The organism is Sphingobacterium sp. SGR-19, from assembly GCF_011043555.1.
GTDB lineage: Bacteria > Bacteroidota > Bacteroidia > Sphingobacteriales > Sphingobacteriaceae > Sphingobacterium.
Window position 1 is genome coordinate 576,715 of record NZ_JAAKGS010000002.1, and the last position, 57,671, is coordinate 634,385.

Below are 57,671 nucleotides of genomic sequence, written 5' to 3' on the forward strand. Positions count from 1 at the left end.
GCCAGTACAGGCAAATGCAGATGTTGCTACACCGGAAAAGAAAGAGTCCAAGCCTGCAGTAAATCCGAATGCGTTATATAAAGGTAAGCAAAATAATGCTACAGGCCGAGGTGACGGAACTGGAGCCACAGCTGGAAATCAAGGTAGTAATCTCGGTGACCCGTTGGCAAGTAATTATGGTGACGGAGGCTCTGGAGATGGAAATATGATGTTGTCAATCGCCAATAGACGGTTTGAAGTACCACCTAACATAGACGACAATGGCCAACAGGCCGGTCGGGTAGCGGTAGAATTTAGAGTAAACAAAAATGGTGTGGTTACGCATGCTCGGGCGGGCGTAAGAGGAACAACAATATCAAGCCGTACGCTATTGGAGAAGTGTGAACGTGCGATGATGGCAGCGCGTTTAAACCAATTGCCTAATGCTCCCGAATCTCAAACTGGGATCATCGTTTTCAACTTCAAGTTAAGGTAGTCTTTCCATGATAAAAACGTATGATGAGGTAATCGAGTACCTATTTGCTCGGTTACCCATGTTTACCCGTGATGGCGCAAGCGCCATCAAGAAAGATATGGATAATACTGTGCGTTTTTGCCAGGCATTGGGAAATCCGCATAGACAATTTAAATCTATTCATGTCGCCGGAACAAACGGAAAAGGTTCTACATCTCATCTATTGGCTTCTGTTTTGGCTTCTGCTGGGTACAAAACAGGATTATATACATCGCCCCATCTTGTTGATTTTAGGGAACGTATCCGTATAAGCGGGGAGATGATTCCGCAAAAAAACGTGATAAATTTTGTTAATCGACATCGTGCCCTGATTGAAGAAATACAACCTTCTTTTTTCGAGATGACCGTGGCTATGGCGTTCGATTACTTTGCAGGGGAGCAGGTAGACGTCGCTGTCGTCGAAGTAGGATTAGGAGGGAGACTAGACAGTACCAATATTTTGCTTCCAGAGTTATGTTTGATCACTAATATCGGTATGGATCATACCGATTTGCTCGGAAATACATTGACGGAGATAGCGAGCGAAAAAGCCGGCATCATCAAACCGCAAGTGCCGGTCGTCTTATCGGAACGGGACGAAACGATAGCGCATGTCTTTGAACAGAAAGCTCGCCAAATGAACGCTCCAATACGTTTTGCTTCAACGGAATTAGCAGTGCGATCTTGTGAGCGTAGCGGTAAAGGCCTAACATTGAAGATTGCGGATAACGTACATCACCTGACTAAAGAAGTATATATTGGCCTGGGGGGGCGCTATCAACAAAAGAATATCCTAGGCGTACTGACCGCGTTGGATGAACTGAGGAAACGAGGATGGGCGATTGGAGAAGAGCAGTTGTGTGAAGGGCTCGCCCTTGTCGAGCAGAATACGGGGCTACAAGGAAGATGGCAGACGCTGTCAATGGATCCGCTGATCATATGTGACACGGGGCATAATGAAGATGGCATTCGCGAAGTGATGGCTAACATCCGGGCAACGGTACATCATAATTTACATGTAGTTATGGGGGCTATGCGTGATAAAGACCTAAGCCACATGCTTCCCCAGCTCCCCAAGGAGGCAATTTATTATTTCTGTAGCCCAGATATGCCGCGCGCGCTACCTGCGGATGAATTGAAAATTAAAGCAGAACGATATGGTTTGGCTGGAGATACTTATCCATCAGTAAATAACGCGCTGGCTTCAGCAAAAGAAGCATATCAGGAAGGCGACTTAATTTTTGTTGGGGGAAGCAATTTTGTGGTCGCGGATGTGTTGAAAGATTAGCTGTTTTCACAATCATGTAATTATTTCTCGTCTGTATTTATCGGGGGCGAATCGTTTTGTTTTGGGATACGTGAACGTCTATAATCTCGCACAATGCCTTTACCATATTCATTGCTGTATACTTTGACCAGTACCCCAATGGAAGAGAGGATCAGAGGGCCAAAGATAAGCCCAAGCATACCAAAGAGATTTAAACCTAGTAAGACTCCAAATACGGTGATCATCGGTGGGACATTTCCGATGGTTTTTAAAATGGTAAAGCGTAGAATGTTGTCGATGCCGCCTACCAAAAAGAAGCAGTAAAGGGTCAGACCAATAGCATTTCCAAGAGAACCTGTTGCGAACGAAATGAGGCAGATGGGAACATAGATAGTCATGGTGCCCAAAATAGGGATGATAGATGCTATACCCGTCAATAGCCCAAGCAAGATATAGCTTTCGACTCCAAAAATCCAATATCCTATCATGGCAACCACACCTTGGAAAAATCCAAGTATAGGGATGCCTAGCGCATTTGAACGGACCATCATATTTACTTTGTCCCATATCTCCTGCTTACTCATGCGGCTGAACGGAATAGCACGATAAATCGTGACCTCCATCTTTTTTGCATGTACCTGCATAAAATATAGGACAAAAAGTGTCACGATAATATTGACCGCGACTTCAGCAACAGAATTTAAGATGCTAGGTACATAGCGTGTCAGATTTTGCAAAAAAGCTAATAAAGCCGCATCTGACATGTCGATATCCCTTAAAAGAGGTTTATCAGCCATGTATTCCTTTAACATGTTAAATTTCTCAATAATCTCATCACGATTACCCAGAAAACTGTTGAGCTGTGCAATCAGATAATCGATAAGTGCCCAAAGGGGCAATACGATAAACACAATCGAAAGCACGATAAAAAAGATACTGGTCAATGATTTTTTCCAACCGCGAACGTCTGTGAGATGGAAATAGGACTTACGGAATAGTATGTAAAGCGTAATGGCACCTAAAAAACCAGGTAAATAGTAGGATAGATTACTAAAAACGAGGATCAATATCAATACAATGATAATGATCAACATAATCTGATTGATGGAGTTGTTATTAATTTGTTTGTATTTCATCACCTGTCGCTATACCGTACAAAATACATAATTAGCGTTAGTTTTCATCTATCTGAGATCCAATATTTTTTCTATTGCCGGTTGAATAATTTTTACCATACGTTCAAAACCTACATCCGTCGGATGCGTACCGTCCACAGTGCCTTCATAGTCGTCGCCGATCAGATGATCAGCTGGAAGATAGAATAGATTTTTATAACCTGCCGCCTGTAAACGATCGTATTCGGTCCTGAAGTTGACATTTTGTTCATGCCGTTTTTTCTTCCACTCCTGATTATAGTTTCCTATTTGTCTAATGATACTTTCCATCATCAAGATAGGTGTATCCGAATGTACTTTCCGAAGTTCCTGTACAAAAGCAAAAGTACGCTCGGTAACCTGTTCCGGCGAACAGTTCGGCACACAGTCCATAATAATGAGATCAACATCTTCCATATCGTTTATCATTTGCGCAACAGTAAGCTCCATACGCGCATTTCCGCTAACCCCCATATTGATGACATCGGCATTGATGTTGCGGGAAATCTTAGCGGGATATGCCAAACCCGGGCGACTGGCTGATGCACCGTGGACGATGCTAGAACCGTACACAATTATTTTTTTATCGTACTGCTGTACAGTTGGGGTGAATGTTGCTCCCTCATCTATTTGTAACTGAAATGAGCGGAGTTCTTTATAAAGTGGAAAATAGAGGAGAAATTCTTTTTCTGTTTTCTCCATATTCTCTACCATAGTAAAACTGCTTTCTGCATTCTTTAGATGAGGACGTGCTACGCCAGCAAAACGCCAGCCATCAGGTTCTTTCACATACGCATCAAAACCACGAGACATGATGGGAGTAGAGTTATTACCTAACGTAGCATCAGCCGTTTCCCAGTCGATGGAAAGCTTGGTGCTGTTGGTATGGAACGTGACAAACAGACCCGCCGAATGTGTATATAATTTCTTTACTGCCGGGGGGAGATCATGATATTTCGTGGTGTCTATCCTATGAAAGTCAGGACCTTTTGCAAATGCCCGGCCTTGAATAGTAAGTTTGGATGACGGAATGATTTGTTGGGCCTTTACGCCTATAAAGTTGCTTAACAACCCAATAATAATAAGAAGGTACTTCGTTTGCATATAGTATCAAAGAGGTTTTTCCAAACTTAGATAAAATGTTTTGTATTTTCAAATCCATTATTGTACCTTTGCAGACCTTATTGTAGGGATTACAAGAGGAAAGAACATTTTATTAATTATTTTATTTAAGCAAAAGCAAGTGAATACGTTAAGTTACAAAACTGTCTCTGCCAACAAAAACACCGTTAACAAGGAGTGGATTGTTGTTGACGCTGAAGGAGAGATTTTGGGGCGCTTGGCAAGCCAAATTGCGAAAGTGATTCGTGGCAAGCATAAGCCGGAGTTCACCCCACACGTAGACTGTGGAGATAACGTGATCGTTATCAATGCAGACAAAATTAAGTTGACTGGAAACAAGTTAAGCGACAAAGTGTACGTACGTTACACGGGCTACCCAGGTGGTCAGCGCTTTATCTCTCCAAAAGAGTTATTGGCTAAACACCCAGAGCGTCTTGTTGAAAAAGCAGTACGCGGGATGTTGCCTAAAAACCGTTTAGGTCGTCAATTATTTAAAAACCTTTATGTTTATGCCGGGACAGAGCACAAACATGAGGCACAAAAACCGAAACCAGTTAAATTTTAAGGAGAGCAAACATGTCAACAACGAATACTTCAGGAAGAAGAAAAACAGCTGTTGCCCGCATTTACTTATCTGCTGGTAGCGGAAACATTACCGTAAACGGTAAAGATTATAAAGAATATTTCCCAACATTGCCATTGCAATACATTGTTACCCAGTCTATTGAGGTAGCAGGTGCTGCTGGAAATTTTGATGTGAAAGTTAACGTTGATGGTGGTGGTGTCAAAGGCCAAGCCGAAGCTGTACGTTTAGCAATCGCTAAAGCTTTGGTAGAACTAGACCCAGAAGTTAAACCAGCATTACGTGCGAAAGGCTTGATGACACGTGACGACCGTATGGTTGAGCGTAAGAAACCAGGTCGTCGTAAAGCTCGTAGAAGATTCCAATTCAGTAAACGTTAATCAAAGGAGGATCAAAAAATGGCAAGAACAACATATCAAGAACTATTGGATGCAGGTGTTCACTTTGGTCACCTTACTCGTAAGTGGGATCCGAAAATGGCTAAATACATTTTCATGGAACGCAATGGTATCCACATCATCGATTTGAACAAAACTCTAACGAAATTAGAAGAAGCTGCTTCAGCTATCAAACAAATCGTAAAGTCAGGTCGTAAAGTATTATTCGTAGCTACGAAAAAACAAGCAAAAGAAATTATCTCTGAGCAAGCGAAAGCAGTCAACATGCCTTTCGTAACAGAAAGATGGTTGGGAGGGATGCTTACAAACTTTGCAACGGTACGTAAGTCTATCAAGAAAATGTCCAACATCGACAAAATGCAAAAAGATGGTACATACGCCGTGTTATCTAAGAAAGAGAAGTTGATGATTCAACGCGAGCGTGTGAAGTTGGAAAGCCTTCTAGGAGGTATTGCTGACTTAAACCGTTTGCCTGCTGCTTTATTTATCATCGATGTGAAAAAAGAGCACATTGCGGTCTCTGAAGCAATCAAGTTGAATATCCCTACTTTTGCAATGGTAGATACAAACTCTGATCCTTCCAATATTGATTTCCCTATTCCAGCAAATGATGACGCTACAAAATCAATTAGCTTAATCGCGAATATTATAGGAAAAGCAATCCAAGAAGGTTTGGATGAACGCAAACGCGATAAAGAGGAAGAAGCTGAAAAAGAAGCTGTGGCTGCCAAGGCTGCAGTAGACAACGGTGAAGCTGAAGAAGCTAACGCTGGAAAACGTCCTCGTAAAGCAAAAGACGGAGAGTAAATTCTCTCCGTATCAAAGCCGGATAAACAAGTGTTAGCCTTTATGAAGTATCGCTTCACAGAGTCTACATAAGTTTGTCCGGTTTTCTTGTTTATTTAACAGAAGTTTAATGCCTGTGTTGCATATATATGCTATACTTGCTAGACCTTCGAGTATTTAAAAATTATTAAAGAAATAGAAATATGTCAGTACAAATCTCTGCATCAGATGTAAACAAATTGCGTCAACAAACTGGCGCCGGTATGATGGATTGTAAAAAAGCATTGGTGGAATCAAATGGTGATTTCGAAGCTGCTATCGACTACTTGCGTAAAAAAGGCGCTAAAGTTGCTGCTAGCCGTCAGGACCGTGATTCTAACGAAGGCGTGGTTATCGCTAAGGCTGCTGCTGATGGTAAATCAGGTATCGTAGTGGAAGTAAACTGTGAGACAGACTTCGTTGCAAAAAATGCAGACTTCGTAGCTTTCGCAGAAAAAATCGCTGACATTGCTTTACAGAATAGCCCTGCTTCTGTTGAGGAATTGAAAGCTTTAGAGCTGGACGGTAAAAAAATTGAGGATGCTTTAATTGAGCAAACCGGTGTAATCGGTGAGAAAATTGATGTTTCTAAATATGAAGCTGTTTCTGCTGAGAAGGTAGTAGCCTACATTCACGGAAACTATCGTTTAGGTGTATTGGTTGGTCTTTCTGCTGATGTAGCAGGTATAGAAGAAGCTGGTAAAGATGTCGCCATGCAAATCGCTGCGATGAACCCTGTTGCGATCGATAAGGACGGTGTAGATCAAGAAACCATTGATCGTGAAATCGCTATCGCGAAAGAACAAATTATTGCAGAAGGTAAACCTGCTGAAATGGCAGAAAAAATAGCACAAGGTAAATTAAATAAATTTTTCAAAGATACAACCTTGTTAAACCAAGAGTTTGTGAAAGACTCTTCTAAAAATATCGCGCAGTTCTTGGATTCCGTTTCTAAAGGGTTGACTGTTACAGCGTTTAAACGTGTACAGTTAGGCGCATAATTCAGAGCAAAAAAGGAAGACATTTCGTCAGTATATGAAAAGAGGCCTGTCCGTTTATTCGGACAGGCTTTGTTTTTGCTCTTAATATTAAAATTTAACCTATTTTAAGATACAAACACTAAACTTTTACTTTTTTTTGTCATCTTTATAAAGTGAGCTTTGTTCGATTAGTATAACAGGAAGGAATTTGAATGAATATGTATAAAAAAATAGCTTGTATAGCGCTACTCGCCATCATAGGATTGTTTTGCACATTAAATAGCTACGCACAACAAGAACAGATAGCAGAAAAGCCTTATAAGCAATTGTTGGTTGAGGTGGAAGGGAAACTTCGTACGGGAGATTTTGCAGGAGCAATAGAAAAGCTGGATACGATCTTGGCAGAATATCCCGACGCAGCAGAAGTGTATTACGCAAAAGCACTTTTATTTGGGCAGGCTCGTAATTTTGATGTTGCTATCCCACTGACGGAAAAAGCTTTGGAGATAGAACCAAAAAATATGTTATATATCAACTATCTGGTTGAATTGCATAAAAGTAAAGGAGATATAGCGAGCGCTATCCCAGTTATCGAACGTGCAATTGGTGTATATCCCGACAATGCATCCTTGTATAGAGAGAAGATGTTATTATTACATGCATCAAAACAATCCGATGATGCATTGAAGGTATATGATAACGCTGTTGCTCGATTTGGAAGCTCCGACACGCTGGATGTTATGAAAGCAGAAATGTTGGTTGATTTGGGTAGGAAACAAGAAGCAGAAAAGATATTATTGCCCCGGGCTCAAAATAACTCTAGCCTTCGTCAAGTATACAGTACATTAGGATTTATCTACATGGACAAAAAATCGACGAAGCAAGCCATACAAATATTGGAGAAAGGATTAAAGAATACAAGTGATCATCTGTTGTATTTAGATTTAGCAGATGCATATACAGCCGCAAAGAAAGACCGACAGGCATTCGAGTCGTTACGGAAAGCTTTTGAATCGACCGATGTCAACTACATGGATAAACATCGCGTTATGTTCACGTTGCTGAGCGGGAAATCTATGTTAACATTGGAGCAAATTCAAGAATTAGCAAACATATTGGTGTTAAAACATCCACGAGTAGCGGATAGTCATGTAGCGAAAGGAGACGTGCTTTGGCGAAGAGGAAATTTGCAGGAGGCGCGATCGTTGTTTCTTACCGCAGTAGGGATCAATAGAGCACATGTAGACGCCTGGCGTATGTTGATGAATGTGGAAATGGCACTTAACGAGGTAGATCAAGCTGTTGACCACGGTTTGGAAGCGTTAGAAGCAAATCCTAATAACCCGATGCTTCTGTACTTCACCGGATTGGCGTACATGGTAAAAGATGACGGGGAGAATGCCCGCAAACTGATGGAGGCTGCATTGGATAATAGCGGAGAAGAAAATACGTATCTGCAATCACTTATCTACGCAGGTCTTGGCGATTTATACCATAAATTAGGTATGGCAGAGGTTTCGGATGTCGCTTATGAAGAGGCTATTAAATTGGATAGTACCAATGTGACAGCTATGAATAATTATGCGTATTATCTGGCTGAACGAAATGAGAAACTGGAACTGGCAGAAAAGTTGTCCAGACAGTCCAACGAATTGGAACCAGGTTCGAGTACCTTTCAAGATACTTATGCGTGGGTACTCTTTAAACAAGAAAATTATAAAGATGCGTTGATATGGATGGAAAAGGCTGTTCGAGGATCGTCGCCATCCGCTGTACTTTATGAGCATTATGGCGATATATTGTTTAAATCAGGGAATAGCAAGGAAGCTTTAAGGCAATGGGAAAAAGCATTGGCAATGAGTGATGGAAGTGATATAGATGTAGAAAAGTTAAAGTCAAAAATAGCAACGAAAAGTTATGTGGAGTAGATTGATTTTGTTCGTGATGTTAGGCGTGTTGATGTTTGCTTCTTGTAAGACAAAGCGAAAAATCGCCATGCCATCTACTGATGTGCCGACGGAAACTAATGCAGCTAATGCAGCGAGTATTAAGACTTTCGAGATGAATAATCTGGATTTTTACACGTTTTCCGGTCGAGCAAAAACGAAAATTGAGATGGACGGAAATATACAGGACGTTACATTGAATGTACGAATAGAAAGAGACAAGGCGATCTGGCTGTCCGTTACAGCGATATTGGGTGTCGAGGTGGCGCGTGTGATGATTACACCGGATAGTGTTAAAATACTCAATAAACTGCAAGGGGAATATATAGCTAAACCCTTTACTTATATATATAATTATACAAACCGCGGTATTACATTCACTACGCTGCAGGATTTGCTGATGGCAAATGTGTCCTCAAATTTGTTGCGAACGGACAATGTGCAGGTAGCTAGCGCTACAGACGAATTTATTGTAGTGGGTATTAAGGAACAGTTATCTTATCAATACCGGATAAATCAGGAAAACCGCCCGTTTAACTTTGTTCTGCAAGAGGTGGGCGGGATAAATAACCTCGAAGCTTTTTATGGAAACTATGTTAAAACGGATGGGTATAATTTTCCGCACAATATAGCGTTAAATATCGTGGGAGAAGATATGTCTTTAAAAGCGCAATTGGGATATAATCGGGTGTCTTTTAATGAAAATGTAGAAATGCCCTTTTCTGTTTCTAGTAGGTACAAAGTAATAAATTAGTGATTATCACAGTAAAAGCACAAAATAATCTTTATTTTTGTAGGCTTATTTTTGCCCAAATATAGAGAAAAACGGTTCATGGATATAAAAAAAATACTATTTAGCTTCTTGTTTGTTTTGAGTGTCGGGGTGGGGTTAGTTTCTGCGCAAAGCAGTGCCGAGCTAAAAAAGCAGCGGGAAAAGATAGACGCAGAGATTGCGGAGTTAATGAAGATTGTGCGTGCAAAAACACAAGAAAAGTTGCTTTCTCAAAAAGAGGTAAACGCATTAAGTCGGCAGCTAAATCTACGGGAAGACAAGATCAAGACGATAAATTCAGAATTACGGATTATCAATAATAATATCCAAAAAAATACAAAAGCTGTTAACGAATTAAAGGCTGAGCTAGAAAAGATGAGGAAAGATTATGAGAAAATGATCCTCTTTGCTTTTCGGAACAAAAACGGATATAATAAGCTGATGTTTATTTTTGCTTCGAAAGATTTTAACCAAGCGTTTAAACGTGTGAAATATCTACAACAATTTAACGATGCACGTAAGATAAAAGCTGCTGAAATTGAAGCTACCAAAAAGGAAATAGAACTGAAAATAGCGCAATTGGAGAGGGACCGAGAAATGCAGAACAAACTGTTGAAAGAGCAGGAAGCGGAGAAAGCTATCATTGCTAAAGATCGGTCTTTGCATGCAAAAGAGCTCAGCCAGTTGAAGAAAGAAGAATCTACATATAGAGGGCAGCTTAGTCAGAAACAGCAGGAAAAGAAGCGTATCGATGCGATGATACAAGCGGCGATCCGTCGAGAAATTGAAGCACAACGTAGACTTGCAGAAGAAGCACGAAGAAAAGCTGCCGAGGCGGAAGCTAAACGGACAGGTAAAACCGTCGAAGAAGTCGAAAAAACAACACCCCGGAAATCGGATAGCGAGGTCCTGCGTTCTACTCCAGAAGCAGCTAGGCTGTCCGCGGATTTCAAATCTAATCGTGGACGTTTGCCTTGGCCGGTGTCGCAAGGAAATATCGTTCGTAACTTCGGTTTCGAAACGGTGGAGCGTAATGTACGTATCGACAACTCTGATGTGGCTATTCGTACGGCCGATAACGCTTCGGTAAAAGCTGTTTTTGAAGGAGATGTTGTTCAGGTAATCGGAAGTTTTGTCGTTATAAAACATGGTGAATATTTTACCTCGTATTCTAATTTGAAGAGTGTATCCGTAAGACGTGGACAAAAAGTAGGAAGAGGGCAACAGATTGGTATAGCAGGAGAGGATCCAGACGCCGGATATTCTATTGTGAACTTTGGCGTTTTCCAAGGGCAAACCGCAATGAATCCGGTTTCGTGGTTAGCAAAATAGTTACAGGGAATTCAGAATTTTAATTATATATTTGTAATGCGTTGATAATGAAAGCAACGCTAAGAATTTTAAAACTATGTATACATCGGGATTATTATTTATTGGGACGCAAGAGATTATTATCATAGTAGTTTTGGTTTTATTACTTTTTGGAGGTAAAAAGATTCCGGAATTGATGCGCGGTCTAGGCCGTGGAGTTAAGGAATTTAAAGATGGCCAGCGTGAAGAACCTACCGAAAACCAAAATAGCACAAATAATAACAATAACCCCCAGAACTAATTAGAGGGAAAAGGAAGAAATAAGAGTTTCGCGGAGCAGCCTCCTCGAGACTCTTTAGTTTTTTGGACGTGAATATACTACTTGGGGAAAATTGACGTTTACATAAAAACACCAAATACCGTATGATTAAAAACCGTTTGTGGCTTATACCTTGTTGTGCATTCGGATTGCAACTATCTATACATGCGCAAGATATGGCCAATGTCGATACTGAACCTGTTCCGTTGCATTTGATAGAAGCGGCGTCCAGCCAACGAGAGATTATTATTTCCGGATTGGATTCTCTTAAGACATTATCTTATTATGATCCATTATATACCGCGGAAGACTCGTTGATCTTCAACCGCATGCGTAAAATACAGCGAACCATTCCATTAGCATTAAACGAAAAAATAAAATCTTATATCGATAAATATATCTCACGTAACTATAATCCCTATATGAGTAAGCTGCAGGGGTTGGCACAATATTACTTTCCGATATATGAAAAGATATTTTCTGAAAATCAGTTGCCTGATGAAATAAAATATATATCCGTTATTGAATCTTCATTAGATCCACATTTGGTATCCCGTTCAGGTGCGGTGGGTTTATGGCAGTTTATGTATCCTACGGCGAAGATCTATGATTTGACGATGGATAGCTACGTAGACGAACGAAAAGATCCGTATGCCGCTTGCTATGCGGCAAGCCGTTATTTCCGTGACGCTTACGACGAGTTTAACGATTGGTTGTTGGCACTGGCGTCCTATAATTGTGGCAGGGGATGTGTACGCCGTGCCATTCAGCGATCAGGATTGCAAAATCCGGACTTCTGGCAACTTTCTCCCTATTTACCGAAGGAAACACAAGACTATATACCAAAATTCATTGCGATGGCATACACATTGAAGCATGCAGATGAATACGGTATATCGATAGCGTCTACCGATCTTGCTTGGGAGGGGAAGCCAATTATGGTTGAAAGACCCACCAATTTGGAACAAATCGCCCAAGCTGTCAATCTACCTTTGGAAACGGTTAAAAAATTCAACCCGGCGTATAAACGTTCCGTTATAAATGCCAGCACGGAAAGTCCAAAACGGTTAATCTTACCGGATACTGACCATTTGAATGATAGCTTATTATATGCTGCATTAAATAATCAATTAGAGGTTTCTGCCGGCATGTTGGCGAATGTGGATGATGCTTCTTCGATAAAAAAGAACCCGTCCGGCAAAGGGGAAAGGTTGGCTGCAGTTTCGGGGAAGTCTACTAGACGTGCGGCGGCCTATACTACATATACGGTAAGAAAAGGGGACACGTTATCGCATATTGCAGCGCGATTTAAAGGCGCCACCGTGTCTCAAATAAAGGCCGATAACAACTTGAATAGTACCCGACTTAAAATAGGGCAGAAGTTAAGAATTAAAAAGTCTTAAAACCTACGACAGCCAGGCGGCATCTTCTTTTCGGTCAAACTCCTCCAACTCCACTTCTACGTGTTCCTTTAATATCGTAGAGAGTTTTAGTCCATAATAATCGCTAAACAACGGAAATTGATGGTGAGAGCGATCAATCAATACTGCCGTTCGCATTTTTTTGAGCGGAACATTAAGGAATAAACCCAAGCCATATGCTAATGTGCGACCGCTATTGAGTACGTCGTCGATTAATATAATGACCTTGTCTTTTGCGATTTCAATAGGCACATCTGTAGTCGCCTCCAAACTTCTTTTGGTTTTCGAAATAGTGACTTTAATAAGCTCGATTGTTTTGTCTGGAGCAATGTCCTGTAAAAGTTGCTGAAGCCTTTTTGCGAACACATAGCCCCGGTCTGCAACACCTACCAATACCAACGATTTCTCTTCAAAATTGTCTTCGAGAATCTGGTATGCGATACGAATCGATTTCTGACGGATCTGCTTTTTATCTAAAATGAGTGTTCGTTTGTTAGACATATTGTGTGCTTTGATTACTGCGTATAAAAATACAAAAAAGGTTCGGATATCTATACATCCGAACCCCTTCCATCATGTCATGAGAAAAACTAGTGTAAATTTTTGTCTTCGTCATCGGAGTGCGCGTCAGCTAGCATAGCTTCGTTTATTTCTGATGGTCTGCCTCCATTATAGTAATATCTTTTCCAATAAGCTTCGTTTAAGTTACTTACCATTACGCCTCTGCTGGACGAAGCGTGCGCAAACTTGTCATCACCGAGGTAAATGCCGACATGGGTAATCTGTCTGCTACGGATTTTAAAAAAAACAAGATCGCCTGGTTGCAAGTCGTTTTTGCGGATAGGTTTTACGTTGGCATATTGATTACGGCTGTTGTAGCCTATCGTGGTATTAAATACATTTTCATAAACAGCAAGTGAAAATTTAGAACAGTCTATTCCTTTTTTAGAATCACCGCCCAAGCGGTAAGGGGTACCCAGCCATTCATATACAAATTGATAAAGCTTTGTGTTTGCCATTGCATTGGATGCAACACCCATTATCTGTGAAAAATATTCTTTGGCTAGGTTATCAGGGTCAGAAGAAGTGGATTTCGCTGTTTGTGCCTGAGACATGGCACAAAAGCCCACGAAAAGCATACCTGCTATCAGTTTTTTTGTATTCATTATGTTCGCCTATTTCACTTAATTTATGATACGTTCTTAAGTTTGTCTTATATTTTCTACAGGACTGAAGCAAATCTACTACATAATGTCTCGGCTTCCAAGCATATTCTTTATTATTTTACCGTCGTTTAACGATTTTTAACATTTTTTTTGTTGTATTTCGATATTTGTGATTTTTTACTTTGTGGCTGGATATCTACTTTTTATAAAGTTTCGTTGTTAAAATTTTAATGAAAATGAAACCGAGATGTATAAATAATGATCACATAATGTCATTATTTATACTCGAGCTCTCATTGGCCTTTGAAAAAATCATAAAATAAATGAAAAAATATTTGATAGTTTAAAATTAAAACTCCTATATTTAGATCGTTTTTCAAAAATATGGAAAGTTTACACATTATTATTACAACGATTATTATTACCACCGGCACAGTTCATCGGGGGAAGTAATTCTATTGTATAAGAAAGTGTACATAAAATATAGAGCCTTCCTCCAAATGGGAAGGCTTTTTTTTGTTAGTATACACACTATTTTAAATTATAAATAAACTGAAATGAAAGTATTAAAGTTTGGAGGGACATCAGTTGGCAACGTGGACAGTGTAAAAGCAGTCTTAGGTATTGTTAAAAGATCATACGACGAAGGAGAAAAGCCGTTAGTCGTGTTGTCAGCTATGGCGGGCGTGACGAACCTGCTGATGAGAATGGCAGAAAATGCAGCTGCGCGTATCCCTTTTGACGAAGATTTGAAATCGCTTGAAGAACGGCATTTCGAAGTGGTGAAAAAGCTCATCGCGGTAAAATATCAAAATCCGGTGTTTACCAGATTGAAATTAATGCTCAATGAACTAGAAGAAATCCTACAAGGCATTAGTGCACTTCGAGAATTAAGCTTACAAAGTAAAGATTTGGTTGTTTCTTTCGGTGAACGATTGTCAAATTATATGGTTTCCAAAATAATGGAACAATATGTTGCACAAACTGAGTTTATTGACGCCTCTCATTATATAAAGACAGATTCCAACTTTGGACATGCGCATGTTAACGAAGAAGTCACAAATCAACTTATTCAGTCACTTGCACATACCCGTACAGATAAACTTTTATTTGTCACTGGTTTTATTGGTTCGAATGAGAATGGCCGTATCACAACACTGGGAAGAGGGGGATCTGATTATACGGCAGCAATTTTTGGATCGGTACTACAGGCTTCTGCGATCGAGATATGGACGGATGTCAACGGTATGTTAACGGCAGATCCACGTATCGTCAAAAAAGCATTTTCGCAACCAACTTTATCCTATAACGAAGCGATGGAGCTTTCTTATTTTGGGGCGAAGGTAATCTATCCGCCGACGATGATTCCTGCTTTTTTGAAGAAGATTCCAATTGTCATCAGAAATACTTTCGAACCGGAATTTCCGGGTACCGTTATCCAGTTTGAAAGCGGAAAATCTGTTTATCCGATCAAAGGAATCTCGTCTATCGCCGATATTTCTGTCATCAATGTTTCCGGAAGTGGAATGATCGGGAAATCGGGGTTTAGCGGACGTTTATTTACATTGTTGGCAAGGGAGCAGATCAATGTCGTGCTGATCACCCAATCGTCTTCCGAACATAGTATCACATTTGCCGTTCACCCAGATGATGCAACGAAAGCTGTACAACTTATTAAAGCAGAATTCGAACTGGAACTGGAAGCGAATAAACTGGTTATGCCCATCGTAGAAAATGAACTTTCGGTATTGGCAATTGTTGGCGAAAACATGAAGCGTACGCCGGGTATGTCTGGTCGCTTGTTCCATGCTTTGGGACGGAATGGTATCAATGTCCGCGCGATAGCTCAAGGCTCCTCAGAACTCAATATCTCTGTTATTATTGAGAAAGAAAATATGGCAAAAGCACTGAATACGGTACACGATGCATTCTTTGCGGAATTAAAGAAGACGTTATATGTATTTAGTTTGGGTACAGGTAATATCGGAGCAACATTATTTAAGCAGATCCATGAACAATATGATTTTTTGGTGGAAAATAACGACTTGGAAATTAAAATTGCCGGCATTTCCAATTCCAGGAAAATGCTATTTAATGCAGAAGGTATAGATTTGGCCGACTGGCGTACGACATTGGAAGGTCAAGGAGAAGTTGCGGATCTGTCCAATTTTGTAGAACGTATGAAGGCAATGAATTTACCTAATTGTGTTTTTATTGATAATACGGCCAGCCCACTTCCGTCTACCTATTATATAGATATATTTAAATCGAATATCTCGGTTGTCACTTGTAATAAAATAGCTAATTCGGGGGAATACAAGCAATACAAGTCGCTCCACGATACAGCACGTAAATATGGTGTAGACTTTTTCTACGAGACAAATGTTGGGGCGGGTCTTCCTATTGTTCGGGTATTGAAGGATTTAATGTTGAGTGGCGATCGTATCGTGCGGATCGAGGCAATCCTTTCCGGAACTATTTCCTATATATTCAACAATTTTACAGGAACTGCGTCATTTTATGAAGTTGTGAAACGTGCTCAGGAATTGGGGTATACCGAACCTGACCCACGTGATGATTTAGGGGGTACTGATTTCATGCGGAAAATGTTGATTTTGGCGAGGGATGCAGGGCATGTAATTGAACCATCTGATGTTAATTTAGGAGCCATTCTTCCTCAAGCCTGTTTAGAGGCTACATCTGTAGACGATTTTTATACCGAGTTGCTAAAAGCCGATCAATACTTCAATGCATTGAAAGAAAAGGCAGAAAGTCAAAAGAAGGTGATCCGATATATTGGCAAGCTGGAAGACGGTAAAGTGTCCATTGCTTTGGAAATGGTAGATGAAAACCATCCTTTCTATGCGTTGTCAGGAAGCGATAATATAATCTCTTTTACCACAGAGCGTTATAAGGAACGTCCATTGGTTGTAAAAGGGCCTGGCGCTGGAGCGGAAGTGACTGCGGCGGGTGTATTTGCCGATTTGGTCAATGTGGGTGCGTAATGGAGATAGGAGTATACGTGATAAATTATTGTAATGAATCAAAATAATATAGCTAAAAAAATAGATTTCGATAAAATCGTGGATACCGTGCGTGTGTTTGCACCTGCCACTGTAGCGAATATGATATGTGGATTTGACATATTAGGGTTTGCCGTGGACTACCCGGGAGATGAAGTCCTGATGCATCGTGTAACCGCGCCGGGTGTACGAATCCGCTCGATTGTCGGAGACGACGGTAAGTTGCCATTAGATGCGGATAAAAATACCGTAAGTGCTTGCGTCAAAATGTTGCTGGAGCACCTAGGAGTTTCGAAAGAAATTGGTGTGGAAATCGAGCTCATCAAGCATATGCCGATCGGTAGCGGTTTAGGGTCTAGTTCCGCTAGTACCGTAGCGGGACTATTTGCTATTAACAACCTTTTGGGAAATCCATTGACCAGGGAAGAACTGCTCCCTTTTTGCGTGGAAGGTGAGCGTCTCGCCTGTGGGCATGGACATGCTGATAACGTAGCACCGGCATTAATGGGCGGCATTACGTTAATTCGGGGACACAATCCTTTAGATGTAATCAAATTACCGGTACCCACGGAGTTATATGCTGGGATCGTATTTCCAAAAGTCGATGTGCCGACACGCGATGCCCGACAGCTTATTAAAGAAAAAGTTTTCTTAAAAGATGCCGTGACGCAGTGGGGGAATATTGCTGGATTAATCGCAGGACTTTATGAAAATGATTACGGGTTGATTAGCCGAAGTATGCACGATGTTCTCATTGAACCTACCCGTGCTATTTTGATTCCTGAGTTTTATACCATGAAACAAATTGCAATAGATGCTGGTGCGTTAAGTTTCGGTATCTCTGGTTCCGGACCATCGGTAGTCGCGATTTCCCGTGGAAAAGAAACAGCAGAAAATGCCGCAAGTTTAATTCAACAACATCTAACAGATAGCGAGATCGACAGTTTTAAATATGTATCGCCTGTCAATATTGACGGGCCAAAAATTTTATAGCAAGAACAAAATGAAACCGAGATGTAAATAATCATTGACACACAGGGGAATGATTATCTTCGACGAGCTCGCAAGCTCGGTTATTTACTCAAGCTCTCATCAGCCATAAAAAATAAAAATAAATAGATGAAATTATACAGTACAAATAATAAAGACCTACGGGTTTCTTTTCAGGAAGCGGTTTTTAATTCTTTGCCTGCAGATAAAGGCTTATATATGCCCGAGGAGATCCCATCAATGGATGCGGCTTTTATACGCAATATTCAACAATACTCTTTACAGGAGATGGCTTTGGAAGTGGCACATACATTAATTGGCGATGCTATTCCGAAGGATGATTTAAAGAGCATTATTGCTGATGCAATTAATTTTGATGCACCTGTGCGGTTTCTAGATGCGGAAACAGCCGTATTAGAATTATTCCACGGACCGTCATACGCCTTCAAGGATTTTGGCGCGCGATTTATGAGTCGGGTAATGGGCTATTTCTCTAAGCAAGGAGATCAATTGTTAGATGTTTTAGTTGCTACCTCCGGTGATACCGGTGGAGCTGTCGCATCAGGGTTTTTAGGCGTCGAAGGTACACGTGTAACCATACTTTATCCCAAAGGCAAGGTGTCTAAAGTGCAGGAAGAACAGTTGACAACGAACGGGAAAAATATACGTGCATTGGAGGTTGACGGTACGTTTGACGATTGTCAAGCACTGGTAAAGACGGCATTTAATGATGCTGAGCTGAATAACGTACTGAGATTGACTTCTGCTAATTCCATTAATATTGCTCGATTGATACCGCAAACATTCTATTATTTTTGGGCTTATGCACAGTTAAAATCCCAAGGCATATCGGAAGTAGTCTTTACGGTGCCTAGTGGCAATTTCGGTAATATTGGAGCTGGTCTACTGGCCTATAAAATGGGGTTGCCTGTAAAGCATTTTGTAGCGGGAACAAATGTTAACGATACTGTTCCACGTTTCCTGCAATCGGGTAGCTATGATCCGAAACCATCTGTACAGACGTTGGCAAATGCCATGGATGTTGGTAATCCGAGTAACTGGGTACGAATACAGGATATGTTTCACAACAACCTAGAAGAACTTCGTGATATGATTTCATCTTATACATATGACGACGAACAAACCGTAAAAGCAATGGAAGAACTCTACGATAAATATCAGTATATTGCTTGTCCGCATACCGCTATTGCCTATCTCGCGGCTCATCAATATCGGCAAGATTATCCGGGAACGTATGCTTCGGTGTTTTTATCAACAGCCCATCCGTGTAAGTTTCCAGATGCTATTTCCCAGGATGTGTTTGCAAAAATTGAATTGCCAAAAGGAGCAGAAGAGTTGACGGGGAAGCCAAAACTGGCGACGGAAATACCCGTGGATTATGAAATTTTTAAATCCTATCTGCTTGTCAATAATTAATTATAAAGGATTAAAAGCAACAGTTCTACTATTGATGCGCTTATTCCGTTTTAAAAAGATAACCTTAATTTAACAAAAAACTAAGGATATTTGTGCCTAAATTAATTTGGGTAGATGGCAGAAAGATTGCTATATTGTAAACGCAATATAGCAATCGATCGGATTATGATGTTCCAATGGTTCGTTATCGAGTCCGACGTTTAAGTTAGATATGACGAATTATTCGCACATAGAATATTGGCAACGTTTTATTCAGGGAGATCAAGAGGCATTCAGAAGCTTATATGACCTATATGCCAATGCGCTTTTTTCTTATGCAATTCGATATTGTGCGGATGAGGAAATAGTAAAGGATAGCATACATGATTTGTTTGTTGATTTACATCGGTATCGTTCCAGATTGAATCCTCACGTGAATGTAAAAGCCTATCTGTTTGGTTCTCTTCGCCGAAAAGTGGTAGAAAGTAAGAAAAAAAGTATAGACCGTTCTATTTCTGCCGAAAACTATCGTTTTCGATTGGGATTGGAAACCGAAGACTATATTACGTTATCTGATGATAAAGAAAACGAGGTATTAACGAAACTTCGTGCCGAAATGGAGAAGTTGCCATACCGCCAAAAAGAGGCTCTATATCTGCGTTTTACCTGTGAAATGTCCTATGAACAGGTTGCCCAAATTATGGATATTTCTATCGCATCTTGCCGTACGCTTATATATAGGGCTGTAAAGGATTTGCGTCTACGGATGGAAAACAATAAAATTTCTCAATTATTATTCATCGCATTTCTGCCAGTTCGGAAAATTAACGATCAGCCTATTACAAGTCGCTCTATGCTCATTTAGTCAACGTGCCTTGTGCTCTGTGTATTTAAACTTTCGCTTTTTACGTTGATTTCTGATTTGCTTTAATTTTTTCTTTTTTTTTCAAAATTCTTGTCTATAAAAAGATAATTCGGTTCTCTATATATGTAGATGAAAGACGGAATTATTTATAAATCCCAAACGCGTTAATCAATATATGGAACGTAAAGTAGAGGACATTCTAAGTGGCGACTCACCCAGCGAGGATCTCGATAAAGAGGCGGCCGACGTTAGAAAGTTGGGAAACCGTATTTTAAACATATTGCAATCGACGAGATCCCATAAATTGTCGTCTGACGCTTATATTGCATTATGGATGCGCATAGAAGAAACAACGAGAAAAAGCGTTCGACGAACTCGTCAGATCAGGATGTTACGGTATAGCGCGGTCGCCTGTGTTGTACTCACGTTATCAATCTTTTTTTGGAATAAGCAGGTCCACGAGATGTCATACGAATCCCTATTGTATAACGCGACGATCAGCCAAAATTTGATAACGGAGGAAGAAGAGGTATCTATACGGCAAGGTAACGGACAACAGATGCTTATTTCTGACGGGCAAGTTATTGATTTACGTTCTAATGAAGAGAATGAAAATAGGCAAAAGAAAACGCCTACATTCAATACGGTTACCGTGCCTTACGGGAAACGTATTGAGGTCATATTGCCAGATAATTCGAAAGTGTGGTTGAACGCGGGATCGCAATTGACGTTTCCAACAATATTTGAAACCGCTGAAAGACGAGTATACTTGGAAGGTGAAGGTTATTTTGACGTAGAAGGGGAATTAGAACGTCCTTTCTACGTTCATACTGCAAATATGGTAGTTAAAGTTTTGGGGACGACGTTTAATATTAGTTCTTATAAAGACGATCCGTTTGCATCAACGGTGTTGCTTAGTGGAGAGATAGAATTACAGGGAGTAGGGGAAACATTGTTCGAGCCTCATGTCCTAAAACCAGGAACTGCTGCCGTATTGCGCAAAGACAGTAAACGTTTATCTATTTCCAACGAAACTGTTGAAGATCATATCTCATGGAGACAGAAGCAACTTATTTTGAAAAATACCCCTTTGGCAGAGATCACCGCGAGACTGGAACGTGTTTACAATACGGATATTAAAGTAGAATCTGCTTCGGGAGCAAACGAAACTTTTTCGGGACGGTTGGATTTAACGCAACCCCTAACAAATTTGTTGACAACACTATATAACCCACTTGAATATCAACTTCAGAAAGAGGAAAGGAGGATTATTATTAACAAAAGATAAAACTAATTTTTGACTTGGTGTAGAGCCAGTCGATAGAGAGAAAATAGGCAGATGCGGCTACATCTACCTATTTATAAGTGTATTAATTAACAAAATATTAATTTATAACGATTGTAAATCTATGAAGTTTCTTTACAATAGGCAAACCTTTTTTGTCAAAGGAAGGCATAAAAACCTATACCAAAAAGCGATCCGCATGATAAAGTTAACAGCTCTTTTTTTGTGTTTGGGAATGGTGGCAGTTCATGCCGACACCTATTCACAAAATGTCAGTGTTGATATCAGAAACGGTAAATTGATCGATTTATTCGAGGAAATCGAAGGGCAAAGTGAATACGTATTTCTGTATAGAGATAAATTAGTTGCCGATAAAAAGATCAATATAACTGTTAAAAATGAAAATTTACAACGTCTGTTGAAGAGGACGTTAAACGCTGAAAATTTAGATTACACCATTACGGGGAATCAAATTACGATTATGCCAAGGAAAGAAGTTCAGCAGCGAGTTGTTTCCGGTACCGTCAGGGATGAAGATGGGAATCCGCTTGCGGCGGCGAACGTATTGATTAAGGGGTCTACGGTGGGTACCATGACAGATGATGCAGGCCGTTACCAAATTACAATAAATGGTGAGGTCACATTGATGTTTACTTTGATGGGCTACCAAGAAGTAGAGGAAAATACCCGGAACCGAACGCGTGTGGACGTAGTGCTACGTCCAGATACACGTGATATCGACGAGGTTGTAGTGACGGGCTATAACCAGATAGAGAGACGCCACGTGGCTTCTTCCGTAGCCGAGGTGAATATGGAACGGGTTGCGAATCGACCTCTTTTTAAACTGGAGGAGGCGTTTAGTGGAACTGTTCCCGGAGTTACCATGCTTCAAGGAAGCAATTTACCGGGGGCCGTGCCAGGCAGTATCTCTATTCGCGGCGTCAGTACATTACAAAGTCAAGCGCCGTTGGTTATCGTAGACGGAATGGAGCAGTCATTGACCGATATCGATCCTAACCAAGTGAAGAGTATTTCGGTATTAAAGGATGCGGCGTCTGCGTCACTTTATGGCTCTCGAGGCGCTAACGGTGTTATTATCATTGAAACACACCGTGGGCAAGCAGGGCAATTCAAGGTCGACCTGCATTCCTGGACGGGTGTCAGTTCGCAAATAGACAAACCAGATTTTGTAAACGCTTCTGATTATATGCGCTTGAACAACGAAGCTCGGGGCATGCAGGGACAGACACTCCTATTTTCGGACGACGATATTGCAAAAGCTGAATCAGGAGAGACGCCTTCGGTAGACTGGTTGGACGCTATTAAAGAACGTACTCCTTATTCGCATAATACGACCGCCAATATTTCTGGTGGGGGTGGTGTAGGATCATTTAATTTGATGTTAGGATATATTACGGACAATGGTCTTAACCACGTCGAAGGTTCAGACAAGTACAGTGCACGCTTCAATACAAATATCAATATGGCGGACAAGTTTGTCTTATTAGCTGATTTTTATGCACATCGTTTACAAGTGGACCGGTTAATGGCGAACACCAACGGACATGGTTTGTATCAAGATGCTTGGAAAATGAATCCTACACAAACTATCTTCTATGATACAGAGCGACCGAACCATTATGCCTTGTATAATAATATTAATCCGGTAGCGTCTATTCATCATGGGGGCATTCGGAACAATGTCCATGACCGTAGTACAATCAATTTGCGGCCACGTTATTTTATTACAGACAACTTTTCGATCGACGGAAATGTATCCTATTTAATCAATAAATCGGCATGGAAACAGGAACGATTGACCCACCGTTTTTATGATGAAGACGGAAAACCAGCTTTGATTTGGGGAAACAATGTCGATGCGGATCAAGCAGTTAGTTCTAGTCAATTAACCGCCAGAGCAAATATTAATTACCAAGAGTCTTTGTTCAATGGTCGGGACAAAATTTATTTAATTGCGGGTACAGAGACCATGTCACATATCTATACGGATTATAGAGAGATTAATAAGGCATCCTTCTTTGGAAAGTTAAATTATGCATTTGACGAGCGCTACTTATTGGAAGTTACGTCGAGATCCGATGGTAGCAGTAAATTCGCGCCCGGACATCGTTGGGGATTCTTCCCTTCGGCAGCCTTAGCATGGAACGCGCACAACGAAAAATTCTTTCGTCGTTTAAGAGAAAATGGAACTATTAACAACTTGAAATTCCGTTTCTCTTATGGTCTCATTGGTAATGAGAATGTAGCTCCTTATTTATGGCAGGAAGTGGTGAACAATTGGGGGTGGACCATGCGAGTACCGAACCCAGAATTTAGCTGGGAAAAACAAAAACAGTGGAATGTCGGAATGGATTTGACGGCTTTGAAGAACCGGTTGAATGTGACGGCAGAAGTTTATCATAAACACTCCTACGATTTAATTTATGAATCTTTTCCTGTGCCCCCGCTGACCGGCGCACATGTTCTCGAATCGTCAGTTAACATAGGCGAAGTGGAAAACAAAGGATGGGAGCTCAGCGCCAATTGGAGTGATAAAATCGGTGATTTTTCCTACACGGTAGGTGGTATGCTGTTCGATAATGTAAACCGGGTACTCAAAGCGGGATACACCAATACCGATAGTTTGGTGTTTAAAGGAAACGAGGATAAAATATGGTATCGGGGTATTGCCATTGATAATTATTACGGTTATCAAAGTGAGGGGTACTACCAGAACGAAGAAGAATTAAACGCTTCTGGAGCCAAACTACCAAATACACGTGTCGGCGATATTCGCTATGTCGACCAAAACGGAGATGGCATCATCAACCAATTAGACCGTATTGATTTAGGTGATCCCTTTCCGCACCTGAATTATGCTATAAACATAGATTTACGTTATAAAAACTGGGACTTCAGTATGTTAGGGCAGGGCGTAGGTCGACGAACGCAGCGAATTAAAGGATTAGAAGCATATCCTGTTTTAATGGATGGTACCGAGAATAGCCTCGGAACACCACGTCAATATTATATGGATAATCGCTGGACACCGGACAATCCAAATAGTCGTTTCCCGAGGGTATGGACCGGTGCAACACCAAATACAAATTTAAGTGACGTCTGGTTAGGCGATGCATCTTACCTCCGGATAAAAACCCTACAACTCGGCTACACGATTCGGAATATCGGAAAATCGATTCGTAACGTCCGTTTTTATGTTAATGCACAGGATGCGCTCACATTTACAAAATGGGAGGGATTGGATCCGGAACGAGAAGATAATCATGCTGGTAATGGAAGCTATCCACGTATGGCAACCTACAGCATTGGTATTAGAGCCACAATATTGTAACCTATAAAATGATGAAGCAATGAAAAAACAAAGTATATTTCTGATTCTGGTTTTGGTAATGTTAAGTAGCTGCGAAAGTTTTTTGGACAAAAGGGATCCTACAGCAACCACTTTCGAAGAATTTTTTAATACGGAAGCCGATTTACAGCGTGTCACTTATAGTTCCTATTTGGATTTTTTTACACCAAGAGACAATCGTAGGATGCTTTTCTATATGAAAGACGGACGTTCAGATGACGCATATGCCCGTGTGGATGGAGATCACCATTTACGTATTGCAAATGGCAATATCAATGCTAACACCCCAGCTTTTGAGTATTATTATACGTTGCAGTTTAAGCATATCGGACGTATCAATAATTATCTCGCAACAATAGATGCCCCCTATGTGGAGGATGAGGCAATCCGCCAGAAATATAAAGCTATTCTTGAAGGTTTGCGTGTATGGCATTATTTTGAAGCTACAACACGCTGGGGAAATATCCCTTTCCACCTTGAACCGGCAAGCATCGAAGAAGCTAAGCAGGCTCCGGTACCGCAAGCAGAGGTCCTAGATAGACTGTTTGAAATGTCGGATGGTATCATTGATCGTTTACCTTCAGGGGAATATTCGACCGACAAACATTTTTTGAATAAAGAATCTTTCAAAACGCTCGTAATGCGCTATGCTTTGTACCATGGGCGTTATGAACTAGCGGCCCGGTTGGCACAGGAGGTTATGGAAAGTGGAAGATATGAGCTTTATCCGAATTATAGAGATTTGTTTCAGTACGCTGGAGCATCGTCAAACAAAGAATTTATCCAGCATCATAATTTGGAAGCAGTAGGCGCTAATAACACCTGGTCTTTCCGGGATTTGGGACCGCATTTCCGTACAGGAAATGGGCAATCTTACAGTGTGCCAACGAAAGCGTTGGTGGATGCTTACTGGACCTTGCAAGGGCGTCAGATCGACAATTGTCCATTATATACCAAAGAAGAATATGAGCTGAATCCCAAATTGAACCGGGATCCGAGATATGAAGCGAGTATCATGGGGCACGGAGATATATTTTACGGAGAAGAGATTGACATCTATACGCCAGGGCAACCCATGTATTATCAGAATTTGAGAGCGAGTAAATCGGGGTATTGGTACAGAAAATTAGTGCCCGAAGAAGATGCCTTCCGTAACGGAAATCTTGTTTACGGCCTCTCGCGCTATGCAGAAGTATTACTAACTTATGCTGAAGCTAAGATCATGCAGGACGATATTGACGAGTTGGCGAAAGATTGTATCAACGAGGTAAGGAGAAGAGCTGGACTGGATATGAACTATGCTGACGTCACGTTACCGACGTATAGTGCCTATACCCAGCAGCAATGGATTGATCTGATTCGGAACGAACGCCGAGTAGAATTCGCAGGAGAAGGTTTACGTTATGATGATATTATTCGTTGGAAGATTGCTGAAGATGTATTAAATAAACCAGCATTAGGACATACACGACTGATAAATGGACAACTGCAGAGTTTACACATTGAAAACCGAAGTTTTGCTCCCCACAACTACCTCTGGCCGCACCATGCATTACAATTAAAAATAGAACCGGAATTGGTACAAAACCCCGGTTATTAACGATTTAACGCTGAACGGGTGGAAGTTTTTTTCACCCGTTTTTATGTATTTTAAATAAAATATTGTTATTCTGATTTTTTTGGCTACTTAACCCATACTTTTGCAAGTATGAACAAAATAACACTGCATAAAGGCAAAGAGAAAGCTGCTTGGCAATTACACCCTTGGATTTTTTCTGGCGCAATAAAAAACGTAGATGGATCACCTGCAAATGGTGCGATTGTTAAGGTTTTTAATATAGATAAAGAATTTATAGCGTATGGTGTTTACAACGCCCATTCGCGAGTAGCTGTCCGCCTATTGGAATGGAGCCAGCAGCATCCTGTAGACGATGGATGGTGGCGTAATCGTGTACAACGTGCCATAGAACTGAGAACCCATTTGTTAACGGATCAGAACGATACGGTACGGTTGATTTTTGCGGAAGCTGATTTTTTACCAGGGCTTATTGTCGATAAATATGGCGATTTCTTATCGGTACAAGTACATTCTTCCGGTATCGAAACCGTAAAGACCATCATTGTCGAAGAGTTGGTAAAGCTTTTACAACCTAAGGGGATTTATGAGCGAAGCGATCTAAATGCTCGCCAACATGAAGGATTATCGGACACGAACGGATTGCTGTACGGAGAAATGCCATCCGAATTTGTGGAGGTGATAGAAAATGGTATTCGTTACCAGATAAACATTGTCGAGGGGCAGAAGTCCGGCTTTTATTGTGATCAACGGGATAATCGCTCACTGACAGCACACTACGTCAAAGATAAACGCGTGTTGGACTGCTTCTGCTATTCGGGAGGGTTTACGTTGAATGCTTTCCAGGCAGGTGCGTCTTCCGTTGTTTCGGTGGATAGTTCTGCTTTGGCTATCGAAACACTACATAAAAATATGGCATTAAATGGATTCGATACGACGATACTCACAGCCGTTCAGGCTGATGTCAATAAATACCTTCGCCAATTGAGGGAAGAAGAGGAAAAGTTTGATGTTATTATTTTAGACCCTCCAAAGTACGCTCCGTCCCGTTCAGCTTTGGATAAGGCAGCGAGGGCATATAAAGATTTGAATAGACGCGCACTGCTCTTATTAGAAAGTGGAGGACTCTTGGCTACTTTTTCTTGTTCCGGCGCGATGGACATCGATACGTTTAAACAAGTTATTGCCTGGGCTGCGTTGGATGCCGGGAAGGAAATCCAATTTATTCGACAATTTAATCAACCGGAAGATCATCCAATTCGAGCATCATTTCCAGAAGGCGAATATTTAAAGGGATTGCTGGTTCGTGTAGTATAGGAAGAACGTGTATTTGACAAAAATCTGAAAATGTTCAAAAAGTAAATCTTTGATAATAGCCTAATACTTGGTAATTTTGTGTTACTATACTGGAAACCTCGTCTGAAGGGATGGACTAAAATGAGATAACAATCATTCCGCCCCCGAAAAGGCATAAGTTCATAAAAATTGTGTATTATGGCAAAGAAGTTATATGTATCAAACGGAACCGAATCCGTTCGGATGTTTAAGAATAATTTTTTGGAATCCTTGACTAAAATACATTACAGTGTTCCTTTAATATTTTGGATCCCGGTGATAGGTTATTTTATTTATCAAGCCTACACAAAAGGTGAAATGTCTATGGGAAATATAGCTTTGTATTTTTTTGCTGGTTTGGCTTTTTGGACGTTGGCAGAATATATGTTGCACCGTTGGGTATTTCATTATGAACCAACGTCTAATTGGGGTAAGCGTATACACTTTATTTTTCATGGTGTACATCACGACTATCCAAAAGATCGGTTGCGTTTAGTCATGCCACTATCAGCTAGTATTCCCCTAGCTGCTATTATTTATTTTATTTTCAGTTTATTTTTACCGGAATTTGTATTAGCCGCTTTTTTTGCTGGATTTCTTTTAGGGTACCTTATTTATGACGAATGTCACTACGCCATGCATCATGCTAATTTTAAATCGGGGTTGTTCAAGAAAATAAAAGATCACCATATGCTCCATCACTATTCTGATCCGGAGCGTGGATTCGGGGTCAGTTCCGCAATATGGGATGTTATATTCGATTCTGGTTTCAAGAAAAAGAAGAAGAAAAACACTATAAATGAAAAAGAAGCTGACTAGTCAGCTTCTTTTTCATTTATTTTACCACCGTATCAATGCAGACCCCCAAGTAAATCCGGCACCAAAGGCAGCTAAGCAGATCAAATCACCGTCCTTGATTTTTCCCTCTTCCCACGCTTCGCATAATGCAATAGGAACAGAAGCTGCAGTCGTATTACCATATTTTTGAATATTGTTAAAAACCTGATCGTCACCCAATCCCAACGTCTTCTGCACAAATTGTGCAATTCGGAGGTTGGCTTGATGAGGGATAAGTAAATCAATGTTGGTCGATTGGAGATTATTTTTTGCCAATGCTTCTTGTATAACTTCCGGAAATTTAACAACGGCTTTTTTGAATACTGCTTGTCCATCCATATATGGAAATGCAGAGCCATCTTCTAACATTTCTTTTGTAAATAACATACCTCCAAGTTCGTGCTCAGGCCAATCTGGCCGTTTGTCCAACCATATTCCTCCGGACGTTCCAGGATAATACATGGCGAGCTTTTCAGCTTCAGCACCATCCGAGTGTAAATGGGTGCTGAGGATACCTTTTCCGACTTCGGTAGTCGGTTGCATCACGACGGCTCCGGCACCATCGCCAAAGATAACCGAAACGGCACGTCCGCGGGTGGAATAATCCAAGGCAAAAGAATGCTTTTCAGAACCAACAACCAGGATATTCTTGTACATACCGGTTTTGACGAACTGATCAGCAATAGAAAGCGCGTATACGAAACCCGAGCATTGATTTCTAATATCAAGTGCACCGATCTCTCCCATACCCATTTCACGTTGTAGTAACACCCCACAACCCGGAAAATAATAATCGGGAGATAGCGTTGCAAATATGATAAAGTCAATGTCTTCTACTGTTGTATTCGCCCGTTCGATCGCAATTCTAGCTGCTTCGATACCCATTGTCGTAGTCGTTTCTCCTATACGGTCGGCGTAGCGTCGCTCCTTGATGCCCGTCCGCTCTTGGATCCATTCATCACCGGTATCCATAAACCGGGTAAGATCGTCGTTTGTGTATACATTTTTTGGCACGTAATATCCTATGCCGGCAATTTTCGATTGAAACATCTTACTTCCTTTCCTGATGATTAGTGTGTAAATCTACAAATTTTAAGTATTTAAATAATTAAGCAAGTTTCGCACTTCTAACATATTTATTCTTTACTATAACGTTGGAATATTAAATATAAACGTTAATATTTGTTTAGCGTACTACTTTTTAAGCGCGGGGCATGCGTTCTAGGTGATAAACAATTCTTTCATAACTTTAAAATATTAATTATTTTTGCGGTATGAGTGTAGAAACAGAACAAGAAGCGTTTACGCTTGAAGAGATATTAGCTACTGTCCAGTCTTCAAACCGTCTGATTCTATGGAACGATGAGACTAATACTTTCGACCATGTCATTGATTGCCTAATGAAGCATTTGCAATATTCGGAAGCCCAAGCCGAACAAATTGCGTGGAAGGTACATACGGAAGGTAAGTGTGCCGTGCTCGAGGGCTCTTTAACAGAGATGGAAGTGTACCGAAAGATTTTAAAATCCGAAGGATTAACAGTTTCCGTAGAATAATTCTTTTCTTTTTTCTTAACAAAAAAAGAAACAAAAAAGTCAAGACTTGTCTGTTTTTGCTATCTTTATTTGCCTATTCCTAAACAGCATGAAACTCGCTCCGCTCAGACAATATGCTGTTTTTAACGGAATAGTCTTCTTAAAGGTGGCCGCAAAAAAAGACGAGGTCGATTTAACCCATATGCCAACATTCAATTATCATCGCGTCCGTTTATACCATTGTAGGATCCTCTCCTTAACATAAAAGGTCGCATGAAAAGCTTTGGCGACTGTAGGAAGCCTCTTCCTGCATTATCCCTAATGCCAAAGGTTTTAAGCGACGAGTTTTGCTTCACTTTTGCGGTCAAAAGTGGAAAAACCACATCGTAATAATGCAGTTACGATAGAACGATAGCAGCTTTTATTTTGTTTTTTTGTAGAAAGGACGTTTTTTTACATGATATCTACTAGAAACTTGAAGCTGATCTTCTTTATTATTTTTTGCCCTCTATTTCTTTTTGCACAACAAGGGAAGATAGAAGCCATCGTTGTAGACGAGGAAACCAATGAACCGATTATTGGTGCTAGCGCTTCCCTTCTTCAGCAATCCAATCAAAGCTATGTTCAAGGCGCGCAAAGCGACATAGAAGGAAGACTAGTTTTTTCTGATGTAGATTTTGGAACATATACGATTCGTGTTACCTATGTTGGAAAAGAAAATGTGCTTATTGAAAATGTACGCGTGGCAAATCAACAACCTGTAAAGTTGGCAAGGGTATCCATGATGGATGATGGCAAGTTGATCGAGGAAGTAGTTGTCGAAGGGAGGACACCAGAAATGCGTTTGGGAATTGACAAAAAGGTGTTTGATGTTTCCCAAAGTTTGGTCAGTGTAGGTGGTTCTGCCAGTGATTTGTTGCAGAATGTGCCCACGCTTGACGTCGATGCCGATGGGAATGTTTCTCTCCGAGGTTCCAACAGCGTGAAGATTTTGATTGATGGAAGAGAGTCCGCGATGGCCGGTTCCGATATCAATGCGTTGCTACAATCCTTGCCTGCCAATAGTATAGAAAAGGTTGAACTTATTACAAACCCGTCTGCCAAATATGATGCGGAGGGCCAATCGGGTATCATTAATATTATATTAAAAAAGAACGTGAGAACCGGGCTGAATGGTAGTGCGACTGCATCGGGTGGTTCTTATGATAACTACAGTGCTGGAGTGGACTTGAATTACCGAGATCGCAAATTTAATTTCTTTGGCGGATATAACTATGCGAATAGGGTTCGTCCCGGTGATGATTTTAATGATAATACTGAGCTGATAGACGGTATTATACAAGAAAATAGTGCACGTACGATTAGTACGAGTGAAAATAACCGGAAAGGTAAGAACCATACTTTTCGGTTGGGTACGGATTGGTACGCCGCACCGAAAACTACCTTTAGCTTGGGAGCGAATGTCAGCGTTCGCGATAATGATAGACGTTCGGATATCCATTATCGTTATTTTAATGTTCCGGATTTAGGCGACCGTTCTTCTCGAATTTCACAGCAATACGAAGAAGATTTAGGCGTGGATATGACCTTTGATTTTAAGCAGGAACTCAACAGGGAGGGCGAGGAAATCACAGCTAACGTTACGTATGGGGATGATACGGAAGATGGAACAAACGATTTTCATCAAACCTATGCCAATGGTCGTGCTGATTTCCAACGTCAGAATGTAACGAGTGAGGCTGGTAAGAATTGGAATTTTCAAGTAGATTATGTCTTGCCGTTCGCGGACGACCATAAATTTGAAGCAGGTTACCGTACTATGGTGCGCAATAGTGAAGATTCCCAATGGTCGAAAGTATTGGATACTTTGACAGGTGAATTTATGCCGGATTATAGTGTAAGCAACGATTTTGACCTGACGAATAGTGTGCATGCGTTATATGCAAATTATCAACGTAAACTGACAAAGAGATTAGGTATACAAGTAGGGCTACGTGGAGAGCAAACCTATTTAAGGTCTACTTACTATAATTTAGATCCGGAAGCACCCGAAGGTGAAAAAAGAAATGACGGAAATCAAGATTTCTTTCGTCTTTACCCTAGTGCTTTTTTGTCGTATGAAGTGGGCGATTCCGGTGACAAAGTACAGCTTTCTTATACACGCCGAGTGCAACGCCCACGAGGGTGGCAAGTGAACCCCTTCGTCAACGTAAATGATGAAATCAATTATCGACAAGGTAATCCAAACTTATTGCCCGAAGATATACATTCCTTCGAATTAAGCTTTGCGAAATTTTATGATAAGTGGAACTTTATTAGTTCCGCATATTATCGTCGCTCAAGTGATATGATGAGTCCGTTTTTGAGAGATCCAGAGGAAATAGCAGATATTGTCGGCGATAGAAGTAACGTGACCTATAGCCGTTGGGAAAACGTTTCGAAACAAGATGCGATGGGGCTGGAGTTGATATCAAAAGTAAACATGCTGCAATGGTGGGACGCAACGGCGAATGTGAACCTGTTTTATGACAAAACGATGCCCTATGCACAATTTAATACGGGTGAAGTGGAGAACTTTAGCTGGAACGGAAATATTAATACCAACGTAAAATTTACTAAATCTACTACCTTGCAGGCCCGTGGTTTCTACCGCGCTCCCCGGAAATGGGTGCAAGGTAGGATGAAATCCATGGCTGGTTTAGATGTTGCTATACGTCAGGATGTGTTGGCCGGTAAGGGGAGCGTGATGTTTAATGTGCGTGATGTATTCAACAGCCAACGGTTCCGTATGGAAAATAACTTGCCTACCCAGTTCAACCAAAGGGAAAGCCGATGGATGCGACGCATGTTCTCGTTATCCTTCACGTACCGTTTCGGTATTCAGGATTTGAATAAGAAAAGGGAGGATCGTGAAGGAGACAATGGGATGGACGAAGGTATGGAAGGGGGCTTTTAAAAATTCATATATTTTTCTACCTTTAGCGAACAACTAAAAGATGTGTTTAATATGAAGAAAAGATTTATGTATATGGTAGGAGTGGTTGTGGCAATGTCCACCACTATTTGCCAGGCACAAAATGCCACGGCTGTTGGTAAAAATGTTCCGCCTCATGAGCTGAATCACCTCCCTAAAGTTGATATTAGCAAACTTCAGAAAAATGCGGATGGGACGTATGTATTATTTAACGGCACATCGTTGGAAGGTTGGCGAGGATACAACAAAGAGAAGGTTCCCGCAAAATGGAGAATTGAAGACGGTACGTTGAAATTTTCTAGCAAAGGATCAGGGTTGACCAAAGAGGATGGTGGAGATATTATCTTTGCACATGATTTTCAAAATTTTGAACTGGAATTTGAATGGAAAATTTCCCATGCCGGTAATTCTGGTGTGTTTTTCTTGGCAAAAGAAGTAAAAGGGCAGCCGATCTACATATCGAGCCCAGAGTATCAATTGTTGGATAACGAGAATCATCCCGACGCTAAACAAGGGGTCGATGGCAATCGAAAATCAGGCTCTCTTTACGATATGATACCTGCAAAACCTCAAAATGGTAAGCCGGCAGGAGAATGGAATAAAGCGAAGATTGTTGTCAATAATGGGAAGGTAACTCACTATCAAAATGGTGAAAAGGTGGTGGAATATTCCATATGGACACCAGAATGGACAGCGTTATTACAAGCGAGTAAGTTTAGTCAAGAAAAGTGGCCGTTGGCATTCGAATTGTTGAATAATGTCGGTGGAGAATCTAAGTCGGGTGTTATCGGGTTCCAGGATCATGGCGATGATGTCTGGTTGAAGAATATTACCGTAAAGGTGTTGTAAAATTTTTTAAAGTTAAAGACGCCGGCATGGCGTCTTTAACTTTAAAAAAACAACTGTAATTCTCCTAGATCCCGAATCATATGACGTACATCTTTCGGTTGTTCAAGACCAATTGCATTAAAGAAGATCGCGTCGATTCCCGCGTTTTGCGCACCGCGAACATCAGCATCAAGGTTATCCCCAATCATGATAGATGTTTCCCGCTCGGCTTTTCCATTTTGTAAAGCATACTCAAAGATTCGTCGATCGGGTTTATTTACGCCAAATAATTCCGAAATAACAATTGTTTTAAAATAAGAAGTTAGCTTACTATGCGCTAACTTCTTTTCACAAGCTTCTTTGAAACCATTAGAGATTAAGTGCAGGCTATATTTACGCTGCAGATAGGTCAACGTTTCAACCGCGTTTGGAAAAAGATTCGTCTTGGTAGGACAGATGTTTAGATATTCTACCTCAAATGCCGACGGAAACAACTCAGGTTCAACACCTAGTTGGGTAAACGTATCGGCAAACCGTAACCGACGCAACGTCGGTTTATCAATTTTTCCATGGTGATAAAGTTCCCAAAGACGATGATTGTTAACGGTATAAGTTTCAATAAAAAGGTCGGAATCCGTCTTTCCGATCAATTTATCAAAACGATATTTGTAGTAGAGCTCGTGTAGTGTCTCTTGTGCATTCTTATCAAAATCCCAGATGGTATGGTCTAAATCGAAGAAAATATCTTTTTTATGGAAAAACATATTACAAAGATAACAGCTTTCTTAACCTATTGTCATAATGCATCGACTATTTCCTTTCAGGTTTACAAATGGTTATTTTTGTGCGACATTAATTTATTGTATGAAGAGAGCTCTCGTACTGTTTTATTTTTTGGTTTTTTATGCGATTACCCAATTGCTTTGGTGGGGGTATCTCTTGGTCAATTACGAACCCGAGCGCAAAGGAATGATAATTGGGGAAGGAATTTTTTTCTTGTTGATTTTTATTTGGGGAGCGATGCGGTTAAAGAAACTGTTTAGCGGCGAACATAAACAACAACAGCAACAGCAGAATTTCTTATTGGCGGTAACCCATGAACTGAAATCTCCTTTAGCATCGGTAAAACTCTATATACAGACTATTCTAAAACGTGATTTGGATAGGGAGCAACAAAAAGTTTTCCTTTCCAATTCCTTGAAGGATATTGAACGGTTGGATGACCTCGTCGAAAATGTATTATTGACCACCAAATTGGAAAACCGTAGTTTTAATTTCCCAAAAGAAAATTTTAATTTAACGGAATTGGTGGATAGCGTGGTAGATAGACTACAGAAAAATGCATGTAGCTCTCAAGTTTTAAGACCGGAATTAGATGGAGATGTGGTTATTCATGCTGATAAATTTGCCATCACGAATGTGGTAAACAATTTAATAGAAAATGCCATAAAATATTCTCCTCCATGTGCAACGGTGGATGTAAAGCTAAAAGAAAGCGAAAACAGAAAAATTATTTTTTCTGTTGCCGACCATGGGCAGGGTATACCGGAAGAAGAGAAAAAAAACATATTCAACAAGTTTTACCGAATAGGCAATGAGTCTACACGTAAAACTAAAGGCACGGGTTTAGGGTTGTATATAGTGAAGACAGTATTGCAAAAACACAACGCCTCCATTAAGGTAAAAGATAACACTCCATCTGGGAGTATTTTTGAAGTAACATTTGAAAATTATGCAAGCTAAGCAACGTATATTATTGGTAGAAGATGAAGAACATTTATTGGAAGCCATCAAATTAAATTTGGAGCTAGAAGGCTACCGGGTAACGACAGCTACAGACGGAAAGAAAGCGTTGAAGATATTTAAGGAGGAGCGCTTCAACCTGATTGTTTTGGATGTCATGATTCCAGAAATCGACGGTTTTCAGGTTGCAGAAACCATCCGTCTACAGAATACGGAAGTACCTATTATGTTCCTAACGGCTAAGAATAGTAGTGAAGATCGAATCACCGGCCTAAAAAAAGGTGCCGATGACTATTTAGTGAAGCCTTTTAATTTGGAAGAGCTTATCCTTCGTGTTGGCAATTTAATCCGTAGAGGACTTAAATCAGACGATTTAAAAGAGTTTAATTCGTACACGATTGGAGATAAGACTATTTATTTCAATTCGTATGAACTTCATCATGCGGATGGCACGGTGACGTCGTTGACAAAAAAAGAGACGATGCTGTTAAAGTTATTGATTGAACGAAAAAATGAAGCAGTTTCCCGGGAACAGATATTAGAAACCGTGTGGAATTACGACGTTTATCCATCAACGCGTACGATAGATAATTTTATTTTGACGTTCCGTAAATATTTTGAGCCCGACCAAAAACATCCTGTGTATTTTCATTCGATCCGTGGTGTAGGGTATAAGTTTACAGATACACCAACCAGTGCATAGATGAACACACGATCGAGGATGATTGTCATCGGTATCGCAGTGACATTTCTTCTTTATGCGGTTTATGAGAAGCACTATAATATCATTATTTATATTTTAGGGCTAATTGGATACTTCATATGGAGCCATTACCGCGAAGGTACCGTTTTTCTAGCTACGCAAGCGTTTCACAAACAAGATTATGAGAAAACAAAAGCACTGTTAGCGGAAATTAAGAATCCTGATAAACTGCGAAAGAGACGACGGAATTATTATGAATTTATGATGGGAAATATCGCTCTTAAAGAGGAGCGGATTGATGATGCCGAATACCACTTTCAGTTAGCTTCCCGCTTGCCTTGGAAGCGTGATGCGGAGAAGGGGTTTGTATTAATCAATCTTGCAAATATCAGTTTACGAAAACGTAATTATGACCGTGTTCCCGTGTATATCGAGCTTGCAAATAAATTAAAGCTTACAGAACGCCAAAAAGCAATTATTGAAAAAATAGAGAAAGAATTAAATAAACAAACCTAGTGGACAAAACTTTACAGAACGATTTATTGATTAGAGCTGCATTATCGCAGTCTACGGAGAGACCTCCTGTTTGGATGATGCGCCAAGCTGGACGCTTTATGCCTGAATACTGGGAAATAAAGAATAAATACAGCTTTTTAGAGATGTGCAAAACACCGGAAATTGCAGCAGATGTAACGATGTTGCCCGTTGATCTTTTGGATATCGATGCGGCAATCTTATTTTCCGACATTCTGGTAACGGCGGAGGCAATGGGAGGAGATCTATCGTTCGAGCAAGGCGTCGGGCCTCGATTCAGTAACCCTGTACGCACACAAGCTGATGTGGATAGGTTAGAAACGGATTGTGTAGATAGGTTACAGTATGTTGCGAATGCTATCCGTGTGGTGCAAAAACGTTTGGTAGGGCGAATCCCCTTAATCGGCTTCGCAGGTGCCCCGTTCACTATATTGAGTTATCTCGTGGAGGGAGGCTCGTCTAAAGATTTTAAACGAACCAAGTTGTTGCTTAATAACGAACCAGATTTAGCGCATCAACTTTTGCAAAAGATAGCAGATGTAACAATAAGTTATCTGAATATGCAGATAGAAGCAGGTGTAAATGCTATACAATTGTTTGATAGTTGGGCATTAGCATTATCATGGAACGATTATCGCGATTTTGCACATGACTACAATAAATATATTCTGGACAATATCAAACGGTCCGTTCCTGTGATTTCTTTCTGTAAAGGTTCTTCGGTATTTGCGCCGATGATGGCAGAAGCAAATCCAGATGTGGTATCCATCGACTGGAACGCTGATTTAAAAAATATAAAACAAATGCTTCCGAAAGGAATTGCCGTGCAAGGAAATTTAGATCCATTTGTATTGTATGCAGATAAACATGTTATTAAAGATAAAATTTTGCAGTTATTTGAGCGTATGCGTGGCGAAGAAGGATTTATCTTTAACCTAGGGCATGGGATTATGCCGGATATTCCTTTTGATAACGTGAAACATGCGATTGAAGTAGTAAAGGAATTCCGTTATTAGCGTGATAACTGATGAGCTATGTGTGATAAGATGGCTAATTAAACAAAATGATATATCTATACGCGAAAGCGCTGCATATTATCTTTATGGTCTGCTGGATGGCGGGATTATTTTATATGCCCCGGTTGTTTGTTTACCATACGGAAGCGAAGTTGAAGCCGGATGTGGAATATCAAGTACTGCATGAACAATTCAAGATTATGGAACGGAGGCTTTGGTGGGTGATCACCACGCCTGCGATGTATATCACTATTGCTTCCGCACTGACTATGCTTTATCTATCACCGGGTTTGTTAAGTCAAGGATGGATGCAGGTAAAACTTACTTTTGTGGGAGGACTGCTGTTTTACCATTTTAAGAGCCAGCAAATCATGCTGTTATTGGCAACAGGTAGATCAACATGGACTTCTTCGCGGTTGCGCTTATGGAACGAAGTGTCCACCATTATCCTTTTTGCCATTGTTTTTTTAGTTATCTTTAGGTCGGCTATCGACTGGATTTATGGTGTGTTGGGATTATTGGGGTTGGCCATACTATTGATGATTTTGATCAAGTTGTATAAGCGGTACCGATCTCGTAACTCGTGACTGGATTTTTCATGGCTAGTTAGGAAATACGAATTGCTAACGCAAATTGCAAGTTACGAACAACGATATGAAGAGCATAATTTTATTACTATTCCTTGCCATAATTATAAGCCAGGGAAAAGCACAAGATCATACCTGGGCATTTGGTTTCTATGGCGACGTTCAATTGGAATCCCCCAGCTATCAAGGTGCTTTTGGGATTCAAGCTAAATATGATTTTGCAAAACATTCCGGAATACAAGCGCAGGTGTATGGTCGAAATGGTTATGTCGCTGTCGGTGGCGATTATATATTGTCATTATTGGATCGGACGAAAAGTAATTTTAATGTTTTTCTAGGGGGAGGAATAAGCCAAGATTTCTACCGTTATCATGAGGTACACGAAGATCAGGCGTGGCCGGAAAGACGGGAGAGCTTTACGATGTTTAACGGGCAGGCTGGCATGAGTTACTATTTTCCGGCGGTGAACCTTTCGTTATATACCGGATATAAATTGAAGTACAATTTTGAGTGGGAGGAAACGGAACCCAATTATCTGATGTTTGGTATTCGTTATCATTTGTGGTAGACGTTAAAAGGACAAAAAAGCGTGTTAATTCAATTAACACGCTTTTTTTATTGGTTTCAAACACGATCTATTATTCCACTATTTTCAATTCCTTCGCTTGCAAATATGTTCTGCCGAACATATCTGTTGCTCTCACTTGAATGGTGTACTGACCAGCTTGGAGTTTACCGGGCAGCTTAGCTTGCCAGACATGAGTGGATTCTACGGCATTAGAAGGCCTGCGACCATCCATTACCTTTTCCGCATTGTCAAATTTCAATACGTTATATTGATAATTGGGATCTTCTGTTTGCGTGTGGTTCATTTTCTTCCATTCCTTTCCGTCTAGACTATATTCTACGATGTCGCTTGACGCACCAATAAAGAAGTTGACGGACAGGCTATGTCGACGCAAATATTTTTGCTGTACAGCAGCCGGGAAGATGATGTTTAACTGATAATCTTCTGGTTCTCCGGCTACTTTGTAATCAAACGTGTATTTATTGCCTTCGATGTTTAAAATTGCGTAACCTTTTGGCGTCCCATCACGCATCGTCGAAGCCGGTACACCAAATTTGTTTTTTAACCCTGAATACCAGTCACCGGATGTGGTGCCGACATTGTACTCATGATGTGGGGTGTCTTGCTTCCAGCCGTCTTCTTTAGTGTAGAAGTTGTGTCTTTGAAGATGCGTGTGTGCAGAGAGGGAGAGTGTGTTTGGATAGTCGGCAAGCAAATCAAACAACCGTTGCCTGTCCTCGTTTCGAAAAACATCGGAGTTGTTATGTAACAGGGGAATGTGAAATGCTAGGACAATGAGCCTATCTTTCGGAACAAATTTCAAATCGTTTTCCACAAAATCTAGTTGGTCTTTCCGGAAACCACCTAAATACCCTTTTCCCGTCCGAGGATTGGGATAGATGATATTATCCAAAATGATAAAATGTGCATCACCGTAGTTAAAGGAAAAGTTGTTAGGGCCAAAGTTCTTTTGATAGGTTTCATCAGAAAATATATCTTCCTGTACATCGTAATTCATGTCATGATTGCCCATAACGTTAAACCAAGGTAACCCTAATTTTCCGATAGTGTTTTTGTAGGGCGTATGTAAAGCCAAATCGTCTCCAACTAAATCGCCTAAACTCAACCCAAATGAAAATTTCGCTGTGCGATTAATGTCTTGGATGATGCCTTTGTCAAAATAATCGATCTCTTCTGTGTTGTAAGCTTGTGGGTCACCAAAGATTAAAGCGCTGAAATTCTTTTGTTCAGCGGTGTCTCTTTGCAAGGCGAAATCGAAGGATTTGGGCAGTCTTCCGGTAGGTTTACTTCCTTCATACTTTAACTCGGGCGAACCCTCCGGTTTGTGAATGTAATAGAATTGCGGCATGTTGTTTTTATCCACCGGAAGCCGGTATCCATTTGGCTTGATAACAAAGAAAATGCTGTTATCCCTTGCCGGGATGTTGTATTTTCCAGACGCATCGGTAAGTGCGACGTCTACTCCGTTACTGACAGCAACTTGAGGCAGTCCCTTTTCCCGTCTCTCTTTTTTTCCGTTTTGATTAATATCCTCATAGACGAAACCCTGGATCATCTCCTGTGCATAAAGTACATTTGATAAGAGTATGCCAGTAAGTAATGCAATTTTTAAATTCATATCTCCAACTTTATTTTACGACAAAAGTCCTATCTTAAAATTAGGGAATTATGTTTTTTGTTTTAAGAATATGTTAATTGCAAAGTAGTCAGTTTTTCTTACGAAGTATATATAACTTTATATTTTCATATTTGTATCGTGAGCTCAGCAACATGAAAAGTAAAATTGGTGATGAGTAAATATAATAATTTGAAGTGGTAACTTCGTTTACATTTTTTTAATCAACATGAGTTTAGAAAATGAAGATAATGAAGGTAACAAAATTGCGAGCGGATGGCTGTGACTTATATTTTCAGGAAAAATTACGCGATATTAACCGTGGTTATGTCTGCTATGGTGTTGTTTCTCAGCCAGTGTAATACGGAGGATTCATCCAAAAAGCCTTTGGAAACGTTAAGGCAAATAATCGCTGAACGCGAGTATTACTTCGACAAGAAACTAAAGCAGATTGATAGTGTCCAGCACAGGTTACAAGTGGACGATCCAGTCGCACGCTTTGACGCATGCAGAACGCTTTTCGGGATGTACTACGACTTGCAGATTGATAGCGCGTTGCAATATGCCGAACAGATGCTCGAACTGTCGGAGACCTCCCTCAAGGCACAGCCCGCTTACCGGGCCGAAGCCTTGTTTTTGATCGCTCGGGTGTACGCGTATACAGGGATGTACAAAGAGTCCGGTGAGCTACTGGACAGCGCGTATTTTATTCCTGAGGTATTTTCCGAGGACCTTCACCGCCTTTATTTCGTTGCACGGATGGAATTGTATAAAGGGTTGGCCGACCAAGCTTTAGGCGACAGTCAAATGAAAGCGTACATAGAGAGCATTGACGCTTGCCGCGATTCCCTGATGATCTATACACCCGAAAATTCGGTTTGGCATCTTATACATCTGTCCAATAAAAAAAAAGGAGAGGGCGACTATGTCTCTGCTACAGAAATCCTGTATAAGGCGTACAATCAATTGACGACCGATGACCGGGACATGGCCCATGTGGCCTTCTATATGTCTAGCCTCTATGGCCTACAAGGGGACGCGGAGCAAGAAAAACGGTACCTGATTACTTCCGCCATTACCGATATCAAACATGCTGTTAAAGAATACGTTGCTCTCTGGAAGCTGGCTACTATCCTCTATAGGGAAAAGGATGTGGAAACGGCCTATCAATTCATCGAAATATCGTTGCAGGATGCCATGTACAGCGGCGCATATCGATGGACACAGTATATCATCAGGATATTACCCGATATTTATGCCAGTTACAATACCAAAATCTTACAACAAAAAAATACGATTTCTACAGCATTTTCCATTATTGCCTGCCTCTTGGTATGTTCCGTTTTCTTGTTCATATACATTGTCAGGCAGTATCGGAAATTGGATAAAGCGAAAAGCCAATTGCTTCTCCTTAACGATGAGTTGGTGTCTACCAACCTGCTGAAGGAAACTTACCTGAGCAAGTTCATCGATTTATGTTCTGATTATATAGATAAGCTCGATGCGTATAGAAGCAACATCAAACGGCTACTGAAGGTCGGAAAGTTGGAAAAAATCGAGAAGGAACTAGAGTCCACCAAATATATTGAGAAAGAGCATAGAGCCTTTCTAAAAAATTTTGACGAGACGTTTCTAAGTCTATATCCTGATTTTGTTTCGGAATTTAACGATCTGTTTTTGGAGGCGGATCGACAGAAAATGAAACCAAACGAATTATTGACAACCGAGCTGAGAGTTTTTGCGCTTATCAAGCTAGGTATTACCGACAGCTATAAAATAGCCAAGTTCTTAAGGTGCTCTATTACGACAATTTATACGTATCGGTCGAAGAATAAAAACAAATCAATTTATCCCGAAAGTTTTGAAGATCGAATTAAAGACGGCCAGCGAGTGTCCTCCTGTTCATCTCCGATGAACCTAAAATAGACTTTTTTATATTATAAAAGTTTAGATTTAGGTGTTTTGTTTTGTTTCTTAAATATCTTTTATACAGCTTCTTATATGTTTTTTTAGTTTTGATTTTTAGCTTCCCATGCGACGGAATGTATTTATCTCGCATCTTAATACGGAACTTTGGCTTGATCAAATATTAAACACTGTAGTCGCTACCGTTTGGTCGAAGAGTAATCTTCGTAAAGCGGCTCGTTATAATCAATTTTTTTCAAACAATTGTTAATTAAATATTAAACTTTCGTTACTTTTTTATGTTTGGTTTCGGTTACTTACGACATATTTTACTTTTGCACCGAAATAAAATCTGTACCACGTCGCGATAAGGTGACGCAGTCCGGGTAAATGTATAGCAATAATCAAAATAATCAATAACATGATACACAAAAGAATTACTTTCTGGGGCTTTTTACTGTTAGTGAGTTGCGTGGGCATTTTTGCCTGCTCCAAAGAGGACAACACTAAAAACGCGGCTGCACGCCTCAAGGTGGATAAGATACACCTTTCCGTTATCCAATCAGGAAGATTGAGCTCTGGTAGCAAGCCTATGCTTACGATCTTGGCGAATCTGGGATATGAAATAACGAGTGATGTCAGCTGGATATCGACGGATAAGCCAATAGGAAAAGGGCAAACAGACGTATTGCTCGATATCCAAGAAAACACAACAGGGGGTATCCGTACAGGACATCTTACTGTATCTTCTAACAACCTAAAAGAAAAAGTAACGATTATACAGACGATGGATTTAGACACGGATGATGGTCAAAACGTAGGATTCGTATACTTGGAAGATGACTTCGGCTGGTGTGAAGAATTTGGAGGAGAAGATGAAATCGAAAAACAGGCTACTGGAACGACAATCAATGCGAATACTGTAGCCACTGCAAAAGCGGCACTCAATTCCAGAGGATATGAAGACATTAATTCGGGAGGCAATTGTTTCTATTTAGGGAAACATTACTTTAAAATGGGGAAAACTAACTATCAAACCGGGGTTCGACTTGCCCATATCCCTAATCTGGAAGACGGTAAAACAACAAATGCCCGTCTTACATTCCATGCTACCCCAGTTCGTACGGGGAGTGGGAACTATGACAATGTGCAAGTTATCGTTCAAATCGAAGGGCCCGGCACTGTCGGCGGTGGATCAAAAAAGACAAGTGACGAAATCAGTATACAGATTCCTAACGGCGGTCCTTGGCATTGGGTTGAAAGAAGTGTGGAACTTTTTGGAATAGAAGCAGCTAGTAAGATCACATTAAAAACAACAAAAACAGGTTCCGATACAGGTACTTTTCGTTGGAGCTTGAACGATATCAAGATTGAAAAAATACAAACAAACTAGCATCCAATATATTATGAAAAATATAAAAGTAGCTGTCATCTTGCTGGCCATTTTGGCAACAATGTCTTTTCATTCCTGTAAACAGACATTGGTTATGGATGACATTTTCGAAGTATCAACGAATAGCGTTTCGTTGAATTATCAAGGATTATTAGAAAACGGAGACCATGCTCAGATTGAAATTGGTACCAGCGGATCCTGGCAAGTGTCGTCAAAGCCGGAATGGGTGGAACTCAGCAAAAGCACTGGTGAACGTGGTCGTTATACGATCTTTTTAACAGTAGAAGAAGCTGGAACAACGGAAGATAGAGAAGGCAAGATTGTATTTGAAAGCTTACAGCAAACAATTTCTATCGATGTCAAACAGGTGAAAAAAGTGGAGGAGCTGAACGTATCCCCTGCAGAAATAGCGGTTAATATCAGAGGTTTACTCGATAACGGGAAAGCACCTGCTATCTACATATCCACTAATTCAGATTGGCGTGTTTCTGAATTACCGGACTGGATTTCTGTGGATAAAACAGAAGGAAAAGCCGGGAATGTCTCGGTAGTATTAACAGTTGCGAAGAATAATACAGGAGAATCTCGTCAAGGGTCGTTCACGGTTATCTCCGGCGGTAAAACGGAGAAAGTAGATGTAGAGCAGGATCTTACTTATGTTCCGCTGACGGAGGTCACTATGATTACAGGGGATCAAAGTGGTACAATTACCAGTGGGTCGGCAACCTTTGAGATTAATGCTGTTGAGGCTTGGACATTGGCAAGCGACAGCTGGATAAACGTAACGCCCGATAAAGGAGATGCTGGTACAACGGAAGTGACCGTTAGTCTTGAACCAACTACCGTAGCACGCACCGGTGCGATTATAATTAAAGATGCCGATAACTTAACGACTGTTGTTACCGTGAAACAAGAAGTATTGTTGCCAGACGATGGAAAAGCGGTTGGATATCTATACTACTCGGATGACTTTGAATGGGTACGTCCATACGGCGGAGAAGACGAGTTGTTGAAAGCACCTACCTCAGCGGGGCATGGAAAAGGTTTTGCAGGATCAACTAAAAATATGCACACCACCGGTCCGACAGGATCGGCGACAGTATCTGCCGCTTCAGCCTTCGCAAATCGCAACTATGAGGATATCAATTGGAACGGGAACGCTTTCTATTATGGTGCGCACTATTTCAAAATGGGAAGGACCGATATACAAACAGGAGTTAAATTGGTATCTATACCGAATACAACAGCAGACAGATCCACGAATGTGAAACTGACGTTTAACGCGACACCTGCGCGAGGAGGAAGCTCGGGAAGTGGATTCGATGATGTCATCTTGATGGTCGAGATAGAAGGACCGGGATCGGTCGGTATAGATGATAAAAGCACCAAATATAATGATGATTTTGACATCCAGATCCCAGATAACGCGGCTACCGATTGGTATTGGATAGAAAAAAGTGTGGTTCTTTATGGCATCACCTCCGAAACAAAAGTCACCATAAGACCAAGTACAAAAACCCTTGGTGGCAGATACAATCGTTGGTTGTTGAACGACATCAAATTGGAGAAACATAGTAAGGTAAATTAGTAGCTCTTTGTCAGACAAATAATATCATAAAATGAAAAAATTAGGAAAGCGTGCGCTTTATCATACATTAGCCCCCATATTTGCGTTCTTTACGCTGATATCGGCAGCGCAAGGGCAGACCAAAAATATCTCGGGAACTATCACGGATGAAGATGGTGAAGTAATGATCGGAGTGAGTGTCACCGTGAAAGGTGAACAAAAAACGACAGTCTCTGATCGGGAAGGTAATTATACGATCAGTAATATTCAACCCGCGGACGTATTGGTATTTTCACTTATCGGCTATCAAACTGTCGAAGAGTTGGCAGGTGACCAGAGTGAGATTAATATCCAATTGGTTTCCTCATTCATTGATTTAGGCGAGACCGTTGTTATTGGATACGGTTCGTTAGAAAAACGTCAGGTTACCTCTTCCATTACCTCTATTAGGGGAGATAAGCTAACGTCAGGTCTCGGCGGGGCTACAATTGCTACTGCCTTGCGCGGAAAGGTACCGGGATTGATGATTGACGGTACTTCCAGTCCCAACGCTGGTAACAGCTTTCAATTAAGGGGAGTTGCTTCTGTAAATGCAGGGCAAGGGCCGCTGGTCGTTATTGACGGTATTCCCGGAGGCGATATCCGAGCACTTAATCAAGAAGACATCGAGACCATTGACGTGTTAAAAGATGCCTCGGCAGGTGCTATTTATGGTACGCGAGCTGCCGGTGGTGTTATACTCATTACAACCAAGCAAGCTAAGGTTGGCGATATCAAAGTGCAATACAGTGGAGAATTTTCAACAGAACAGATAAGAAAACAACCCGATCTTCTGACATCGAGCGAATATGTCATGTATGGACTTGGCCAAGATTATGGGTACGATACGGACTGGTATAGTGCGTTGACCAATGATCGCCCATTTTCACACCGTCAAGTAATCAATATATCTGGCGGTAGTCCGAATGCACTGATATATACCACTTTTTCGACACAGGATCAAAAGGGAATTGTCATTGGAGACGGACGGAAGGATTATTCTGGACGTATGAACAGCAAATTCTCCTTATTTGAAAACAAAGTAGAGATTCAAGCACGTGCAGAATATCGTCAAGCACAACGAGACCAGCGAAACGGTTCCGGTTCTTTCAATGCAGCGATGATGTTAAATCCAACCATACCGATATACAGTGATGCGAATGAATCGGGTTATAACGTAAGGGAAATTGGCATTTCGGGTACGAGTTACAATCCGGTCGCTGATATCATGTTAAAGACCTATGATGGAAAAGACAGCTGGTTGTTAAGCGATGTTTCGCTGAACATTAACCTGACAGATAATTTATCCGCAAAAGGAACTATTGGATACCAAGAGTCAAAATGGCAATTGTATCGGTATACTTCAGCTTATCATAAATCATCTGTTGATAATGCCAGGAGAGGGGAAGGTTATCATGGATTCAGTAAAAATAACCGCTTTTCTGCAGATGCTTACCTTAATTATAAAAAGATATTCCAAGAGAATCACAATATTGATGCGGTCGCCGGATATAGTTATTGGGAGGGAAATGGCGAAAGCTTTAATATGACAAACGCTAATTTCGCGATCGAAGGCGTCGGGCCTTGGAACATGGAAGACGGAACGTGGTTAAGTGACGGAAGAGCGGGTATGGCTTCGCAAAAAGATCCACGTGAGCGTTTGTTGTCTCTATTCGCTCGCGTCAATTATACATTCAAAGACCGATATATTTTATCCGGAAGTTATCGCCGGGAGGGTTCTTCTAAATTTGGTCCGAACCATCGTTGGGGAAACTTTTGGGCTGTTTCGGGTGGATGGCGACTCATAGAAGAAGACTTTATCAAAGATTTATCTTTCATCAGCGATCTAAAACTACGTGCAGGTTACGGTGTAACGGGTAACAATAGTTTTGGTAATGGTTATGCGACCCGCATGTACAGCCCGGATAGTCAAATGTATCCGACGCCCACAGGTGAGTGGATTTACGCTTACGGACCACAGCGAAATGACAACCCCGCTCTTAAATGGGAAGAAAAAGGAGAATTCAACGCCGGAGTAGACTTTGGATTCTGGAACAATCGTCTATTTGGTAAATTTGATATCTATCAACGCCGGGTGAAAGATCTGTTATTTCAAACAGATGCCCCTACGCCCCCAAAGACCCATTCGACCATTATGCGGAATGTGGGAACTTTACAGAATAAAGGTTGGGAATTTGAATTGGGTGGCGAAATCGTCCGCAATAAAGATTGGAATTATAATACCATAGCCCGTTTTTCACATAATACGTCCAAAATACTGGATTTGGGAGAAGACGGTGTGATCGACATGGATGCTTTTCCTTCTCCGGGTAACCCGGGGAGGGCCGGACGTCTATTAAATGGATCGACCATCGGTCAATTCTTTGTCTTTAAGTACGCGGGACTAGACGAAAATGGTAAATGGTTGATTCACAATCAGAATGGAGAGATCGTGCCGGGAACAAGTGAAAATTTAATCAACGAAAATAAACACTATGTTGGCAATGCCATCCCTAAGTTGACCGTTTCGTGGGATCATAACCTAAGCTATAAACAATTTGATTTCTCTGCATCTCTACGTAGCTATATCAATTATGATGTGTTTAGTCAAGTCAACATGTATTATGGGTTGCGTACGCAATCACAATTTAACGTATTAAAAGAAGCATTTGATCGTTACGCTGCTGTCAATGATGAAAAAATATTGAGCGATGTATTTATAAGCGACGCTTCTTTTGTAGCGCTTGATGCGGTTAGTGCTGGATACACGTTCGACTTAAAGAAGTATACACCATATATATCGAAAGCACGATTGTACTTTACGTCAAGAGATTTATTTGTATTGACCTCCTATAAAGGAATCAATCCTGAAGTAAGTTTAAACGGGCTATTCCCAGGTTTTGAGCAAATTAATAGTACGGCTAGTATGTATCCGCAAACCCGTCGATTCACGTTAGGCGTACAATTGACATTCTAAAATTAGATAAGATATGAAACGCAATTCACTAAAATATTTTAAACTATCTGGATTAATGCTTTCCCTTTTATTGGGAGGTTGTGATCTCAATGAACAACACTATTCTTCGGTTACGCCGGATATCTTTTTTACATCAAAAGAAAGTACGTACGCCGTCCTTGCCCGCCCGTTTACCCACTGGCGTTGGTTTATTGGTGCCGACCGTTGGTATCTACAAGAGTTGACGACGGATGCGATGACCTGTCCACAGCGTGCTGAGGATTGGTATAATGGAGGTGAATACTTCCGCTTGCAGTACCATACGTGGAATCCGGACGATCGTTTTGTAGAAAATACGTATAATGGAGTCGGAGGGGGTATCGCTCGTACGATGTCTGCTAAACAAGATCTCGAGGCATTGGATTACTCGACGGTCGGCATGACTGACCAGGACAAGGCGGATCAAGTTCAACAACTAGAAGCTTTGATTGCATGGTTCTATATGCGTGGTCTTGATTTCTTTGGTGGAATGCCCATATACGAGTCGACCCAAGACGAGCTACGGCCAAGAGCTACGGCACAAGAAACATTCGACCACATAGAGGGATTGCTGAAAAATGCAATTCCGAACTTGAAGAAAAAGACGGAATTAGGTGCATTCGAAGATGGCTATATCAGACAAGCTGCCGCTGCTGCCATGTTGGCACAGCTTTATTTCAATGCCGAAGCTTATACCGGGCAAAACCGATTTGCGGAGTGTGCTGCAATTTGTCAAGATATTATTAACGGCGAATATGGTGTCTATGAACTTGACAATACATGGTGGGGACCGCACGGTTTCGATAACGACCGCTCGCCTGAAATAATTTGGGCGGCTCCTTCCAAAGGCGGTTCCACAACAGATGCCGCATGGCTTTGGTACTGGAGATATTTTTATCACCAGGAAAGCGGTAAATATTTTGGCGGAGTCTCCGGAAACGGAGCGCCATACAACGGTTTTATGCTCAGTCCTTCCCGCAAACCTACGGGACAAATATATACGGAATTTAAATTAGGGAACCCTTACGAAAAATTCCATGATAATGATCTCCGAAAAAGGCCTTTTGTTTATAGAGGTAATAAGAATTACGAAGGTATGTTCTTGGTGGGTACACAAACAAACCCTATAACAGGGGAATCCACTAAAGGAACAAAGGCATATTCTGGAGAAATCCTGAATCTAGTTGATATTGTTGCACCTTTCAAGGAACTTAATACCAAGTATGGTGGAGATCTGTCCAAATTGCCTTCAAATATTCAAGTAGGCGAGGAAAACAGTGGAATACGTCTGGTAAAAGTTCCGCAGCCTAATTTAGCGGATCAGCCACTTCAATTTGATCCGGATGCACCTGTTATTCGTCTTGCTGAAATTTATTATATGCTTGCAGAGTGTAAGCTTCGGGATGGCGATACAGGAGCAGCTGCCACGTTAATCAACACGGTTCGTGAACGGAACTTTGCAAATAGGGTAGATCCAGACCCAGTGACAGCTGCCAATCTGGATAAATACAGAATGCTGGATGAATGGCTGATTGAATTTCTTGGAGAGGGACGTCGTCGTACTGATCTTATTCGTTGGGAAGCATTTACGCAAGAGAAATGGTGGGATCACGAGCCGACAGATAACACGAAAAATAGATTTCCAATCCCATACTCTGCTATTTCAGCAAATAACTTATTGTTACAGAATCCAGGATATGGAGGAAATAGCAAATAATCAATTTAAATCATTTAAAGAGAAAATAATCGAATCATGACAAGGAAAATATTTTTCAAATTATTAACGTTAACCCTGCTCTTCTTTATCGGATGCAGTGAGGATGAGCGACTTGTTAGAAATCCAGCTCCCGAAGAACCTACGGATATAGTCGTAAAAGAGGGTATGAATCTGGTCGGTAAGCTTACAGATGGCGATACACCTGTTGTTGGCGCCGTTGTCAGTGATGGATATACCACGACGCTGACAGATGAGGAGGGTATTTATCAGTTAGAAGCAAACGAACGTGCAAAATTTGTCTTTGTTTCTGTTCCATCAAACTATGAAATACCCATGGAGAATGGATTACCGAAAATCTATCATGCATTGCCTGCGGACAGGAGTGATGTTATACGACGGGATTTTAGTCTGAAAAAACAGGCTGTGGTAAATAAATTTCAGTTGCTGGCACTAGCCGATGTGCAAATCGGCCAAACGGTAGAACTGAACTGGTTGCGTAATACAGAAATACCGCTAATAGCAGAGTATGCGAATAGTATGAAAACCGAGTCACCGGTGTACGGGATTTCTTTGGGAGATCTAGTTTGGGACAACATGGCCTATTTCCCAGAATACGCGACGGAGATAAAACGTCTACAACTGCCGGTATTTCAGGTTATTGGTAACCACGACCATGACCGGACAGTTTTAATGGACGATTATAACGCAGCACGCCAGTTTGAAGCGAATTTCGGACCAACCTATTATTCCTATAATATCGGAGATTGTCATTTCGTCGTATTGGACAATGTTAATTTTAACGGGCATAGTGATTATAGCGCGCATATTACACAAAATCAGCTTGATTGGTTGGAAGAAGACTTAAAACATGTAAGTAAGGATAAACTTATTATATTGGGTACACATATCTATACATCAAGAAGAGACCGTCCAAATCTAGGCGTTAGCAATAAAGAGGATCTCTATAAGCTATTAGAAGGCTATAAAGTGCGCATACTAACGGGGCACTTGCATAATAACCGCATGACAACAATCAGCGAAGATATGGAGGAGAATAATTTGGGGTCGGTCATGGGGGCTTTTTGGAACTATTTATGTAATGATGGTAGTCCGCGTGGGTATGCTGTTTATGAGATTGAAGGCAATGAAATTAAAAACTGGTATTATAAGGGTACGGACCAATCAAAAGATTACCAAATAAAGATCTATAAACCAGGACAAGCCGTAACAGCCTCTAGACAAGATGGTGTTATCATCAATATTTTTGCTTGGCATACCAATTGGACAGTTAAAGTGTATGAGAACGACGTTTATAAAACTACCTTAACGGAGAATCTACGGTTTGAGATGGATAGGGATGCGTACGATGCTTATTTTGGAGACGATAAACCTGCTCATCGCCCTTCTGCCGAGCCAGAGGCCTATAACGATCACATGTTTTATTATAAACCGTCGGCCACTACTGGAATTACCGTTAAAGTGGAAGCAGAAGATCCTTATGGGAATGTTTACGTTGAGCGCGTAACGTTATAGAATGATTAAATGCAAAGAAAAGGTGAATTTTTTTAATTTACCTTTTCTTTTTATAAATCTCCTGTAGCTGCAAAGCGTTTACTATAGCGGCTGTCGAGGCCGTATTATTGAAATAAATATAAACTTCCTTGAACCCAACCGCATTTACTTCATCATAAAGTGTTTCAACCTGTTTTTGGCTGTATTCTGAATAAAACAATTTGGGGTTGCCATGCATACGTACGTAGCCTATCGAAGTAGTTTGTTGGATTGACGTTGGTAGTTTAGGATAATTTACATTGCAGAAAGTAATGTTATGTTCATGAAGTATTTTGATCACGTCTTCCCGCCACCAGCTCTCATGCCTGAATTCGACCACATTTTTAAAGTCGGTGTTCATCACCCGTAATACAGCTTGCAATCTATCTTCATTATAGCTGAAACTTGGTGGTAGCTGCCAGAGGATACAGGCCAATTTATCTTTAAGCCCCTCTTTACTAATCTGATAAAATGCTGCTATCTCCTCATCACATTGTTCCAGTCTCCTAACATGGGTAATTAGTCTAGGAACCTTAAGGCTAAATTTAAAATCGGCAGGAACTTTATCATGCCATGTCAACAAATTTTCTACTGTAGGGAACTTATAAAATGAACCGTTAAACTCATACGTATTGAAGTGTTTTGAATAGTAATTAAACCACTCTTTTTTGGGGAGGTCATTTGGATAAAACAAGGTTTTCCATGATGGTGTGGCAAAACTGGAGCATCCGATAAATAATTTGTTTTTCATGTATACTTATCTTTTGATAATATAACATGAAAGGGACTAAGACAGTTTTATTCATTAATAACCCAATACCGAATGGCTTTTAGCGTTTTATAATAGTAAAAAAGCTCCAAGTTAGTCTTGAAGCTTTGCCGTAGCGGGGAGCAGGATCGAACTGCCGACCTCAGGGTTATGAATCCTGCGCTCTAACCATCTGAGCTACCCCGCCGTTTTCGTGTTGCAAATATAGTAATAAGTCGTCATTTCCAAAGGTAAAAAATAATTTTCATCTCTTTTTTTTCTTCTCATCTCACAACTTTCTCATTTTTAATTTAATAAATATAAGGCACCATAAACAACGGAATGTTAGATCAAAGAAGGTTTTGTATCTAACGAAAATTAATTCCGTTATTCTTTTTTGAATCACAAAATAAAATTGTATACTTACGGACAGACAAAAATAGCTTGGTTTTATAATTAACCAAAAGAATTATATGGAAAAGAAAGAAGAAATTCACTTAGAATATATCATAAATTCATCACCACGGATTTTATTCCCGTTTATTCATGAACCCAATGCATTGGCCCAGTGGTTTGCTGATGACGTTAATTATAAAGAAGGAATTTATGAGTTTATATGGGATGATGAAGTAAATCGTGCTAAGTTGGTGTCTGTAAAGGAGAACAAATGTGTGCGCTTTAAATGGTTGGAGGATGAGCCTTATTATTTTGAAATAGAAATTATCCAGGATGAGCTAACCAATGATGTAGCTCTTGCTATAACCGATTTTGTAAAGTCTGATAATTTGGAAGATAGGAAGCAAATATGGAACAATTCTGTCGGCTATCTTCAAAGTGTTATAGGCGCATAAGCTAGATTACTTACCGAAAAAAATAGTATCTTTGTATCCGTATCGCGATGAGCAACAAACGGTGATATGAAGAAGATACACTTATTAATTTTACAAGCATTTATTAGGCCATTCATGGTATGTTTTTGTATCGTGATGTTCGTTCTATTGATGCTTTTTTTATTTAAGTATATCGATGATCTTATCGGAAAAGGTTTTGAGTGGTATGTATTGATGGAGCTTATAGGCTATCAATGTGCCGTTCAGTTGTCTATGGCACTGCCGCTTGCCATGTTGCTTTCCTCTATTATGACCTTTGGCAACCTCGGAGAAAGCTACGAACTGGTTGCTATCAAAGCAGCCGGATTTTCGTTGCGAAAAGCCATGACGCCACTTATCATTCTGGTAACCTTATTCGCGGGAGGTTCTTTTTTATTTTCCGATTATATACTACCCGTGGTCAACTTGAAAATGGGTTCGTTATTATGGGATGTGCGCAATAAGAAAGCAGACTTTCTAATTAAGCCCGGAATCTTCAATAAATCCATTCCTGGTTATTCGATTCGTGCCAAGAGTAAGAGTGAAGATGGGACGATATTGTATGATTTGATGATTTATGACCATCGAACAGGAAACACGGCAAATAATGTGTTGTTGGCAAAGGAAGGTTTTATGCATAATTCTGCCGATAACAACTATATGATCTTACGCTTGAGGGATGGTGTTCGATATGAAGAGTCGCGAGTGAAGAATGCCAAACGGTATGATCCACGGCAACAATTCACCCGCTTCCGTTTTGCGGAAACAGAACAGAAGTTTGATATGGAAGCCTTTCAGATGAAACGGACCGATGAGAGCCTGTTTAAATCGCATCATTCCATGCTGAACTTAAAACAGCTCAAATTGTATACGGATTCTAATCGGTTGCAACTGGATAGCGTTTCTCGGCAGATATTAACGGAGACTCGAAGCTATGTCTCTTACTTTTCCCCTTATTATCGAGTTGATACGGTGACGCAAGTAGCTGCTGAGGAATTTCAGAATTTTCTGGCAGACTATGTTCCGGAAGACCAACGTCGAGGTGTCTTGAGCAATGCTTTGAGTCAAGCGCAGCAGATGAGCAGTGTCTTGGAAATGAAAGATATAGAATATAGGGCTTTTGCCGAAAGAGACATTCGTTATCATATCGAGTTTCATCGAAAATTTACGTTGGCCGTATCCTGTTTATTACTTTTTGCTATCGGCGCACCGCTGGGCGCGATCATCCGTAAAGGAGGTTTGGGATTGCCTGTCGTGGTGGCTATCATTTTCTTTCTGATATACCACATTATATCCACGATGGCAGAAAAGGCTGCAAAAGACGGTAGCATGGACCCTTTTATAGGGATGTGGATGGCGATTATTGTCCTTACACCGTTGGCTGTATTTTTAACATATAAATCGACTACAGATTCCGCATTATTTGATGTAGATCAATATAAACAGAAGGCAGAACGAGCTTGGAAATGGGTCGCTTCTAAATTTAATAGAACGAAGTTATAACCTAGGGATTTTGACAAGTTCGTTATACAAAACAGCATAAAGAAATATCCATGATTGTAAACCACAAACACGAATGAGTACAACTGGATATTCCATATGACCATTAAAAGACAAATTATTTACATATGAAATCTACCTTTGCATAGATAAGAGCATACGAGATGGAAATAAAATTAAATACGATAGAGGAGGCGATAGAAGATATCAAGGCGGGGAAAGTCGTCATCGTGGTGGATGATGAAGATCGCGAGAACGAGGGTGATTTTGTTACAGCTGCCCGAAACGCCACACCTGAAATAATAAACTTCATGGCAACACATGGTAGAGGGCTTGTATGTGTTCCCTTGACACAGGAGCGCTGTGAAGAATTAAATCTTGGCTTGATGGTTGGACAGAACACGGCGGTGTATGAAACCAATTTTACTGTTTCGGTAGATTTGCAGGGGTATGGCTGTACAACTGGCATTTCAGCTTCTGATCGATCAAAAACCATTCAAGCGCTTATCAATCCCGATATTAAACCTGAAGAATTGGGGCGTCCAGGACATATCTTTCCGTTAATCGCAAAAGACGGTGGCGTATTGCGTCGTACAGGTCATACCGAAGCAGCTATCGATTTGGCCCGCCTAGCGGGGTTTGAACCGGCAGGTGTATTGGTGGAAATTCTGAAAGACGATGGCGAAATGGCGCGTCTTCCGGATTTGATCCCGGTAGCGGAGCGATTTGACCTCAAAATTGTTAGTATTGAGGATTTGATCGAATACCGGTTGAAACACGATTCCCTGATCCAAGAAGAGCAGACTGTTCAAATGCCAACACAATGGGGTGATTTCAAATTGAAGGCATTCACACAAAAAAATACAGGTGAACAGCACCTTGCTTTATTCAAGGGAGAGTGGGTGGAAAACGAACCTATTTTAGTAAGAGTACACAGTTCCTGTATGACGGGGGATATTTTTGGATCGTGCAGATGTGATTGTGGTCCACAGCTTCATAAAGCGATGGAGATGATTCAGGAAGAAGGCAAAGGCATTGTTGTTTATATGAACCAAGAAGGGCGTGGAATAGGTCTGATAAACAAGCTTCATGCCTATCGTTTGCAAGAAGAGGGAGTGGATACGGTCGATGCTAATTTACAGTTAGGCTTCAAACCCGATTTGCGGGATTACGGTGTTGGAGCGCAGATTTTACGACATATGGGCGTTTCAAAAATGCGCTTGATGTCCAATAACCCTACTAAACGCGCTGGGCTTGTCGGCTATGGATTGGAAGTCGTTGAAAATGTACCGATAGAAATAGAACCAAATCCTTATAACGAGAATTATCTCAAAACAAAAAGAGACCGGATGGGGCATTCTATCATGAAGAATTTATAGGAGAAAGGCACAGAAAATCCGAACAAAATGAAACTATTGAGATACGACATCATCGTGTTATTGCTAGTCACCGTTTGGAGTGGTTGCGGAAGCAATCGAACGGATGAACAAAAATCTTCTGATCAGTTGACAGCTCAAACCTTTGCGGATAAAATAGAAGAAGTAGAATATTTGCAGTTGGTCGATGTGCGGACGCCCGAAGAATTTGAAAAAGGGCATATCGAAGGCGCTATCAATATCGACTGGAATGGTACTGATTTTACCGAACGAATTGCTAAATTAGACACAGAGAAGCCAGTTTTTGTATACTGTTTAAGTGGAGGAAGAAGCAGCAAGGCTGTCGAAAAATTAGAAGAGATGGGGTTCGGGCAAATATATGAACTACCGGGCGGTATGATGGAATGGCGCGCAAATAATCTACCTGAAAGCACAACCAGCGAAACAGCGGTGGGAATGAATATGCAGCAATATCAAGCGTTAGTGAAATCAGATAAACTGGTATTGGTTGATTTTTATGCAGACTGGTGTGCTCCATGTAAGAAGATGGAACCTTTTCTGAATAGTATAGCTGCCGATATGGAAGATCGACTTACGCTTGTTCGGATAGATGCCGATGCCAACCCGGCACTATGCCAGGAACTCGGCGTGGAGGCATTGCCATATTTAAAACTATACCAAGGGGATGGATTGATGTGGGAGCACTTGGGGTTTATTGAAGAACCCGAGCTAAGGAAACAGCTGAAATAAGAATATTCCCTTGGATAATTTACCGGTGAAATATCCGCTAGTCATTAACGGTTAGTTCGCCTCGTATATTTTTTTCGACCCAATAAGCAACAGCTTCTTGATCAGTTAATTGTCCTTGCAAGTACATGAGTTTTGTGACGGCGGCTTCAAAGGTCATATCATATCCATTGAGAACACCGAGTGCCTTAAGCCCCTGAGAGGTTTCATATCTACCCAATTCCACAGAGCCCACTTTGCATTGGGAAATATCGACTATGTTTTTGCCCTTTTTCACGGTATCCTCCAACATATCAAGAAACCATTTATCCGTCATGGTATTCCCCGACCCAAATGTCTCCATGATAATGCTCCGTACATTGGAATCTAAAATAGATTGAACGAAGGCAGGGCTGATACCCGGAAACAATTTGAGTACACCGACACGGTTATCTAACTCGGTGTGCATGATAAACGCTTTATCCGTATTATCGAGCAAAGCTTCACGATTGTAGTTGATGTGTATACCTGCCTCTGCCAGAACGGGATAGTTAGGAGAGCGGAATGCTTCAAATTTCGCAGAGTTATATTTAAATGAACGGTTTCCCCGGAACAGTTTGTTGTCGAACAGAATACAGACCTCCTGTACAATAGATTTGCCATTTTCCTTTGCAGAAGCTATTTCCAAAGCGGTCATCATATTTTCC

General features: G+C 40.8%; 48 protein-coding genes and 1 tRNA gene (2 of these 49 only partly in view). 39 read left to right on the forward strand and 10 right to left on the reverse strand.

Annotated features, from left to right (window positions below; all coding sequences use genetic code 11):
* Together G5B43_RS06105 and G5B43_RS06110 are read left to right on the forward strand one after the other, a co-directional pair.
* Positions 1-475, forward strand: the 3' portion of a protein-coding gene (locus G5B43_RS06105; protein ID WP_165293821.1) for an energy transducer TonB. It extends 347 nt beyond the left edge of the window; the window shows 475 of its 822 coding nt (coding positions 348-822); the start codon falls outside the window, past its left edge; its stop codon occupies positions 473-475.
* 7 nt (positions 476-482) lie between these two features.
* Complete coding sequence (locus tag G5B43_RS06110) at positions 483-1,781, forward strand: bifunctional folylpolyglutamate synthase/dihydrofolate synthase (RefSeq protein ID WP_165293822.1); 1,299 nt, start codon at positions 483-485, stop codon at positions 1,779-1,781.
* A 20-nt stretch (positions 1,782-1,801) separates the two neighbouring features.
* Here the strand turns inward: G5B43_RS06110 and G5B43_RS06115 are convergent, their stop codons facing one another.
* A complete protein-coding gene (locus G5B43_RS06115) occupies positions 1,802-2,896 on the reverse strand; it encodes an AI-2E family transporter (RefSeq protein WP_165293823.1) in 1,095 nt (364 codons plus the stop codon).
* A gap of 48 nt (positions 2,897-2,944) precedes the next feature.
* Entirely contained in the window at positions 2,945-4,018 is a 1,074-nt protein-coding gene (locus G5B43_RS06120) for an SGNH/GDSL hydrolase family protein (RefSeq protein ID WP_165293824.1), read from the reverse strand.
* A 139-nt stretch (positions 4,019-4,157) separates the two neighbouring features.
* On the opposite strand from G5B43_RS06120, the gene rplM reads away from it, so the two are divergent.
* The 9 genes from rplM to G5B43_RS06165 all read left to right on the forward strand — a co-directional run bounded on the left by rplM (position 4,158) and on the right by G5B43_RS06165 (position 12,573).
* Entirely contained in the window at positions 4,158-4,601 is a 444-nt protein-coding gene (gene rplM / locus G5B43_RS06125; RefSeq protein ID WP_165294080.1) for a 50S ribosomal protein L13, read from the forward strand.
* An 11-nt stretch (positions 4,602-4,612) separates the two neighbouring features.
* Positions 4,613-4,999, forward strand: a complete 387-nt coding sequence (gene rpsI, locus G5B43_RS06130) for a 30S ribosomal protein S9 (protein WP_165293825.1) — start codon at positions 4,613-4,615, stop codon at positions 4,997-4,999.
* An 18-nt stretch (positions 5,000-5,017) separates the two neighbouring features.
* On the forward strand, positions 5,018-5,824 hold the full coding sequence (gene rpsB / locus G5B43_RS06135) for a 30S ribosomal protein S2 (RefSeq protein ID WP_165293826.1): 807 nt from the start codon (positions 5,018-5,020) through the stop codon (positions 5,822-5,824).
* A 182-nt stretch (positions 5,825-6,006) separates the two neighbouring features.
* Complete coding sequence (gene tsf / locus G5B43_RS06140; RefSeq protein WP_165293827.1) at positions 6,007-6,843, forward strand: translation elongation factor Ts; 837 nt, start codon at positions 6,007-6,009, stop codon at positions 6,841-6,843.
* Between the two features lie 197 nt (positions 6,844-7,040).
* Entirely contained in the window at positions 7,041-8,750 is a 1,710-nt protein-coding gene (locus G5B43_RS06145; protein WP_165293828.1) for a tetratricopeptide repeat protein, read from the forward strand.
* The gene (locus G5B43_RS06150) at positions 8,740-9,522 is read left to right on the forward strand and encodes a DUF4292 domain-containing protein (RefSeq protein WP_165293829.1); all 783 of its coding nucleotides are present in this window, start codon (positions 8,740-8,742) and stop codon (positions 9,520-9,522) included. The genes G5B43_RS06145 and G5B43_RS06150 overlap by 11 nt, the downstream gene beginning before the upstream one ends.
* Positions 9,523-9,600: 78 nt before the next feature.
* Positions 9,601-10,872, forward strand: coding sequence for a murein hydrolase activator EnvC family protein (locus G5B43_RS06155; RefSeq protein WP_165293830.1), 1,272 nt, complete (start codon positions 9,601-9,603; stop codon positions 10,870-10,872).
* Between the two features lie 76 nt (positions 10,873-10,948).
* Entirely contained in the window at positions 10,949-11,152 is a 204-nt protein-coding gene (locus G5B43_RS06160; protein ID WP_105716594.1) for a twin-arginine translocase TatA/TatE family subunit, read from the forward strand.
* Positions 11,153-11,274: 122 nt separating this feature from the next.
* Positions 11,275-12,573, forward strand: coding sequence for a lytic transglycosylase domain-containing protein (locus tag G5B43_RS06165; RefSeq protein WP_165293831.1), 1,299 nt, complete (start codon positions 11,275-11,277; stop codon positions 12,571-12,573).
* Positions 12,574-12,576: 3 nt separating this feature from the next.
* Here G5B43_RS06165 and G5B43_RS06170 read toward each other — a convergent pair whose 3' ends face one another.
* Complete coding sequence (locus G5B43_RS06170; protein ID WP_165293832.1) at positions 12,577-13,092, reverse strand: phosphoribosyltransferase family protein; 516 nt, start codon at positions 13,090-13,092, stop codon at positions 12,577-12,579.
* Between the two features lie 89 nt (positions 13,093-13,181).
* Positions 13,182-13,757: a C40 family peptidase gene (locus G5B43_RS06175; protein ID WP_165293833.1), complete on the reverse strand. Its 576-nt coding sequence runs from the start codon at positions 13,755-13,757 to the stop codon at positions 13,182-13,184.
* Between the two features lie 557 nt (positions 13,758-14,314).
* Here G5B43_RS06175 and thrA point away from each other — a divergent pair.
* The 9 genes from thrA to G5B43_RS06220 all read left to right on the forward strand — a co-directional run bounded on the left by thrA (position 14,315) and on the right by G5B43_RS06220 (position 28,436).
* Positions 14,315-16,762: a bifunctional aspartate kinase/homoserine dehydrogenase I gene (thrA, locus tag G5B43_RS06180; RefSeq protein ID WP_165293834.1), complete on the forward strand. Its 2,448-nt coding sequence runs from the start codon at positions 14,315-14,317 to the stop codon at positions 16,760-16,762.
* Between the two features lie 33 nt (positions 16,763-16,795).
* A complete protein-coding gene (locus G5B43_RS06185) occupies positions 16,796-17,773 on the forward strand; it encodes a homoserine kinase (protein ID WP_165293835.1) in 978 nt (325 codons plus the stop codon).
* A 126-nt stretch (positions 17,774-17,899) separates the two neighbouring features.
* A complete protein-coding gene (gene thrC, locus G5B43_RS06190) occupies positions 17,900-19,207 on the forward strand; it encodes a threonine synthase (protein ID WP_165293836.1) in 1,308 nt (435 codons plus the stop codon).
* 211 nt (positions 19,208-19,418) lie between these two features.
* Positions 19,419-20,051 (forward strand): RNA polymerase sigma factor, encoded by a 633-nt coding sequence (locus tag G5B43_RS06195; protein WP_165293837.1) that lies wholly within the window; start codon positions 19,419-19,421, stop codon positions 20,049-20,051.
* A gap of 175 nt (positions 20,052-20,226) precedes the next feature.
* Positions 20,227-21,339 (forward strand): FecR family protein, encoded by a 1,113-nt coding sequence (locus G5B43_RS06200; RefSeq protein WP_165293838.1) that lies wholly within the window; start codon positions 20,227-20,229, stop codon positions 21,337-21,339.
* Between the two features lie 196 nt (positions 21,340-21,535).
* Complete coding sequence (locus G5B43_RS06205; RefSeq protein WP_165293839.1) at positions 21,536-24,688, forward strand: SusC/RagA family TonB-linked outer membrane protein; 3,153 nt, start codon at positions 21,536-21,538, stop codon at positions 24,686-24,688.
* A 19-nt stretch (positions 24,689-24,707) separates the two neighbouring features.
* Positions 24,708-26,306, forward strand: coding sequence for a RagB/SusD family nutrient uptake outer membrane protein (locus tag G5B43_RS06210; protein WP_165293840.1), 1,599 nt, complete (start codon positions 24,708-24,710; stop codon positions 26,304-26,306).
* Positions 26,307-26,414: 108 nt separating this feature from the next.
* On the forward strand, positions 26,415-27,599 hold the full coding sequence (locus G5B43_RS06215) for a class I SAM-dependent rRNA methyltransferase (protein WP_165293841.1): 1,185 nt from the start codon (positions 26,415-26,417) through the stop codon (positions 27,597-27,599).
* A gap of 177 nt (positions 27,600-27,776) precedes the next feature.
* Positions 27,777-28,436 carry a sterol desaturase family protein gene (locus tag G5B43_RS06220; protein WP_240904772.1) on the forward strand — a complete coding sequence of 220 codons (660 nt, stop codon included), beginning with the start codon at positions 27,777-27,779 and terminating at the stop codon, positions 28,434-28,436.
* Between the two features lie 21 nt (positions 28,437-28,457).
* On the opposite strand, the gene G5B43_RS06225 is transcribed toward G5B43_RS06220, so the two are convergent.
* The gene (locus G5B43_RS06225; protein ID WP_165293842.1) at positions 28,458-29,504 is read right to left on the reverse strand and encodes a 3-oxoacyl-ACP synthase III family protein; all 1,047 of its coding nucleotides are present in this window, start codon (positions 29,502-29,504) and stop codon (positions 28,458-28,460) included.
* Between the two features lie 224 nt (positions 29,505-29,728).
* On the opposite strand from G5B43_RS06225, the gene G5B43_RS06230 reads away from it, so the two are divergent.
* The 3 genes from G5B43_RS06230 to G5B43_RS06240 all read left to right on the forward strand — a co-directional run bounded on the left by G5B43_RS06230 (position 29,729) and on the right by G5B43_RS06240 (position 33,812).
* On the forward strand, positions 29,729-30,010 hold the full coding sequence (locus G5B43_RS06230; RefSeq protein ID WP_165293843.1) for an ATP-dependent Clp protease adaptor ClpS: 282 nt from the start codon (positions 29,729-29,731) through the stop codon (positions 30,008-30,010).
* Between the two features lie 436 nt (positions 30,011-30,446).
* The gene (locus G5B43_RS06235) at positions 30,447-32,945 is read left to right on the forward strand and encodes an outer membrane beta-barrel protein (RefSeq protein WP_165293844.1); all 2,499 of its coding nucleotides are present in this window, start codon (positions 30,447-30,449) and stop codon (positions 32,943-32,945) included.
* A 51-nt stretch (positions 32,946-32,996) separates the two neighbouring features.
* A complete protein-coding gene (locus G5B43_RS06240) occupies positions 32,997-33,812 on the forward strand; it encodes a DUF1080 domain-containing protein (protein WP_165293845.1) in 816 nt (271 codons plus the stop codon).
* Positions 33,813-33,853: 41 nt separating this feature from the next.
* Here G5B43_RS06240 and G5B43_RS06245 read toward each other — a convergent pair whose 3' ends face one another.
* The gene (locus tag G5B43_RS06245) at positions 33,854-34,555 is read right to left on the reverse strand and encodes a YjjG family noncanonical pyrimidine nucleotidase (protein WP_165293846.1); all 702 of its coding nucleotides are present in this window, start codon (positions 34,553-34,555) and stop codon (positions 33,854-33,856) included.
* A 100-nt stretch (positions 34,556-34,655) separates the two neighbouring features.
* Between G5B43_RS06245 and G5B43_RS06250 the strand changes: the two genes are divergently transcribed.
* The 6 genes from G5B43_RS06250 (at position 34,656) to G5B43_RS06275 (ending at position 38,942) form a co-directional block, all read left to right on the forward strand.
* Positions 34,656-35,534 carry a sensor histidine kinase gene (locus G5B43_RS06250; protein ID WP_165293847.1) on the forward strand — a complete coding sequence of 293 codons (879 nt, stop codon included), beginning with the start codon at positions 34,656-34,658 and terminating at the stop codon, positions 35,532-35,534.
* Entirely contained in the window at positions 35,524-36,237 is a 714-nt protein-coding gene (locus G5B43_RS06255; RefSeq protein ID WP_165293848.1) for a response regulator transcription factor, read from the forward strand. The genes G5B43_RS06250 and G5B43_RS06255 overlap by 11 nt, the downstream gene beginning before the upstream one ends.
* Complete coding sequence (locus tag G5B43_RS06260) at positions 36,238-36,753, forward strand: hypothetical protein (protein ID WP_165293849.1); 516 nt, start codon at positions 36,238-36,240, stop codon at positions 36,751-36,753. It begins immediately after the preceding gene.
* Positions 36,753-37,787, forward strand: coding sequence for a uroporphyrinogen decarboxylase (gene hemE, locus G5B43_RS06265; protein WP_165293850.1), 1,035 nt, complete (start codon positions 36,753-36,755; stop codon positions 37,785-37,787). The genes G5B43_RS06260 and hemE overlap by 1 nt, the downstream gene beginning before the upstream one ends.
* 47 nt (positions 37,788-37,834) lie before the next feature.
* A complete protein-coding gene (locus G5B43_RS06270) occupies positions 37,835-38,374 on the forward strand; it encodes a CopD family protein (protein WP_165293851.1) in 540 nt (179 codons plus the stop codon).
* Between the two features lie 67 nt (positions 38,375-38,441).
* Positions 38,442-38,942 (forward strand): hypothetical protein, encoded by a 501-nt coding sequence (locus G5B43_RS06275; RefSeq protein WP_165293852.1) that lies wholly within the window; start codon positions 38,442-38,444, stop codon positions 38,940-38,942.
* Positions 38,943-39,012: 70 nt separating this feature from the next.
* Here the strand turns inward: G5B43_RS06275 and G5B43_RS06280 are convergent, their stop codons facing one another.
* A complete protein-coding gene (locus G5B43_RS06280) occupies positions 39,013-40,581 on the reverse strand; it encodes a calcineurin-like phosphoesterase C-terminal domain-containing protein (protein WP_165293853.1) in 1,569 nt (522 codons plus the stop codon).
* Positions 40,582-40,854: 273 nt separating this feature from the next.
* Here G5B43_RS06280 and G5B43_RS06285 point away from each other — a divergent pair, with 273 nt between their 5' ends.
* From G5B43_RS06285 to G5B43_RS06310, 6 genes are all read left to right on the forward strand, one after another.
* Positions 40,855-42,504 (forward strand): DUF6377 domain-containing protein, encoded by a 1,650-nt coding sequence (locus tag G5B43_RS06285; RefSeq protein WP_165293854.1) that lies wholly within the window; start codon positions 40,855-40,857, stop codon positions 42,502-42,504.
* Between the two features lie 400 nt (positions 42,505-42,904).
* Positions 42,905-43,876, forward strand: a complete 972-nt coding sequence (locus G5B43_RS06290) for a BACON domain-containing protein (protein WP_165293855.1) — start codon at positions 42,905-42,907, stop codon at positions 43,874-43,876.
* A 13-nt stretch (positions 43,877-43,889) separates the two neighbouring features.
* Complete coding sequence (locus G5B43_RS06295; protein WP_165293856.1) at positions 43,890-45,464, forward strand: BACON domain-containing protein; 1,575 nt, start codon at positions 43,890-43,892, stop codon at positions 45,462-45,464.
* A 31-nt stretch (positions 45,465-45,495) separates the two neighbouring features.
* Entirely contained in the window at positions 45,496-48,459 is a 2,964-nt protein-coding gene (locus G5B43_RS06300) for a SusC/RagA family TonB-linked outer membrane protein (protein ID WP_165293857.1), read from the forward strand.
* 13 nt (positions 48,460-48,472) lie between these two features.
* Complete coding sequence (locus G5B43_RS06305; RefSeq protein ID WP_165293858.1) at positions 48,473-50,194, forward strand: RagB/SusD family nutrient uptake outer membrane protein; 1,722 nt, start codon at positions 48,473-48,475, stop codon at positions 50,192-50,194.
* 36 nt (positions 50,195-50,230) lie between these two features.
* The gene (locus G5B43_RS06310) at positions 50,231-51,727 is read left to right on the forward strand and encodes a calcineurin-like phosphoesterase C-terminal domain-containing protein (protein ID WP_165293859.1); all 1,497 of its coding nucleotides are present in this window, start codon (positions 50,231-50,233) and stop codon (positions 51,725-51,727) included.
* A gap of 37 nt (positions 51,728-51,764) precedes the next feature.
* Here the strand turns inward: G5B43_RS06310 and G5B43_RS06315 are convergent, their stop codons facing one another.
* A complete protein-coding gene (locus G5B43_RS06315; protein WP_165293860.1) occupies positions 51,765-52,496 on the reverse strand; it encodes a DUF72 domain-containing protein in 732 nt (243 codons plus the stop codon).
* A 131-nt stretch (positions 52,497-52,627) separates the two neighbouring features.
* Positions 52,628-52,701: transfer RNA gene (locus tag G5B43_RS06320), tRNA-Met, on the reverse strand.
* Positions 52,702-52,966: 265 nt separating this feature from the next.
* On the opposite strand from G5B43_RS06320, the gene G5B43_RS06325 reads away from it, so the two are divergent.
* The 4 genes from G5B43_RS06325 to G5B43_RS06340 all read left to right on the forward strand — a co-directional run bounded on the left by G5B43_RS06325 (position 52,967) and on the right by G5B43_RS06340 (position 56,988).
* The gene (locus G5B43_RS06325; protein WP_165293861.1) at positions 52,967-53,344 is read left to right on the forward strand and encodes an START-like domain-containing protein; all 378 of its coding nucleotides are present in this window, start codon (positions 52,967-52,969) and stop codon (positions 53,342-53,344) included.
* 66 nt (positions 53,345-53,410) lie between these two features.
* Positions 53,411-54,865: an LptF/LptG family permease gene (locus G5B43_RS06330; protein WP_165293862.1), complete on the forward strand. Its 1,455-nt coding sequence runs from the start codon at positions 53,411-53,413 to the stop codon at positions 54,863-54,865.
* Positions 54,866-55,026: 161 nt separating this feature from the next.
* A complete protein-coding gene (locus tag G5B43_RS06335) occupies positions 55,027-56,241 on the forward strand; it encodes a bifunctional 3,4-dihydroxy-2-butanone-4-phosphate synthase/GTP cyclohydrolase II (protein ID WP_165293863.1) in 1,215 nt (404 codons plus the stop codon).
* A 27-nt stretch (positions 56,242-56,268) separates the two neighbouring features.
* Positions 56,269-56,988 carry a thioredoxin domain-containing protein gene (locus G5B43_RS06340; protein ID WP_165293864.1) on the forward strand — a complete coding sequence of 240 codons (720 nt, stop codon included), beginning with the start codon at positions 56,269-56,271 and terminating at the stop codon, positions 56,986-56,988.
* A gap of 37 nt (positions 56,989-57,025) precedes the next feature.
* Here G5B43_RS06340 and G5B43_RS06345 read toward each other — a convergent pair whose 3' ends face one another.
* A protein-coding gene (locus tag G5B43_RS06345; RefSeq protein ID WP_165293865.1) for an asparaginase crosses the window boundary here: on the reverse strand, positions 57,026-57,671 show its 3' portion. Its footprint extends 377 nt past the window's final position; 646 of the gene's 1,023 nt are visible here — the last part of the coding sequence; the start codon falls outside the window, past its right edge; its stop codon occupies positions 57,026-57,028.

Coding starts and splice junctions, on each gene's coding strand:
- G5B43_RS06220 (WP_240904772.1), top strand. CDS start 27,777: ATGGCAAAGAAGTTATATGTATCAAACGGAACCGAATCCGTTCGGATG.
- G5B43_RS06210 (WP_165293840.1), top strand. CDS start 24,708: ATGAAAAAACAAAGTATATTTCTGATTCTGGTTTTGGTAATGTTAAGT.
- G5B43_RS06305 (WP_165293858.1), top strand. CDS start 48,473: ATGAAACGCAATTCACTAAAATATTTTAAACTATCTGGATTAATGCTT.
- G5B43_RS06145 (WP_165293828.1), top strand. CDS start 7,041: ATGTATAAAAAAATAGCTTGTATAGCGCTACTCGCCATCATAGGATTG.
- rpsB (WP_165293826.1), top strand. CDS start 5,018: ATGGCAAGAACAACATATCAAGAACTATTGGATGCAGGTGTTCACTTT.
- G5B43_RS06325 (WP_165293861.1), top strand. CDS start 52,967: ATGGAAAAGAAAGAAGAAATTCACTTAGAATATATCATAAATTCATCA.
- G5B43_RS06335 (WP_165293863.1), top strand. CDS start 55,027: ATGGAAATAAAATTAAATACGATAGAGGAGGCGATAGAAGATATCAAG.
- G5B43_RS06215 (WP_165293841.1), top strand. CDS start 26,415: ATGAACAAAATAACACTGCATAAAGGCAAAGAGAAAGCTGCTTGGCAA.
- G5B43_RS06255 (WP_165293848.1), top strand. CDS start 35,524: ATGCAAGCTAAGCAACGTATATTATTGGTAGAAGATGAAGAACATTTA.
- G5B43_RS06225 (WP_165293842.1), bottom strand. CDS start 29,504: ATGTTTCAATCGAAAATTGCCGGCATAGGATATTACGTGCCAAAAAAT.
- G5B43_RS06175 (WP_165293833.1), bottom strand. CDS start 13,757: ATGAATACAAAAAAACTGATAGCAGGTATGCTTTTCGTGGGCTTTTGT.
- G5B43_RS06120 (WP_165293824.1), bottom strand. CDS start 4,018: ATGCAAACGAAGTACCTTCTTATTATTATTGGGTTGTTAAGCAACTTT.
- G5B43_RS06285 (WP_165293854.1), top strand. CDS start 40,855: ATGGCTGTGACTTATATTTTCAGGAAAAATTACGCGATATTAACCGTG.
- rpsI (WP_165293825.1), top strand. CDS start 4,613: ATGTCAACAACGAATACTTCAGGAAGAAGAAAAACAGCTGTTGCCCGC.
- thrA (WP_165293834.1), top strand. CDS start 14,315: ATGAAAGTATTAAAGTTTGGAGGGACATCAGTTGGCAACGTGGACAGT.
- G5B43_RS06185 (WP_165293835.1), top strand. CDS start 16,796: ATGAATCAAAATAATATAGCTAAAAAAATAGATTTCGATAAAATCGTG.
- G5B43_RS06160 (WP_105716594.1), top strand. CDS start 10,949: ATGTATACATCGGGATTATTATTTATTGGGACGCAAGAGATTATTATC.
- G5B43_RS06330 (WP_165293862.1), top strand. CDS start 53,411: ATGAAGAAGATACACTTATTAATTTTACAAGCATTTATTAGGCCATTC.
- G5B43_RS06245 (WP_165293846.1), bottom strand. CDS start 34,555: ATGTTTTTCCATAAAAAAGATATTTTCTTCGATTTAGACCATACCATC.
- G5B43_RS06240 (WP_165293845.1), top strand. CDS start 32,997: ATGAAGAAAAGATTTATGTATATGGTAGGAGTGGTTGTGGCAATGTCC.
- G5B43_RS06310 (WP_165293859.1), top strand. CDS start 50,231: ATGACAAGGAAAATATTTTTCAAATTATTAACGTTAACCCTGCTCTTC.
- G5B43_RS06295 (WP_165293856.1), top strand. CDS start 43,890: ATGAAAAATATAAAAGTAGCTGTCATCTTGCTGGCCATTTTGGCAACA.
- G5B43_RS06230 (WP_165293843.1), top strand. CDS start 29,729: ATGAGTGTAGAAACAGAACAAGAAGCGTTTACGCTTGAAGAGATATTA.
- G5B43_RS06235 (WP_165293844.1), top strand. CDS start 30,447: ATGATATCTACTAGAAACTTGAAGCTGATCTTCTTTATTATTTTTTGC.
- G5B43_RS06280 (WP_165293853.1), bottom strand. CDS start 40,581: ATGAATTTAAAAATTGCATTACTTACTGGCATACTCTTATCAAATGTA.
- G5B43_RS06155 (WP_165293830.1), top strand. CDS start 9,601: ATGGATATAAAAAAAATACTATTTAGCTTCTTGTTTGTTTTGAGTGTC.
- G5B43_RS06165 (WP_165293831.1), top strand. CDS start 11,275: ATGATTAAAAACCGTTTGTGGCTTATACCTTGTTGTGCATTCGGATTG.
- G5B43_RS06300 (WP_165293857.1), top strand. CDS start 45,496: ATGAAAAAATTAGGAAAGCGTGCGCTTTATCATACATTAGCCCCCATA.
- G5B43_RS06205 (WP_165293839.1), top strand. CDS start 21,536: ATGATAAAGTTAACAGCTCTTTTTTTGTGTTTGGGAATGGTGGCAGTT.
- G5B43_RS06270 (WP_165293851.1), top strand. CDS start 37,835: ATGATATATCTATACGCGAAAGCGCTGCATATTATCTTTATGGTCTGC.
- G5B43_RS06260 (WP_165293849.1), top strand. CDS start 36,238: ATGAACACACGATCGAGGATGATTGTCATCGGTATCGCAGTGACATTT.
- G5B43_RS06250 (WP_165293847.1), top strand. CDS start 34,656: ATGAAGAGAGCTCTCGTACTGTTTTATTTTTTGGTTTTTTATGCGATT.
- thrC (WP_165293836.1), top strand. CDS start 17,900: ATGAAATTATACAGTACAAATAATAAAGACCTACGGGTTTCTTTTCAG.
- G5B43_RS06275 (WP_165293852.1), top strand. CDS start 38,442: ATGAAGAGCATAATTTTATTACTATTCCTTGCCATAATTATAAGCCAG.
- G5B43_RS06200 (WP_165293838.1), top strand. CDS start 20,227: ATGGAACGTAAAGTAGAGGACATTCTAAGTGGCGACTCACCCAGCGAG.
- G5B43_RS06195 (WP_165293837.1), top strand. CDS start 19,419: ATGACGAATTATTCGCACATAGAATATTGGCAACGTTTTATTCAGGGA.
- G5B43_RS06170 (WP_165293832.1), bottom strand. CDS start 13,092: ATGTCTAACAAACGAACACTCATTTTAGATAAAAAGCAGATCCGTCAG.
- G5B43_RS06110 (WP_165293822.1), top strand. CDS start 483: ATGATAAAAACGTATGATGAGGTAATCGAGTACCTATTTGCTCGGTTA.
- G5B43_RS06115 (WP_165293823.1), bottom strand. CDS start 2,896: ATGAAATACAAACAAATTAATAACAACTCCATCAATCAGATTATGTTG.
- tsf (WP_165293827.1), top strand. CDS start 6,007: ATGTCAGTACAAATCTCTGCATCAGATGTAAACAAATTGCGTCAACAA.
- G5B43_RS06340 (WP_165293864.1), top strand. CDS start 56,269: ATGAAACTATTGAGATACGACATCATCGTGTTATTGCTAGTCACCGTT.
- G5B43_RS06150 (WP_165293829.1), top strand. CDS start 8,740: ATGTGGAGTAGATTGATTTTGTTCGTGATGTTAGGCGTGTTGATGTTT.
- G5B43_RS06315 (WP_165293860.1), bottom strand. CDS start 52,496: ATGAAAAACAAATTATTTATCGGATGCTCCAGTTTTGCCACACCATCA.
- G5B43_RS06290 (WP_165293855.1), top strand. CDS start 42,905: ATGATACACAAAAGAATTACTTTCTGGGGCTTTTTACTGTTAGTGAGT.